48 protein-coding genes (2 of these 48 cut by a window edge) are annotated in these 57,671 nt (G+C 28.8%); 37 read left to right on the top strand and 11 right to left on the bottom strand.

Going from position 1 to position 57,671, the window contains the following annotated elements:
* From ACQRD5_RS01970 to ACQRD5_RS01960, 3 genes are all read left to right on the top strand, one after another.
* Positions 1–2,046, top strand: the end of a protein-coding gene (locus ACQRD5_RS01970; protein ID WP_427746485.1) for a GH36-type glycosyl hydrolase domain-containing protein. It extends 6,540 nt beyond the left edge of the window; the window shows 2,046 of its 8,586 coding nt (coding positions 6,541–8,586); the start codon falls outside the window, past its left edge; it ends in the stop codon at positions 2,044–2,046.
* Between the two features lie 85 nt (positions 2,047–2,131).
* Complete coding sequence (locus ACQRD5_RS01965; RefSeq protein WP_291627488.1) at positions 2,132–2,584, top strand: methylglyoxal synthase; 453 nt, start codon at positions 2,132–2,134, stop codon at positions 2,582–2,584.
* A gap of 15 nt (positions 2,585–2,599) precedes the next feature.
* Positions 2,600–3,175 carry a TetR/AcrR family transcriptional regulator gene (locus tag ACQRD5_RS01960; protein ID WP_291627490.1) on the top strand — a complete coding sequence of 192 codons (576 nt, stop codon included), beginning with the start codon at positions 2,600–2,602 and terminating at the stop codon, positions 3,173–3,175.
* Positions 3,176–3,269: 94 nt separating this feature from the next.
* On the opposite strand, the gene ACQRD5_RS01955 is transcribed toward ACQRD5_RS01960, so the two are convergent.
* From ACQRD5_RS01955 to ACQRD5_RS01945, 3 genes are all read right to left on the bottom strand, one after another.
* Positions 3,270–6,788, bottom strand: a complete 3,519-nt coding sequence (locus ACQRD5_RS01955; RefSeq protein WP_294169203.1) for a ZmpA/ZmpB/ZmpC family metallo-endopeptidase — start codon at positions 6,786–6,788, stop codon at positions 3,270–3,272.
* Positions 6,789–7,096: 308 nt separating this feature from the next.
* Complete coding sequence (locus tag ACQRD5_RS01950; RefSeq protein WP_291627496.1) at positions 7,097–8,344, bottom strand: MFS transporter; 1,248 nt, start codon at positions 8,342–8,344, stop codon at positions 7,097–7,099.
* Between the two features lie 58 nt (positions 8,345–8,402).
* Positions 8,403–9,707, bottom strand: coding sequence for an ectonucleotide pyrophosphatase/phosphodiesterase (locus ACQRD5_RS01945; protein ID WP_294169205.1), 1,305 nt, complete (start codon positions 9,705–9,707; stop codon positions 8,403–8,405).
* 133 nt (positions 9,708–9,840) lie between these two features.
* Between ACQRD5_RS01945 and ACQRD5_RS01940 the strand changes: the two genes are divergently transcribed.
* Together ACQRD5_RS01940 and ACQRD5_RS01935 are read left to right on the top strand one after the other, a co-directional pair.
* Positions 9,841–10,425, top strand: a complete 585-nt coding sequence (locus tag ACQRD5_RS01940) for a hypothetical protein (RefSeq protein WP_294169207.1) — start codon at positions 9,841–9,843, stop codon at positions 10,423–10,425.
* 63 nt (positions 10,426–10,488) lie between these two features.
* Entirely contained in the window at positions 10,489–10,620 is a 132-nt protein-coding gene (locus ACQRD5_RS01935) for a hypothetical protein (protein WP_291627506.1), read from the top strand.
* A 260-nt stretch (positions 10,621–10,880) separates the two neighbouring features.
* Here ACQRD5_RS01935 and ACQRD5_RS01930 read toward each other — a convergent pair whose 3' ends face one another.
* Both ACQRD5_RS01930 and ACQRD5_RS01925 read right to left on the bottom strand, forming a co-directional pair.
* A complete protein-coding gene (locus ACQRD5_RS01930; RefSeq protein ID WP_291627508.1) occupies positions 10,881–11,045 on the bottom strand; it encodes a hypothetical protein in 165 nt (54 codons plus the stop codon).
* A 22-nt stretch (positions 11,046–11,067) separates the two neighbouring features.
* On the bottom strand, positions 11,068–11,283 hold the full coding sequence (locus ACQRD5_RS01925; RefSeq protein ID WP_294169211.1) for a hypothetical protein: 216 nt from the start codon (positions 11,281–11,283) through the stop codon (positions 11,068–11,070).
* 125 nt (positions 11,284–11,408) lie between these two features.
* Between ACQRD5_RS01925 and ACQRD5_RS01920 the strand changes: the two genes are divergently transcribed.
* The 13 genes from ACQRD5_RS01920 to ACQRD5_RS01860 all read left to right on the top strand — a co-directional run bounded on the left by ACQRD5_RS01920 (position 11,409) and on the right by ACQRD5_RS01860 (position 26,100).
* On the top strand, positions 11,409–12,173 hold the full coding sequence (locus tag ACQRD5_RS01920; RefSeq protein ID WP_427746482.1) for an HAD-IIB family hydrolase: 765 nt from the start codon (positions 11,409–11,411) through the stop codon (positions 12,171–12,173).
* Positions 12,174–12,225: 52 nt separating this feature from the next.
* On the top strand, positions 12,226–13,164 hold the full coding sequence (locus tag ACQRD5_RS01915) for a type I phosphomannose isomerase catalytic subunit (protein WP_291627516.1): 939 nt from the start codon (positions 12,226–12,228) through the stop codon (positions 13,162–13,164).
* A gap of 446 nt (positions 13,165–13,610) precedes the next feature.
* Positions 13,611–14,996 carry an ABC transporter substrate-binding protein gene (locus ACQRD5_RS01910; protein WP_291627519.1) on the top strand — a complete coding sequence of 462 codons (1,386 nt, stop codon included), beginning with the start codon at positions 13,611–13,613 and terminating at the stop codon, positions 14,994–14,996.
* Between the two features lie 65 nt (positions 14,997–15,061).
* The gene (locus ACQRD5_RS01905) at positions 15,062–15,958 is read left to right on the top strand and encodes a carbohydrate ABC transporter permease (protein WP_291627521.1); all 897 of its coding nucleotides are present in this window, start codon (positions 15,062–15,064) and stop codon (positions 15,956–15,958) included.
* 22 nt (positions 15,959–15,980) lie between these two features.
* The gene (locus ACQRD5_RS01900; protein ID WP_291627523.1) at positions 15,981–16,808 is read left to right on the top strand and encodes a carbohydrate ABC transporter permease; all 828 of its coding nucleotides are present in this window, start codon (positions 15,981–15,983) and stop codon (positions 16,806–16,808) included.
* 14 nt (positions 16,809–16,822) lie between these two features.
* A complete protein-coding gene (locus ACQRD5_RS01895) occupies positions 16,823–17,908 on the top strand; it encodes a glycoside hydrolase family 130 protein (protein ID WP_291627526.1) in 1,086 nt (361 codons plus the stop codon).
* A 200-nt stretch (positions 17,909–18,108) separates the two neighbouring features.
* Complete coding sequence (locus tag ACQRD5_RS01890) at positions 18,109–19,143, top strand: LacI family DNA-binding transcriptional regulator (protein WP_291627527.1); 1,035 nt, start codon at positions 18,109–18,111, stop codon at positions 19,141–19,143.
* A gap of 95 nt (positions 19,144–19,238) precedes the next feature.
* Positions 19,239–20,156: a DUF1861 family protein gene (locus ACQRD5_RS01885; protein WP_427746479.1), complete on the top strand. Its 918-nt coding sequence runs from the start codon at positions 19,239–19,241 to the stop codon at positions 20,154–20,156.
* Between the two features lie 10 nt (positions 20,157–20,166).
* The gene (locus ACQRD5_RS01880) at positions 20,167–21,759 is read left to right on the top strand and encodes an alpha-glucosidase (RefSeq protein WP_427746477.1); all 1,593 of its coding nucleotides are present in this window, start codon (positions 20,167–20,169) and stop codon (positions 21,757–21,759) included.
* Between the two features lie 566 nt (positions 21,760–22,325).
* Positions 22,326–23,384, top strand: coding sequence for a methionine ABC transporter ATP-binding protein (locus tag ACQRD5_RS01875; protein ID WP_294169219.1), 1,059 nt, complete (start codon positions 22,326–22,328; stop codon positions 23,382–23,384).
* Positions 23,353–24,033 (top strand): methionine ABC transporter permease, encoded by a 681-nt coding sequence (locus tag ACQRD5_RS01870; protein WP_294365192.1) that lies wholly within the window; start codon positions 23,353–23,355, stop codon positions 24,031–24,033. The genes ACQRD5_RS01875 and ACQRD5_RS01870 overlap by 32 nt, the downstream gene beginning before the upstream one ends.
* A 36-nt stretch (positions 24,034–24,069) precedes the next feature.
* Entirely contained in the window at positions 24,070–24,891 is an 822-nt protein-coding gene (locus ACQRD5_RS01865; RefSeq protein ID WP_427746475.1) for a MetQ/NlpA family ABC transporter substrate-binding protein, read from the top strand.
* Between the two features lie 39 nt (positions 24,892–24,930).
* Positions 24,931–26,100 carry an amidohydrolase gene (locus tag ACQRD5_RS01860; RefSeq protein WP_291627533.1) on the top strand — a complete coding sequence of 390 codons (1,170 nt, stop codon included), beginning with the start codon at positions 24,931–24,933 and terminating at the stop codon, positions 26,098–26,100.
* Positions 26,101–26,151: 51 nt separating this feature from the next.
* On the opposite strand, the gene ACQRD5_RS01855 is transcribed toward ACQRD5_RS01860, so the two are convergent.
* Genes ACQRD5_RS01855 through ACQRD5_RS01845 form a run of 3 tightly spaced genes read right to left on the bottom strand, consistent with a single transcriptional unit; the run spans position 26,152 to position 27,623 of the window.
* Entirely contained in the window at positions 26,152–26,409 is a 258-nt protein-coding gene (locus ACQRD5_RS01855; protein ID WP_291627534.1) for a C40 family peptidase, read from the bottom strand.
* Complete coding sequence (locus tag ACQRD5_RS01850; RefSeq protein ID WP_291627535.1) at positions 26,390–27,115, bottom strand: hypothetical protein; 726 nt, start codon at positions 27,113–27,115, stop codon at positions 26,390–26,392. The genes ACQRD5_RS01855 and ACQRD5_RS01850 overlap by 20 nt, the downstream gene beginning before the upstream one ends.
* Positions 27,116–27,119: 4 nt before the next feature.
* The gene (locus ACQRD5_RS01845; protein ID WP_291627536.1) at positions 27,120–27,623 is read right to left on the bottom strand and encodes a hypothetical protein; all 504 of its coding nucleotides are present in this window, start codon (positions 27,621–27,623) and stop codon (positions 27,120–27,122) included.
* 821 nt (positions 27,624–28,444) lie between these two features.
* On the opposite strand from ACQRD5_RS01845, the gene ACQRD5_RS01840 reads away from it, so the two are divergent.
* From ACQRD5_RS01840 to ACQRD5_RS01795, 10 genes are all read left to right on the top strand, one after another.
* Entirely contained in the window at positions 28,445–29,248 is an 804-nt protein-coding gene (locus ACQRD5_RS01840) for an HAD family hydrolase (RefSeq protein ID WP_291627539.1), read from the top strand.
* A 117-nt stretch (positions 29,249–29,365) separates the two neighbouring features.
* On the top strand, positions 29,366–30,271 hold the full coding sequence (locus ACQRD5_RS01835) for a Gfo/Idh/MocA family protein (RefSeq protein WP_291627541.1): 906 nt from the start codon (positions 29,366–29,368) through the stop codon (positions 30,269–30,271).
* 421 nt (positions 30,272–30,692) lie between these two features.
* The gene (locus ACQRD5_RS01830; RefSeq protein WP_427746473.1) at positions 30,693–31,157 is read left to right on the top strand and encodes a PTS system mannose/fructose/N-acetylgalactosamine-transporter subunit IIB; all 465 of its coding nucleotides are present in this window, start codon (positions 30,693–30,695) and stop codon (positions 31,155–31,157) included.
* A 15-nt stretch (positions 31,158–31,172) separates the two neighbouring features.
* A complete protein-coding gene (locus ACQRD5_RS01825; RefSeq protein WP_291627545.1) occupies positions 31,173–32,768 on the top strand; it encodes a PTS system mannose/fructose/sorbose family transporter subunit IID in 1,596 nt (531 codons plus the stop codon).
* Positions 32,769–32,795: 27 nt separating this feature from the next.
* The gene (locus tag ACQRD5_RS01820; RefSeq protein ID WP_427746471.1) at positions 32,796–34,622 is read left to right on the top strand and encodes a class I mannose-6-phosphate isomerase; all 1,827 of its coding nucleotides are present in this window, start codon (positions 32,796–32,798) and stop codon (positions 34,620–34,622) included.
* Between the two features lie 48 nt (positions 34,623–34,670).
* The gene (locus ACQRD5_RS01815) at positions 34,671–35,513 is read left to right on the top strand and encodes a MurR/RpiR family transcriptional regulator (RefSeq protein ID WP_291627549.1); all 843 of its coding nucleotides are present in this window, start codon (positions 34,671–34,673) and stop codon (positions 35,511–35,513) included.
* 118 nt (positions 35,514–35,631) lie between these two features.
* The gene (locus ACQRD5_RS01810; protein WP_427746470.1) at positions 35,632–36,579 is read left to right on the top strand and encodes a class I mannose-6-phosphate isomerase; all 948 of its coding nucleotides are present in this window, start codon (positions 35,632–35,634) and stop codon (positions 36,577–36,579) included.
* Between the two features lie 272 nt (positions 36,580–36,851).
* Entirely contained in the window at positions 36,852–37,979 is a 1,128-nt protein-coding gene (locus ACQRD5_RS01805; RefSeq protein ID WP_291627553.1) for an ABC transporter ATP-binding protein, read from the top strand.
* Positions 37,979–39,568 (top strand): glycine betaine ABC transporter substrate-binding protein, encoded by a 1,590-nt coding sequence (locus ACQRD5_RS01800; protein WP_291627555.1) that lies wholly within the window; start codon positions 37,979–37,981, stop codon positions 39,566–39,568. Before ACQRD5_RS01805 ends, ACQRD5_RS01800 begins: the two co-directional genes overlap by 1 nt.
* Before the next feature lie 240 nt (positions 39,569–39,808).
* The gene (locus ACQRD5_RS01795) at positions 39,809–40,405 is read left to right on the top strand and encodes an ATP-binding protein (protein WP_291627557.1); all 597 of its coding nucleotides are present in this window, start codon (positions 39,809–39,811) and stop codon (positions 40,403–40,405) included.
* A gap of 200 nt (positions 40,406–40,605) precedes the next feature.
* On the opposite strand, the gene ACQRD5_RS01790 is transcribed toward ACQRD5_RS01795, so the two are convergent.
* Positions 40,606–41,001: a nucleotidyltransferase substrate binding protein gene (locus ACQRD5_RS01790; protein ID WP_291627559.1), complete on the bottom strand. Its 396-nt coding sequence runs from the start codon at positions 40,999–41,001 to the stop codon at positions 40,606–40,608.
* A complete protein-coding gene (locus ACQRD5_RS01785) occupies positions 40,988–41,305 on the bottom strand; it encodes a nucleotidyltransferase family protein (protein ID WP_291627560.1) in 318 nt (105 codons plus the stop codon). The genes ACQRD5_RS01790 and ACQRD5_RS01785 overlap by 14 nt, the downstream gene beginning before the upstream one ends.
* Positions 41,306–41,459: 154 nt before the next feature.
* Between ACQRD5_RS01785 and ACQRD5_RS01780 the strand changes: the two genes are divergently transcribed.
* On the top strand, positions 41,460–42,101 hold the full coding sequence (locus tag ACQRD5_RS01780) for a histidine phosphatase family protein (RefSeq protein WP_291627563.1): 642 nt from the start codon (positions 41,460–41,462) through the stop codon (positions 42,099–42,101).
* Positions 42,102–42,181: 80 nt separating this feature from the next.
* Positions 42,182–42,634 (top strand): GNAT family N-acetyltransferase, encoded by a 453-nt coding sequence (locus ACQRD5_RS01775; protein WP_291627565.1) that lies wholly within the window; start codon positions 42,182–42,184, stop codon positions 42,632–42,634.
* Positions 42,635–42,819: 185 nt separating this feature from the next.
* On the opposite strand, the gene ACQRD5_RS01770 is transcribed toward ACQRD5_RS01775, so the two are convergent.
* Positions 42,820–43,830 carry a helix-turn-helix domain-containing protein gene (locus ACQRD5_RS01770; RefSeq protein ID WP_291627567.1) on the bottom strand — a complete coding sequence of 337 codons (1,011 nt, stop codon included), beginning with the start codon at positions 43,828–43,830 and terminating at the stop codon, positions 42,820–42,822.
* A 236-nt stretch (positions 43,831–44,066) separates the two neighbouring features.
* On the opposite strand from ACQRD5_RS01770, the gene ACQRD5_RS01765 reads away from it, so the two are divergent.
* From ACQRD5_RS01765 to ACQRD5_RS01735, 7 genes are all read left to right on the top strand, one after another.
* Complete coding sequence (locus ACQRD5_RS01765; RefSeq protein ID WP_294169079.1) at positions 44,067–45,017, top strand: iron-hydroxamate ABC transporter substrate-binding protein; 951 nt, start codon at positions 44,067–44,069, stop codon at positions 45,015–45,017.
* Positions 45,004–45,996, top strand: a complete 993-nt coding sequence (locus ACQRD5_RS01760; RefSeq protein WP_291628562.1) for a FecCD family ABC transporter permease — start codon at positions 45,004–45,006, stop codon at positions 45,994–45,996. The genes ACQRD5_RS01765 and ACQRD5_RS01760 overlap by 14 nt, the downstream gene beginning before the upstream one ends.
* Positions 45,996–47,003, top strand: coding sequence for a FecCD family ABC transporter permease (locus tag ACQRD5_RS01755; protein ID WP_427746468.1), 1,008 nt, complete (start codon positions 45,996–45,998; stop codon positions 47,001–47,003). The genes ACQRD5_RS01760 and ACQRD5_RS01755 overlap by 1 nt, the downstream gene beginning before the upstream one ends.
* A 2-nt stretch (positions 47,004–47,005) precedes the next feature.
* Positions 47,006–47,800, top strand: a complete 795-nt coding sequence (locus ACQRD5_RS01750) for an ABC transporter ATP-binding protein (protein WP_291628558.1) — start codon at positions 47,006–47,008, stop codon at positions 47,798–47,800.
* Complete coding sequence (locus ACQRD5_RS01745) at positions 47,797–49,128, top strand: MFS transporter (RefSeq protein ID WP_294169085.1); 1,332 nt, start codon at positions 47,797–47,799, stop codon at positions 49,126–49,128. The genes ACQRD5_RS01750 and ACQRD5_RS01745 overlap by 4 nt, the downstream gene beginning before the upstream one ends.
* A 538-nt stretch (positions 49,129–49,666) precedes the next feature.
* Positions 49,667–56,155: an endo-alpha-N-acetylgalactosaminidase family protein gene (locus ACQRD5_RS01740; RefSeq protein WP_427746465.1), complete on the top strand. Its 6,489-nt coding sequence runs from the start codon at positions 49,667–49,669 to the stop codon at positions 56,153–56,155.
* Positions 56,156–56,417: 262 nt separating this feature from the next.
* On the top strand, positions 56,418–57,671 hold the 5' portion of the coding sequence (locus tag ACQRD5_RS01735; RefSeq protein WP_294169088.1) for a peptide chain release factor 3. The gene runs 342 nt beyond the window's last position; the window shows 1,254 of its 1,596 coding nt (coding positions 1–1,254); the start codon lies at positions 56,418–56,420; the stop codon falls past the right edge of the window.

The raw sequence follows: 57,671 nt of genomic DNA, 5'->3' as shown, positions 1-57,671 counted from the left end.
TCTACTTTTAAGCATACAGCTTATAGCATTAAAGGCGAGATGAAGGTATTTAGTCCAAATAATGAAAAATTAAAAATATGTAAGGTAAAGCTTAAGAACTTATCAACTAATGATAGAAATTTATCTTTGTTTTATTACGCTCAATTAGTACTTGGAGTATATAACTATGGAAGTTCTAAATATATAAGTACTAAGAAAAAAGATAATTATATTTATGGTATTAATCCATATTCTAAATATTTTGGTAAGCTAAAGGCTTATTTATCTATACAAGGAGAAGAAAAGCAATTTTTCACTGGCGATAGAAAAAACTTTATTGGAATAGGTGAAGATTTAAGTAATCCAAAGGCTTTAAGTGAAACTAATTTAAATAATTTATCTGGAAGCATCTACGATCCATGTTTAGCTTCTCAATTAAATATTAATTTAGAGGCAGGAGAAGAAAAGGAAATAGTTATATTATTAGGTGAAGAAGAAGAGGAAGCCTTAATAGAAGAAAAAATAAATAAATATAAGGCTATAGAAAATGTTTATACTGCCTTAGAGGAAGTAAAAGAATATTGGTCAAATTTCCTAGGAAATATACAAGTTAAGACACCAGATACTTCTATGGACTATCTTTTAAATGGTTGGTTAATGTATCAAACCTTAAGCTGCCGATATTTATCAAGAACTGCTTTTTATCAAAGTGGTGGAGCTTATGGATTTAGAGATCAACTTCAAGATTCTATGTCTATAGGAATTTTAAACCCATCTATAACTAGAGAACAAATATTAAGAAGTGCATCTAGACAATATTTAGAAGGTGATGTTCAGCATTGGTGGCATCCAATTATTAACTCTGGAATAAGAACTAGATTTTCTGATGATTTATTATGGTTACCTTATGTTACGATTGAATATATTAAGTCAAGCGGAGATTATAGTATTTTAGATGAAAAAGCTCCATATTTAGAAGATGAGCCATTAAAATCTGGAGAGGATGAAAGATATACTATAGTTAACGTATCAAATAAAGAAGGAAGTATTTATGAACATTGTTTAAAAGCTATAGATAGAGGATTAAAATTTGGGAATCATAATATACCTTTAATGGGCAGTGGTGACTGGAATGATGGCATGAGTACTGTGGGTAATAAGGGTAAGGGAGAAAGTGTATGGGTTGGCTGGTTCTTATATAAGATACTAGATGGCTTTGAGGAACTTTGCAGATATAAAAATGATGTTGAAAAATCACAGGAATATGAAGGTTTTAAGGGATTTATAAAAGAAAATCTAGAAAAGGAAGCTTGGGATGGAGGCTGGTATAGAAGAGCTTATTTTGATAATGGTAAGCCTTTAGGCTCAAGAGAAAATGATGAGTGTAAGATAGATTCTATAGCTCAAAGTTGGGCTATAATATCAAAGGCTGCAAAAGAAGAAAGAGCAATAGAAGCTATGGAAGCTGTAGATAGATATCTTGTGGATAAAGATAAAGGTTTAATTAAATTATTAGCACCACCTTTTGATAAGTCTTCATTGGAACCAGGATATATTAAAGGCTATGTAGCAGGAGTTAGGGAAAATGGAGGTCAATATACTCATGCTGCTGTTTGGGTAATCCTTGCACTAACAAAGCTAGGTATGGGAAGTAAGGCTTGGAAGTATTACAATATGATAAATCCTATAAATCATTCTAATACAGAATTAGAAGCAAGAAGGTATAAGGTGGAGCCCTATGTAATGTGTGCAGATGTTTATATTAAAGAGCCTCATGGAGGAAGAGGAGGCTGGAGCTGGTATACTGGAGCTTCTGGTTGGATGTATAAGGTAGGTATAGAAGATATTTTAGGTTTAAAAAAGGTAGAAGGAAAGGGCTATATTATTAAGCCTTGTGTACCAGATGAATGGAAGGAATATGAAATAAATATTAAAAATAAATTAGAAGATTATAATATATTAATTAGAAGAGGCAAGGAAAAAGGTATTTTTATAAATGGAGAAAAGCAAGATAACAATTTAATTCTAAAGGATAAAGGAAAGCTTAAAATAGTAGTTATTATATGAACCTAATACCATTGTAAATTAATTTTCATTTATGTATAATTTTATTAATAGTGTAAATTGAATGTGTATGATACGGGGGAGAATTATGGAAGATTATACAATGGAAGTTGAAAAGAAGATAGCTCTTATTGCTCATGATAATAGGAAAGAAGCTCTATTAAGCTGGGCAGAAGAAAATAAAGAAGAATTAAGCAAGCATATACTTTGTGGTACAGGAACTACAGCAAAGATTATTAGTGAGAAAACAGGTTTAAAAGTAGAAGGCTTTAAAAGTGGCCCTATGGGTGGAGACCAACAAATAGGTGCAGCTATAGTAAATGGTGATATTGATATTATGATTTTCTTTTGGGATCCATTAACATCTCAGCCTCATGATCCTGATGTTAAAGCTTTATTAAGAATAGCAGTTTTATATGATGTAGCTGTTGCTATGAGTAAATCAACTGCAGATTTTCTTTTAACCTCCATTAATATTAATAAAGAGTATAATAGAAATGTTATAGATTATTATAATCGTATCCGTAAGGATAATTTCTAAGAAGGTGGAGAGTAAATGAATAAGACAAAAAGAGCTATTTTTGAATCTGCCATAAAGGTTTTTTCAAAAAGTGGCTATACTGGTGCCACTATGGATGAAGTAGTTGCAAAAGCTGGTGTTGCAAAGGGAAGTTTATATTATCATTTTAAAAGCAAAGAAGAACTTTTCATATTTATTATTAAGGAAGGTATGAACCTTATTCATGAAGAAGTTGAAAAAGCAACTGAAGGCATGGATAATCCTTATGAAATAATACAAGAATCTGTTAAGGTAATGCTTAAATATGTATATGAGAATAAGGATTTATTTAAAGTTATAATAAGTCAGCTATGGGGAAATGAAGAGCGTAATGATATGCTTAGAGATGAAATAAAAACTCTTATAGATAATAGCACATCTAAATTTAAAGCTGGTATAATTGGTGGCTTTATAAAAGATGAGGACCCAGAACTTTTAAGTTATAGTTTAGTTGGGGTTTTAGTTTCAGCAGCACTTTATGAAATTATCAATGAAAAAGAGTATGATCATGAAGAAGTTGCTAAAAAATTTATGAAGTATTTTGAACAAGGAATAAAAGCAAAAAAAAGTTAATTAGTATTAAGGAAGGAGTTGCCTAAGCAACTCCTTTATTAAAAATGTAGAATAGTAAAATCAAAAGACTTTGTAGTATCTACCTTTAATGAATTTAGTCATTAACTTTAATATTTATAGAAACTTCATCTGTACTTAAATCTGGATAAGTAACAACTACAGTAACAATTACATAACCAGCTTTAGAGGTATTAGGTGTGTACTTCCAAGAATAAGTTGTACCTTCTGGCAAGCTATACTTATTATATATGATATCTTCAGCTTTTGGTATTTCACCTTTTTGAACTTCAATTACCTTTGCTATTGGACGATATTTTATAGAAGCCCTTGAATACATTACAGTTACTATAACCTTATCTGTACTATTATCAGTATAAGTTACAGTAGTTTCTACCATATTTAGCCTACCCATAGTTGGAATATTACTTAAAACATCAATTTTCTTTATCTTATCCTTTGGTGCATCTATTATTATTGCATTCTTAATTTCATTTTCTGTAACAATTTGCCCATATTCCTTATTTATATTTCCACCAATTGCTGTATATTTTTCTGCATAAGTTTCTACTTTTAATTGAACTAGCTCATTAACTTTTATATTTACAGTTACTTCATCTTTACTTGAATCTGGATAAGTAATTACTACAACTCCATTTATAGTACCAGCAGTATTGGTATTTAAAGTATTCTTCCATGCATATTTTGTATTTTGTGGAAGAGTATCCTTGTTTGATATTACATCTTCTGCTTTTACTGTTGCACCCTTTTCCACTTCAATTGTTTTTGCTGTTGGTGAATACTTATTAGAAGCATCTTTATAACTTAAAGTTACTTTAGCTTTATCTACAGTATCATCTGTATAAGTAACAGTAACTTCTATAATGTTATTTTTTCCTGTAGTTGGAATTGCTCCTGAAATATCAACACTCTTAACTTTATCATCTGGTGCATTTTTAGTTATAGCATTTTTAATTTCATTTTCTGTAGCAGTTTGTCCATATTCTTTAGTAACAGTTCCATCAGTTACTGTATATTGTTCTGAGTAAGAAGGAGATTTATATATTGAAGTTTCAAAATCATTTGTACTCTTTAAGTAGGCTTTAAATATTGCAGCCTTCAATTTTTCAACTTCTGTATACTTTGGTTGTAGTCTACTATATCCTTCTATTGAAGTATTTGGATTTGCTAAATCCATATTTACTGCTTGAGTCATAAGTTCTTTAAGCTTATCAAAGCTATCTATTGTATGATTTTGATTATTCCAGTTAATAGTTACAGTAGTTAATTTATCAGTATTATTAATACGTTCAGCAAACATAGCTTTCTTAAATTCTGCCATATTCTTGTATTTACCATTAAATATCTTATTTAATATATACTCATCTGATAAAACTTTACCTTCATTTGTAGCATCAACCTTATATTGATTAGAAATGTATGGAACTAATCCGTTATAATATCCATACTCTGCAAGAAGCTCGTATGAAAGCCTTCTTGTAATGATATCTCCTGATACCCCTTGGTTGTTTTGTACCCCTGCATAAATTGGTGAAAATAAAGGTACTACATAATATCCATTACTTTCTGCTACTCCAGTCCTATCTCTTCCCATAAATTCATATCTAGAAGCAATTATATTATTATCAATAAGACTATTTATATCAGTTAATTGTCCTGCTTCTTCCATAGAGATATTTGAGAATTTATCTATCTTATGTACAGAGTTTCCTTCACCCTTATTAAATCTTACTCTAGTACCATCTACTTGTTCTAACTTGTTAAACCATTTTTGTTTTATTGCTGTATCCTTTTGTAATACTACATCTGCTTCAGCATAATCTAATGTATACAATACATCAAATAGCCCTTTCATATATTGTTGTACATCGTTTTCGTCTTGGAAACGAGTTGGGGAAGAATTTTGGTATCTGTCATCACTTTCTTTATTAAAAATTAAGTTAATATTAAATATTGGATCATTTAAGTAATAAGATTCATATAATCCTCTTGCATAGAATTCCGAGTCTAATCCATCACGTTTTCCAAAATTATTCATCCAAACACTTTTTTCTAAATGATGTGTCATTTCATGAGTATATGTAGAAAGACCTCTTTCCTCCAATGCTTTTGCTAAGAAGAATCTAATTCCTGTTCCTTCTGCTTGTCCATCAGCTTGTAAGTAATTGCCATACATATTAAGTGGAACAATAAATTCCTTTATTCCAATGGAAGCTTTATCTCCTGATTTAGGTGACCATTCATTCTGAGTATTATAAGTATAAGAATCAGTATATAATCTATGACTATCAATAACAATTCTATTAGTTTTTAATAATCCATGAAGATTTTCTTTTCCAATTCTATACCAAAAATCTATAAATTCACTTTGAGAATCAGATGCTGATTTTAATTTTTCTTCAAATTCTTTAATTTTTTCCTTATATAAATTAGGGTTAGAAGTTTTTAGATTACGATTAACATAGGTATCTACTAATCCATAAGTTATACTAGCTGAATTAGAAATAGCATAAATACTATTTTCAGGTACTGTTAAGAGTGGTAGTATATGAGATTTTGTTCTTTCCTCAGAAGCTAATTTTGTATATAATCCAACATTTATATTTGGATTTTCTTTTGATTGTCCTTCTACGATGAATGCCTTACTAGCTTCTTTAAACCACTCATTCATAGATTTGTTAGGTATAAATTTATTTTTGTTTGATTCTAAGAAAGCAGTTAATGATCTGTCATCTGTAATTTTTCCAACAAAAATTTTGTTAAATGTGTTTAAGTTATTTGAAAACTGATAGTCTGCTCCAGTTAAAGAACCAACTTCAATTAACCAATCTATAGGATCTACTGTTTTTCCATATGTACTTGGATTATAAATTAATATGTCTTTAAGATTTTTATCACCAAATTTAAAATCGTAAAGTCTATCTATATAAGTTAAGCCTAACAATAATTCTTCTTTTTTACTAGTTATTTTATTTACGTAATATTCTGAATTTTTTTCGCGATTAGTAGCTAAAGTAGAAGAAGTATCTAATAATTTGCTAATAACACTTTCAATATCCTTTTGAATATCTTTAAAGGTATTTCTATATAATTCTACTTCTGGATTTTCCTTATTAAGTTCTGCTATTGCTTCTGCATCAGTTATATCTGCAATTTTTTTACCAGTCTTTTTAAATATATCTACTTTTTTATATAGTATTTCAGTCATTCTGTATTGTTTTGATGCTAGCTTACCAGAAATTTTTTCATTAGTATCATAGTCAATAGATTTAAGTGCACTTACAGTTGCATTAATAACCTTAGCTTTCTCATCATCGCTAATTTTTGCTTCTGTAGTATTATTTTCTTTGGCTGGATCCTCGGTTGTAATTGTTTCAGGTTCACTTGTACTTTCTTCACTATTTAGTACAATTGCATTAGGTTGAATTCCTTCTGCTTTTACAATGCCAGTATTACCAAAGCACATTGTCCATCCTATTATACAAGAAACTACGCCCACTGATAATTTAGTAATTCTGTACTTTGGTTGCTTACTCCTAGATTTCTTTTCTTTAATGATTTCTTCAAAGTCATTTTTCTTCTTTTTTGTTTTCACAAATCATTCCTCCTATTCTTTAAAAAAATTTATAGTAGAATTAAAAAAAATATTCTACTTAGCAATAATATACGATATATTTAAAGAAATGAGTATAGTTTTCAGAGGATTTCATTAAAAAATATAAATTATTTGCATAATTTTATGCAATTTGTGAAATGTTATGATTTATTAATATAAGATTAAGTATAAGCCCATAAATTAAATATATATTAAAGAAGGAGCTGTAGCACTAAAAAATAGTGAACAGCTCCTTTATGTGTTTCTAGGATAATAAACTAATTAATTATTCCTCATCAACTTTTACTTTAAGAAATTTCTTCTTTAACCTTTATTAAGAAAATAAATCCTATAACAAATAAAAGAATTAAACTTAAAATTCCATTTCTAGTTTGTCCAGTTGCTTGAGTTATTATAGCCATAAGTAATGGGCCCATAATAGCTGCAAATTTTCCAAAGATATTATAGAAACCAAAAAATTCATTTGCATTTTCCTTAGGTACCATCTTTCCAAAGAAGGATCTAGAAATAGCTTGAATACCACCTTGAGCAGAGCCTACTGCCATAGCTAATATCCAAAAGTCTATGGTAGTCTTTATAAAATATGCATAGATACATATTATAGTATAGGTAATTATTCCAACATAAAGTAGTTTTTTAGCACCAATCTTTTCAGATAGCTTACCATATAAAATTGTAAATGGGAAAGCTACAAACTGAGTTAATAGCAAAATTATAAGTAAGGATACCATAGAAATCCCAAGGTCTGTTCCATAGGAGGAAGCCATACCTATAATAGTATCTACACCATCTATATAGAAGAAGTATGCTATTAAAAATAAGAATATATTTTTATGACTTTTAATAGCCTTAAGTGTAGAAAATAATCTTTTAAAAGATTTTTTTACAGGACTCTTTTCAGGTTCAACATAATATATTTGATTTACATTCTTAAGTATAGGAATAGTAAATATAAGCCACCAAATAGATGTAATTAAAAAGGTAATTTTACATGCAAGAGGAAGGCTTATAGGTAGAATTTCCTTTTGAGTAAGTAAAACAACTGCTATTGAAATTATAAACGGAATTGTACTTCCAATATATCCAAGAGCAAAACCATAGGATGAAATTTTATCCATTCTATCCTTGTTAGTGACATCTATTAAAAATGCATCATAGAAAATATTAGTTCCGGAAAATCCAACTAAGGTAAACCCATAACATATTAACAATAAAATAGGATTATTTTCTGGAATAAAAGCAAGTAAAGTTGTAAATAATACACCAATACTAAAGAAAAACTTAAAAAACTTTTTCTTATTTCCTTTATAATCTGCAATAGTACCTAGAATTGGGGCAAGTAAGGATACTATCATTGTAGAAAAAGAAATTGTATAGCCCCAAAGAGCTGTAGAGTTTGAAGCAGACATACCTCCAGCTTCTGCAACTGATTTAAAATAAATAGGTAATACAGTAGAGGTAATGGTCATTGAATAAGCAGAATTAGCCCAATCATAAAATGCCCAACTCTTTTCCTGTTTCGTTAAACTTTTCATATATTCCCTCCATAACTTATAAGTATAATTCAGATTCTATAAAATAATTTGCATTTATCTATAACTCAAAAATTCCTTCTTCAATTTTTCCGTCAGTTTCTCCAAAGTTAACACCTAAAATTTTAGCAAGAGTAGGGCCATGATTTATAAGTTTACCACCATTAATTTCTAATCCTTTTTTAATACCCTTGCCATAAGCCAAGAAGAAGGTGTTATAATTAGGCTTTTTAGGGTGATATCCATGAGTTGCCTTAGTTCTATGAGATATCTTTCCAATTTCCTTTTCTTTAACCTTTTCAATTACACTTCCTAAAGCTTCATCAACAAAATAAAAATTATTATTACCTTCAACCATAAAGCTACAAGTAGGATCAGCCCCTTCTTTTTCAGCTTCCTCTGAGGTTAAGATAAAATCAATAGGTGAATCCTTGCTATTTTTAAGGCTTTCTAATAATTCTGTAACTTTCTTATAAGTTTCAGTATCATTTTTATTCTTTAAATATACATAAGAAGAACCATCACAGCTTTTAGCCACAGCCTTGTAAGATTTAATTATTCCTTTTTTATTAACTTTAATTAATTCAGCCTGTCTAAATAAAGAGTTAAGCCTGATCATATAATCACCATCTAAGGCACTATGGTCTCCTAAAGCTACAATAGTACTATCTTCAAAGATATTTGCTTTCTTTAAAGTATCTATTATATCTCCCAATCTTTCATTATGTCTAAATAAAGCATCATTAGCTTCTTTGCTATTATATCCATGGTAATGCCTATTAGTATCAACGTCGGTATAGTGAATAAGTAATAAATTAGGCTTATACTTAGAAATAGTATATTTTACTGATTCATGTACAAAATTATCTAAAGCAGGTTGAGATAACCCTTTTCTTAAGTGACCAAAACGCTTATTTAAATCTAATTGATATTTAATACTTCCAGATAGAGCTGACATAACTAATTGATTTTGCCATGGCTTTGGAGCAAAAATTTCTGTTAAGTTATAAGTTATATTACTGCGTCCAGAAACTGGCCATAATAAAGCAGCAGTAGTTAAGCCCTTTTCATAAGCTAAATCATATAATGTAGTTGCTTTAATATACTTCCTATACCAATACCAATTTGGATTTACATCAGAAAATTTATTTAAAGTATTATTAATTATCCCATGATTTTTAGGATACCTTCCTGTCATAATTGTAGCATGTGCAGGATAGGTTAAAGTAGGGTATACACTTTCAACATTTGTTATTAAGCTTCCATTATCTATTAAGTATTTAAAATTATTTAATTTCTTTAGTTTATTAATATCCTCTGATGATACAGCATCAAAAGATATGACTATCAAATATTTTGTTTCCATTAAAATTCCAATCCTTCTATAAAGTATAGTTTATAATTTAATTATACATAAATATTAATACAAATAGAATATATTGGTATGAATACTTATTATAAATTTATATAGAGTAATTCTTAAGGTTGTGATGATATAAGTGAGTAAAGATAATTGTAATCCATTTGCTGGTGGAGAAGTTCCACCTTGTAGTGAATTATTAGGGAATTCTAATCCCATAATTAAAGATGGTGAATTAATTTTTAAAAATAATAATAGAGTGTTTTATTTTATAAGTACAAATTCACAAATTGATAATTCCACAACAGGTTGTTATTCACTTGGATGTTCAAATGTACAAACTAATTTACAAATTAGCTTGGATACTTTTTTAGTAGGGTTATATATAAATGAGGTTGAGATTGGAAATATAAAGCATAACAAAGAAAATACTATTCATAATAATGAAGCCGCTAATGATTTTATTAATACTACTCTTGAAAATAAGCCAGATATAACAGTGGACTATAATCCAGAACTAATAATAGTAATATCAAATAACAATGCAATTCTTTCTCTATATACCAATGTAATTAATATATCTCCTTTAAACTATTATATTTTGTTTATACTAAATAGATTAGAAAATCATCCTGGATTATTTTTTGGCAATAACTCTTATGCCACTGAAGATGAAATTAATTTTACTCTAGCAGAATTAGCTATAAGATTTCCATTTGAATAATAATAATGAGATAATAATAGAAAGCATTTAATTAATAAATGGGTATATATTTATGTAGGAAATATGGAGAGGTTACTTATAGTAGAGGATGAGAAACAAATTAGTAAAGTAATGAAATTATATTTAGAGAAAGAAAGATATTTAATTGATTTAGCAAGTGATGAGAAAATTGCAGGAAATCAAGTAAATAGATAATGTGATGGATCAAGAAATAGAATGATGAATGGTAGAAATAATTAACAAGAAAAATTGTTTTTCTTTCAAGTACATTATTAGTAGTAATTAGTAATTTACTACTAAGGTAGTTATAGGTAGAGTTTTCACTTAACTCATTTATATAGGAAATTCCAAGGGTGTTGTTTAAAATTTATTGAATAAATAAAAAAGATAACCACTTTAATTATCGATGAAAAAAATAAGATAATTAAGTGGTTATCTAAAATAATTATTTCTTATTAATAGAATTGATTGGTTTTACTTTTTCTAGCAACTTCTGACTTATTTGGGTAGCTATAAAATGAAGTTGATATATTATTTGAATTTATTGGTGTTGCAACATTTTTACTTTTCATAGGAATAGTTCCATCTGTTTTGTGCTTTCTATTATTAGACTTAGCCATATTACATTCCTCCTAGAAATTATTAAATATCATTGATCCAATAAGAATCTGGCTGCTCTGTATAATCAAACTCTGCATTAGAGATATTGTTTACAACTATTGGATCTTCTACAGTGCTTGGCAAAGGTGATGATGGACCTTCTAGTTTACCATGACTAATTAAAGTATGTGGTTCTGGAGCATAGCCAGTTCTTTCTTCAGGTAAATAAGCATTTTTATTGTTCTCGATATTTTTCATATAAATCCCTCCTTATAATATTATTATTTGAAGGAAATTATTTTTAATTCCTAGTATTATATTCTAGTATTTATACAAATATGATACAATAATTGGAGGAAATTATAATATTAATGGAGGGGAGAATGAGAAAATTATTAGCTACAGATTTAGATGGAACTTTATTAAAAGATAATAAGGTTACTGAAGAAAATAGTAAGTCTGTTTATAAATTTGAAAAAGAAGAAAATTTATTAGTGATTTCAACAGGAAGACCTTATAATGGAATAGGAATGTTAAAAGAAGAAAACAATATAATTGCAGATTATTATATTTTATTAAATGGAGCATTAATTGTAGATTCATTAGGAAATGTCATTGAGCAAAAGTTTATTGAAAAAGATAATATAGAAAAGATTCTTAAAGATGTATTTGAAGATAATACTTTTATTTCTTTAGAATCAGGATATATGACATATATATTAACAGAGGGTGATGATTTACCATATCCTGTTAAGAGAAGTGTTAATTCTTTAGGAGAAATAGATGATAAAATAAGCTTAATTACTGTTTATAGTCCTATTAAGGAAATATGTGAAATTGAAACTCTTAAAAATAATATAAATAAAAAATATGGAGATAATATTATTGCTTATAGAAATGATAAATATATAGACATAGTTCCGGTAGGATGTTCTAAAGGATCTGCCTTGAAGGCTTTAGTAGAGAAAGAAGAAATTATAGAAGATAATGTTTATGCTATAGGTGACTCATGGAATGATGTTAGTATGTTTGAAGCTGTAAAAAATTCTTTTACTTTTTATTATGCTGAAGCTGAGTTAAAAAAACATGCAACATATATAGTTTCATCTGTTTCAGAATGTATTGAAAAATTTATACTTGCAAATTAAGGAAAAGATATATAATTATAGATGTAAAGACATATTTTATGGGAGGAGTTTTATGTATCCAATTAAATTTGAAAACTTATATTATGAAAAAATTTGGGGCGGAAGAGATTTTGAAAGCTTCAGAACTAATTTGCCAGAAGGAGAAATAGGAGAAAGCTGGGATATAGCTTGTCACCCAAATGGAACAGGCGTAGTTGAAAATGGAGAATTTAAAGGAATTAGATTTGATGATTTAATAAAAAAATATGGGCATGCTTTAGTTGGTAATAAAGTCACCTTAGAAAAGTTTCCTTTACTTATTAAGTTAATAAATTCAAAAGAAAAGTTATCAGTACAAGTTCATCCAGGTGATGAGTATGCAGCAAAGTATGAAGGAGATTATGGTAAAACTGAAGCTTGGTATGTTATAGATGCAAAACCAGGTGCTTCTTTAATAGTTGGAACAAAGGATTGCACTAAAGAAGAATTTAAAGAAGCTATAAAAAATAATAATGTAGAAGAATATTTAAATAAAATTGAAGTTAAAAAGGGAGATTGTTTTTTAATAAATAGTGGTTTAGTACATGCTATTTGTGAAGGAGTTATTATAGCAGAAATTCAACAAAATAGTGATGTAACTTATAGAGTTTATGATTATGGAAGACCAAGAGAAATACATGTTGAGAAGGCTCTTGATGTTATTAATTTTGATCTTCAATGTGAGAATTTAAGTGATAATGAAGAAATTAAATATGAAGGATATTCAAAATGTATTCTTTGTAAAAATCAGTATTTTGGAATAGAAAAAATATCAATAGACAAGGAATATATGGATAAAACTAATGAAGATAAATTTGATATGTATACTTGTGTTGAAGGTGAAGGTACAATTGAAGGACAAGATTTTTTAGAAAATATAAAAATGGGAGATAGCTTTTTAATTCCAGCAACCTTAGGAAACTACAAAATAAAAGGAAAAATTAAAGTTTTAAAAAGTTACCCAATAGTCTAATATTAAGTTAGAAACTAATAAAGATTCTGTGGATATAAGAATTGCAGAAATAGGTGATGATGTAGGACTTAGAGGAGCAGGCTTTTTAATAATATAATAACATTGAATAATAGAAGTGTGAATATGATATTGCATAACTCTAGAGATTTCTAGGAAAAAGCAAGTTATATTTACACTTTTTTTATTTTTAAGGAAATTACATTAGGATATAAATTAAAGATAGAATCATAAAATTTTACTTTAAAAATAAATATAAAAAAATTCAAAAATTAAAGTTAATTTACGTTGTAATTAAAGTAAATTAAATTTAAAATAATAATTGAAAGGTTTACAAAAAGATTTTGTAAAGCTTTTAGCATGATATATTTATAAAATTAAAGTATTTATTAAATTAATTAAAGCTTGTAAAAAGAAAATAATTAAAAAAATAAAGGGAGGATTTTTTTATGAGTAAAATTACTAAAATTATTTCAGCATTAGCTTTATCTACAATGATGGTTACTTCATTAGTAGGATGCGCAGGTTTAAAGAAGGATAACACATCTTCAACTGGAGAAACTGTAACTGTTAGTTTTTGGACAGCACCACAAAAGGTACAATATGATTTTTGGACAAGCAAAGCAGAAGCATTTAATGCAACTAATACTAAAGTAGGTGATAAGGTTGTAAAACTTGAAGTTCAACAAATGCCTGAAACACCATCATCAGAAGCTGGAATACAAAATGCGCTAGCAACAGGAACAGCACCAGCAATTTCAGAAAATATAAATAGAGGATTTGCTACAACATTAGCGCAATCAGAAGCAGTTTACTCATTAGAAAATGAAGATTGGTTTAAGGATATAGTAAAAAACAGAGCATTAGAATCAGTTATCCCAGGTTGGGAAATTGAAGGTAGTCAATATGTAATTCCAATGTATGTTAATCCAATGGTATTACAATGGAATACAAAAGCTTTAAAGGAATTAGGCTTTGATAAAGCACCAGAAACAAAAGCAGAATTTGATAATGTGGTTGCTAAGTTCAAAGAAAATAAAGATAAGATGTCAGCAATAGGAGTTACTCATGTATTCTATAGAAATTCTTTAATTAGACCAGATCAATGGTGGGATAGATCTTCAGACTTCCAAAATATTTATCTATCATTTAGTGGTGGAAAATCATGGGTAGAAGGAAATAAATTAGTTTTAGATAAAGAATCTGCAAAAGAATCATTTGAATTCTTTGGATCATTAGGCAATACATTATTAACATCAGAAGTACCAAATATATGGGCAGAAGAAAACCCACAAGTATTATTTACAATAGCAGCTCCATGGGAAATTCAATCTTTAAGAGAAGGTGGAAAAGTTTATGGAGAAGACTATACATATGGACCAATGATAGTTAAGAATGAAGGAGATACACCTTATAACTATGCAGATGCTAAAGGTTTGGTTTTATATAAATCTGACAATATTACAGATGAAATGCATGAAGGTGCAGTTGAATTTATAAAGTGGTTATATAACGAAGAAAACTCTGCAAAAACAGATTTAGAATGGTTAGAAGCAACTACTATGTTACCAGTAAGAGGAGATTTAGTTGAGAATGAAGAGTTTGCAAAGTATTTAGAAGAAAACGCAGAATTAAAAGCTTTAGCAGGACAAGTAGAATATTCTATTCCATGTATGCCACACGATAAAATGGCACAAATACAGGAAGCATTAGGTAATAGTTTAGCTTCATATCTAGAAACTACTTTATCATCAGATGCTTTAACAAAAACTGATGCTACTAAGTATGTAGATGAAGCTTTTGAAGCAATGAAACAAGCTGGTGGTTTAGAATAGTTTATCATAATAAAGCAAAGATGAATAACTTTATCTTTGCTTTATTTGTAAAGGAGTGGCACTAAATGAAGAGTAGAATAGAAAGTCTAAAAAATAGGGGAGGATTTTTAGGGTGGTTATTTAATATACCATATTTGGCATATTCAGTTATTTTCTTTTTAATACCATTATTTTGGGCATTTTGGTTGTCTATGACTGACTGGAACTTAATGTCTAAGAATAAAAATTTCATAGGTATAGATAACTTTAAAGCACTATTTACAGATCCAAGAATTAAAGCAGCATTTATAAACTCATTTAAATATTTAATACCTATTGTTCTTTTTACTGTAGCAATAGCAATTGTTATAGCACTTTTAGTTCATAATTTACCAGATAAGGTAAAAGGAATCACATCAGTATTATTTTTTATACCTTACTTAACTTCAGGTGTAGCTGTATCAGTAGTAGTTAGATATTTCTTTAGTTATAACTCTGCATTAAATGTTTTCTTAAGAAATAAAGGTATTAACATTGACTGGTTTAGAGATCCAAAGTGGTCATTTATTATAGTTGTTGGAATAGTAGTTTGGAAGATGTCAGGCTATTATGCACTATTTATATTATCAGCATTAGAGTCTATTTCAGAGGATGTACATGATGCATGTAAAATAGATGGAGTAACTGGTTTAAGAAAGTTTATAAGTGTAACTTTACCAATGATAATACCAACATTAACAACAGTTGTTGTTTTAGCAGCTGGTCTAGCTTTTGGTATCTTTACAGAACCATATTTATTAACTGGTGGTGGGCCAAATTTAGCAACAACCACATGGCAACTTGAAATTTATAATACTTCATTTACTAATTTCCAATCAGGATATGGAGCAGCTATTGCAATAGCTAATGCAGTACATATCTTTGTAACAATTAAGATAATCACATTTATAATGGAAAAGATTAACATTAAATTTGGTATGTAAATATTAAGTTGGAGGATAAGTTATGAAAAAGAAGTTAAATATAAAAACTATTTTAGTAATAGTATTAACTATTATAATACTAGGAATTTCATTATTCCCATACTTCTATATGATAATTCAATCATTAGCACCATGGGAACAAACAGATAAGGTAATGATTCCAAATGCATTTACAGTAAAAAGTTATGAATATCTATTAGGGGGAAGTGGAGGAGCAAGTGCAAGCATGTGGATAAAAGCATTACTTAATTCATTTATAGTCTCCACTCCTACAGCAATAATTTCAGTATTAGTTGGATTATTAGTTGGTTATTCAGTTTCTAAGATGAAGAATTTTAGAGGTGATAAATTTATAATGAATTCATTACTATTTCAAATGTTTTTCCCTGTAATTATATTACTTGTTCCTAGATATATAATATCAAAACCATTATCAAATACATATTTAGGAATGATATTACCATTATCAGTATCAATCTGGGGTATATTTATGTATATAAATTATTTCAAATCATTACCAGATGCTGTATTTGAAGCTGCTAGAATGGATGGAGCTTCAGAACTGAAAATATTATGGCATATAGCCTTTCCAGTAACTAAGTCAGTTACAACTATAGTATTTTTATCAACATTTATGACAAGATGGTCAGAACTTATGTGGGACATGCTGATATCCCCAAAGATAAATATGCAAACATTAAATGTATTAATCTCAACACAATTTAAGCCAATGGGAAATTTACCAGGACCTATGTATGCAGCATCAGTAATATTAACATTACCAATAGTGATAATGTTCTTATGCTTCTCTAAATATTTTAAAGAGGGTATAAACTTTATGTTAAAGTAAAAGGAGAATTAAATATGACAAATAAGATAGTAGTTAAAAGAAGTGAAAGAAATCCATTAATAAAGCCTAGTGACGTAAAGCCTAGTAGAGAAGATTTTAAGGTGGATGGTGTATTTAACTGTGGAGTATGTAAATATAATGATGAATATATATTACTTTGTAGAGTAGCAGAATCAGTTAAGATAGATAATGAAGATGAAGTTAAGATACCAGTAGTAGTTAATAAAGATGGAAAAGATATTATAGAGATTATTTCTTTTAATAAAAAGATAGATACACAGTATGACTATTCAGACTCACGCTCTTTATGGACTGTAGATAGTAAGGGATCAAGAAAGATAGCTTATTTAACATCACTATCTCATATTAGAATAGCAAGATCAAAAGATGGAGAAAACTTTACAATTGATGATGAAGCATTTATTAAACCAATAGCTTCTGAAGAAGAATGGGGAATAGAAGATCCAAGAGTAACAAAAATAGAAGATACTTATTATATAAATTACACTTCAGTTACTAGAAATGGAGCTACAACTTCTTTAGTATCAACAAAGGATTTTGTAAGCTATGAAAGACATGGAATTATATTTGCTCCAGAAAATAAAGATGTAACAATATTCCCAGAAAAAATAAATGGAAAGTATATGACATTTAATAGACCAGTACCATCAGCTATAGGAGGACCTGATATGTGGCTTGCAGAGTCATTAGATTTAATACATTGGGGAAAACAAAAACACTTCTATGGAGTATCTAATGAAGATTCTTGGGAAAATGGAAGAGTTGGTGGAGGAGCTGTACCATTTTTAACTGAAAGAGGATGGGTTAAGATTTATCATGCAGCAGATAAAAATGATAGATATTGTTTAGGAGCATTCTTACTAGATAAAGATGATCCAAGTAAGATATTAGGAAAAACAACAGAAGCAATATTAGAACCAGAAGCAGAGTATGAAAAAGAAGGTTTCTTTGGAAATGTAGTATTTACATGTGGATGTATTTATGAAGATGGAATAGTAAAAATATACTACGGAGCAGCAGATGATAAAGTTTGTAGAGCGGATATAGAAATTGAAGAAATCTTTAAACTTATAAAATAACAATTGTGACATAAAATTTGGAGTTAAGCATTAGCTTAATTCCTACCTCTATTTGTAGAACCCATAATCTTCTTAAGATAATAATAAAGGATTTTAATAATATTTCAGAAAATAATATTAAATAAAGGATTAATATATCCTTGCAAAGAATTAAATAATAGAGTAATTTATAAAAAAATGGAATTATTAGGAGATTGAGTATGGGAAAAATAACAATGAAAGATATAGCGGAAAAATTAAATATATCAATTAATGCAGTATCACTAGCTTTAAATAGTAAAGCTGGGGTTAGTGAAGAAACAAGAAAACAAGTTTTAGATGTAGCAGAGGAATTGGGATACTTAGATAAATCACCTAAATTTGTAAAAACTTTCGCTAATAAAAATATTTGTGTAATTATCAAAGAATATTATTTTGAGGATAGCGTATTTTATGGAAAAATAATGATGGGAATAGGAGAAGAGGCAAGGAGAAAAGGATATGATATTATTACTTGCTTAATAAGAGAGAATGAAGAAAATATTCCAAGTTGTATAGAAAGTAAAAAAGTATGTGGAATTATAGTTATAGGTAGAATACAAGATGAATACTTAATTAAACTAAAGTGCAATAAAATACCTGTAGTATTAGTTGACCATACATCTTTACTTGAAAGTACTGATAGTATATTAACTGATAATAAACTAGGTACATTTAACATTACAAAGCTATTAATTGAAAGAGGGTATAAAAATATAGGCTTCTTTGGTGATTTAGAATATTCATTAAGTATTAAGGAAAGATTTTTTGGCTATAAAGAAGCTATAAAAAGCTTTTTAGAGTTTAAAAATTATAAAGAAACAGAAGGATTTATAGAAAAAAACTCAATATTATATGAAATTGAAGAAGACATAATAAATAAAAATATTGAGGCAATAAAAGAAAAAATAAAACAAATAGAAAAAATCCCTGAAGCTTTTGTTTGCTCTAATGATAATGCAGCAATAGCACTTATAACAGCATTAAAAGAGTTAGGCTATAAAATTCCAAATGATATAGCTATAGTAGGATTTGATGATATAGTTTTAAGTTCACTTATAGAACCAAAGCTAACAACAGTAAGAGTTGAAAAGGATTTTATGGGAAGAAAAGCTATAGATAGATTACTTTGGAGATTAGAAAATAAAAAATCTCCAAATGAAAAGACAATACTTAGTGTAGAAATAGTTGAAAGAGATTCAGTAGGAAGAAAATAATAGGTATAAATTGTTATGGACAAAAACTTCTTCCTAAGGATTGAAGATAAAGTATAAATCAATAATAATTTATTTAATCTTGGAGGATAGGACAAATGAAAACTAAGGAAACATGTTCAACATTATTAAAAAGATATTTAGATAATGAGGTTAATATATATAATGTAGAAAAAATAGAATTTGATAATGTAGGAGAAAATGATGTTTACAATATATCAGCTCCTTTTTCAGATAAGGAAAAAACAATTATTGCTGGAAGAGTAGAGGCTAGAGATAGTGAAGATTCTACAGTTTTCTTTTTTGAAAAAAAGGATAATGTATGGGAGCCTGTTAAGGATTATCCACAATTAAAACTTCAAGATCCTTTTTTCACTAAGATAAATGATGAATTAATAAAAGGTGGAGTAGAAGTATTTCCAGATCCATATAAAGAGAATACATTAAAATGGAGAACTGTTTTTTATAAAGGAGAAAATATCTCATCATTAGAGAAATTTTTTGTAGGTCCTGATGGAATGAAGGATTTAAGATTAGTTCAGTTAGCTGACAATAGAATTGGTGTACTTACAAGACCACAAGGGGAAAAAGGTGGTAGAGGAAAGATAGGATTTACTATAATAGATACTTTAGAAGATTTAAGTGTAGATATTATTAATGAAGCACCTATTTTAGATAGTTTATTTATAGATGAGGAATGGGGAGGAGCTAATGAGGCTAGAGTATTAGATCATTCAACTCTAGGAATACTTGGACATATAGCTTGCTTCGATAAGGATGGGAATAGGCATTATTATCCTATGACTTTTAAACTAGATATAAATACATTAGAAGTAATTGATCAAAAGCTTATAGCCATTAGAAAAGATTTCAAACCTGGTGAAGCAAAAAGGCCAGATTTAGAAGATGTAGTATTTAGTGGAGGATTAGTTTTAAATGGTGATAGAGCAACTCTTTATGCAGGAATAAGTGATGCAGAAGCTCAATTAATAGAGATAGATAATCCATTTAAATAAGGAGAACACTATGGAAAAGGTATGGTGGAAAGAAACTGTATTTTATGAGATTTATATGCCAAGCTTTAAGGATGGGAACAATGATGGCATAGGTGATTTTAAAGGTATAACTTCAAAATTAGATTATTTGCATAAACTTGGAGTTAAAGGAATTTGGTTAACTCCATTTTATCCATCACCTAAGGTTGACAATGGGTATGATATTTCAGACTATTACAATGTAGATAAAGATTATGGAACATTAGAAGACTTTAAAGATTTTTTAGAAAAGGCACATAAATTAGATATTAAAGTAATTGGAGATATAGTACTTAATCATACTTCAAGTGAGCATCCCTGGTTTAAGGAGTCAAGAAGGTCAAAGGATAATGAAAAAAGAGACTTTTATATATGGAGAAAGGATAAACCTAACAATTGGGAATCATTTTTCGGTGGAGATGCATGGGAATATGATGATGTAACTAAGGAATATTATTATCATGCTTTTGCAAAAGAACAAGTAGATTTAAATTGGGCTAATCCAAGAGTATATGATGAAATGATAAAGGTTCTAAAGTTTTGGTTAGATCTTGGAGTTGATGGATTTAGATTTGATGTTATTAATTTCCTAACTGTAAATGAAGATTTATCAGATAACAATCCTTATGATGAAAATGGAGAGCAAATTCATAAATTTGATAAAAATCAAAAAGGAATATTAGATATAATTAGAAGGCTTGCAAAAGAAATTAAAAATATAAAGGAAGATGCATTTCTAGTTGGAGAAGTTGGGTCAGAAGATTTAAATGACTTAATAGATTACTCAGGAAAAGATCTTTTAGATGTAGTTTTTAATTTTAATTTAGGAAGTATGGAGAGTTTTTCCGCAGAAAAAATATATAAGGAAATTAGTGAAATGAATAGTAGATATTCAAAAGATCAAATTCCAACTATATTTTTTAATAGTCACGATATGGAAAGAAGTATATCAAGATTTAATCCAAAAGGAGACAAAGCTGGAATAGAGAGAGCAATGGCAACACTTTTATTAACTTCTTATGGAGTACCCTTTATATATTTTGGTGAAGAAATTGGAATGAAGAATTTATTTTGTAATGATATAAACAAGATGAATGATATCCAAGGAATAACAAAATACAATTTAGAAATTAATAAAGGTAAAAGTGAGAAAGAAGCATTAGAAAGCGCTAATAAGAGTTCAAGAGATAAATCTAGAAGCCCTATGCAATGGGATAATAGTAAGTACTATGGTTTTTCAGAAGTTGATCCTTGGATAAAAATAGATGATAAGAAAGATATAGAAACTGTTGAATACTGTGAATCATCTAAAGAAAGCTTATTAAATTTATATAGAGATTTAATAAGGTTGAGATATAATAATGATTGTTTATTATATGGTAGATATGAGAATATTTCTTTAGAAGATGATGTTTTATCCTTTGAAAGAAAACTTAAAGAACAAAGGATTAAAGTAATAATAAACTTTAGCAACTCAACATATAAAGAAGAAGCTATTGGTGAAATATTGTATGGTAAGACTAGAAATAATAAAGTTGTACTTTTAGAACCATATGAATTTACTATAATAAGTTTAAAAAAATAAATTTTGGGTATTGACAAAAATAATAAATATATATAGAATATACATTAATAATTAAATAATATCATACAGACGGAGGGACTGGCCCAAGGAAGTCTAAGGTGCTTACGCACAATGTAAAATGAATAATGTAGAATGTAGAATTAATGTGTAAATTCTTTCAGAATTTATTTAAATTATTATATATTATCATTAGTTAAGTTGTGCAATGTATATTAATGTGGATGCTACTTTAGGTAGATAAAAATGTGAATTTAAGTATTTCAGAATGAAATACTACCATAATTTTTCATTTTACATTATTAATTTAAAAGCATTATTCCTGCAGTTACTACTGCGTCTGAAAGATTTGAATTAAACATGTGTATATTACACTGCTTTCTTATTTTTTAGGAAGGCAGTTTTTTTATTTTACAGGAATTTATAAAAATATTACCCTAGGTATAATTTTTTGTAAATTCCTTTCCTTTAGTGCTCAAGGAGATAGATGTTATATTCTAGCGACTTGGAGCTTGCGAGGTCGCGTAGAATATAACATCTATCTCATTTTTTATACAAGGAGGGAAATTATGATCTTATTAAAAAATTTAAATAAAATTTATAATACAAAAGCTGGAGAAGTAGAAGCTTTAAAGGATGTAACACTAAATATTAAAAAAGGTGAGATTTATGGAATTATTGGCTTTAGTGGAGCTGGAAAATCTACCTTAGTAAGATGCATTAATTTTTTGGAAAAGCCAACTAGTGGTGAAGTAATTGTAGATGAAAAGAATCTTGGAACTTTATCCAATAAGGAGCTTAGGGTTGAAAGAAAAAAGATAGGGATGATATTTCAACATTTTAATCTTATGAAGTCTAGAACTGTATTTGAAAATATAGCTTATCCACTTAAGGGGAATGGATATTCAAAGGAAGAAATAAATAAAAAGGTTAATGATTTATTAAAATTAGTTGAACTAGAAGATAAGGCTAATGCATATCCCTCTCAGTTAAGTGGTGGACAAAAGCAAAGAGTTGGAATAGCCAGAGCCTTAGCAAATGACCCAAAGATTTTATTATGCGATGAAGCAACTAGTGCCTTAGATCCTCAAACTACAAAATCTATATTAAGACTTTTAAAAGAGGTAAATAAAAAGTTTGGAATAACAATAGTTGTTATAACTCATGAAATGCAAGTTGTAAAAGAAATTTGTACAAGAGCTGCTGTAATGGAAAATGGAAGAGTTGTTGAAGAAGGAAATATATTTAAAATATTCTCAGAACCAAAGGAAAAGATAACAAAGAACTTTATAGATAGTACTTCATTACTAACTAATATTTATGACCTAATTAAAGAGAAATCTTCAGTTGTAGATATAAAAGAAAATGAAAAGATATTGAAACTAAAGTATTTAGAGAATAGTACAAGTGAACCAATAATTTCAATAGTGTCTAGAGAATTTAATGTAGATACAAGTATTATTTTTGGGAATATAGAAATAATTCAAGATTCTCCCCTTGGAGGGCTAATAATTATTATAAGAGGAGAAGAAGTTCAAATTAATAAGGTTATAGCTTATCTTAAAGAAAATAAAGTAGAAGTGGAGGTAATTAAGGATGGCAGACTTAGTACAAAAATTATTGCCTAATGCAGTAACAAAAATACCAGAAATTTATAAGGCAACAGGGGAAACATTACTTATGATAATAGTAGCAGGAGCCATATCCTTTTTTATAGGCCTTATTTTAGGAGTTATTTTAGTTGTAACTAGGAAGGGAAATATACTAGAAAACAAGCCAGTATATTTTGTTTTAGAAAAAGTAATAAATATTACAAGATCTATTCCCTTTATTATTTTACTAGCAGCAGTAATTCCATTAACAAGATTATTAGTAGGAACTGCCATTGGAACAAAGGGTTCTTTTGTACCTTTAGTTTTTGGAACTATTCCTTTCTTTGCAAGACAAATAGAAAGTGCTTTATCTGAAGTTGATAAGGGAATAATAGAAGCAGCAGAATCAATGGGCTCATCACCTTTTGAAATCATCTTTAGAGTTTATTTAAAAGAAAGTATACCAAATATAGCAAGAGCTACAACTATAACATTTATAAGTTTGGTAGGGTTAACAGCTATGGCAGGATCAGTAGGGGGCGGGGGTCTTGGTGATTTAGCTATAAGATATGGTTATCAAAGATATCAAGTAGATATAACCTTTGTAACAGTAATAATTCTACTTATTTTTGTAAATATAATTCAAGGGGCAGGAAATATAATAATTAAAAAAACAACACATTAAAAGCAATAAGTAATAAATAAAAAGGAGTGTTTTAATATGAAAACAAAGAAATTATTAAGTGTTTTATTATCAGGAGTATTAATATTATCATTAGTAGGTTGTGGGGCAAAGGAAGCTAATAAAGATAATAATGTTATTAAAGTAGGTGTAGTTGGTGAAAATACTGATCAATGGGAGCCTGTAATAAAGAAACTTGGGGAAGAAGGTATAAAATTAGAACTTGTAACTTTTTCAGATTATAGTCAGCCTAATCAAGCCTTACAGGATAAGGAAATAGATTTAAATTCCTTCCAGCATTATGCTTATTTAAATAAAGATATTGAAGATAGAGGATTTGATTTATCAGTTATAGGAGAAACAATAATAGCTCCTCTTGGATTATATTCTAATAAAATAAAATCTTTAGATGAGTTAAAGAATGGAGATTCCATTGCAATACCAAGTGATGCAACTAATGGAGGAAGGTCTCTTAAGGTTTTAGAAACTGCAGGCCTTATTAAGGTAAAGGAATCAGCAGGATATACACCAACCTTAAGTGATATAACTGAAAATCCTAAGAATATAAAATTTGTAGAAGTGGAAGCTGCACAAACACCAAGATTATTAGATGATGTAGCAGCAGCCTTTATAAATGGAGGACATGCTGTTGATGCAGGACTTAATCCAAATAAAGATTCAATTTATTTAGAAAAGGCTAGTGAAGGTAGTGATAATCCATATATAAATGTAATTGTTGCAAGAACAGAAGATAAGGATAGTGAAATTTATAAAAAAGTTGTAGATTCATATAGATCAGAAGAGGTTGCGAAAGTAATAGAAGATGTATATAAGGGTGCATATTTACCAACTTGGAAATAGAAATTTAAATAGAAAGATAAATAGAGAGGGGCAAAATTAATGGGTATAAAAGATTATGTTTTAAAAGAAAAAGATTATATTATTTCTCTAAGAAGAGAATTTCATAAATATCCAGAAGTAAGTTTAAAGGAATATAAAACAGCAAAAAGAATTGAAGAAGAATTAGATAAATTAAATATTCCACATAAGCGAGTAGGAGAAACAGGAGTTCTAGGGATAATAAGTGGGAAAAATCCATCAAATAAAGTTATTGCAATAAGGGCAGATATAGATGCTCTTAAAGTTCCAGATGATAAAGAAGTGGAATATAAATCACAAAATGAGGGATATCATCATGCTTGTGGTCATGATGCACATACTGCTAGTCTTCTTGGAGCTGCAAAGATATTAAAAGAGAGAGAGAATGAACTAAATGGGGAAGTAAGATTATTCTTTCAACAAGCAGAAGAAATTGGACAAGGAGCTAAGATATTTATTAAAGAGGGAGCATTAGATGGGGTAGAAGAAATACTAGGAGCACATGTATCCTCACATTTAGATGTTGGACAGGTATCAGTAACAAGTGGACCTATAGCAGCATCTTGTGATTATTTTAAGATAACAGTTAAAGGAAAAGGTGGGCACGTATCTGTACCACATTTATCAATAGATGCTTTATATATTGCAAGCCAAATAGTTATTAATTTGCAATCAATAGTTAGTAGACAAACAGATCCTGTTGATACAGTAGTTGTTGGTGTTGGAGTAATTGCTGGAGGAACTATTTATAATGCTGTAGCTGAAGAGGTTGTATTAGAAGGAACAACAAGAACTTTCACCTTTGAGACACGAGAAAAAACTAATAAAAATGTAGAGAAAATAGCAAAATCCATAGGGGAAATCTATGGAGCAGAGGTTTCAGTGGAGTTTAAAGATTATGCATCACCACTAATAAATGATGAAAAAGTTAGTGAAGAAGTAGCAAGTATAGCAAATACCATAGTTGGTGAAGAAAATGTAATAACTAATTATCCAAAGAGATTAGGAGCAGATGATTTTGCAGAATTCTTAATTGAAGTTCCAGGCACATATATTCATGTAGGCACTAAGAATTCGTGTAATTCCAATACTTCTTCAGAGCATCATAATCACTTATTTGATATAGATGAAGAGGGACTACTTATAACAACAAATATAGAAGTAGATTACGTATTAAGTAAACTACTGTAAAAATTTAGACCCCAGAGAAGATAATTTCTCTGGGGTCCAATAAAATGGAATTTAATTAATAATTATTTTTGCAGAATTTATATTTATATATTGAATTCTTACTACATAACTAGTATAAGGTGCATTAAGTATATAAGCTCCATCTATGTAGAAGGCTACATGAGTAGCTGGTCTTCCCCATAATAATAAGTCACCTGTTCTAAGTTCAGATAAACTTATATCTGTTCCATAATTTTGCTGATCTTGAGATACCCTTGGTAAATAATATCCAAACTGTCTATAAGATATATTATTTAGATTTAATAACATAAAGATAAGATTTATTATATTGTTTAATTAATTCACTATTAAGTATTAAATCATATTTCGTAAAGTTATGTTTATAATTAAACTTTCCAATAAAAAAGCCAAAAATAATAGATAATATTATAGTAATTATAAATAAGATATATATTTTCTTAAGGGATTTCTTTAATGTTTTAAATTCTTCAATAACAATAAGAGAACTATTTTCAATTTTAAGTAATGATATAAATTCATCTAAAGTAACAGGCAATATATCCTTTGGAATAAAAATTGAAATTCTTTCATCTTCAGAAGAGAGAATTAATCCTTTATTTAAAAGCTTAACTTCTTTTAATTTACTTAATTCAAGTTTAATATAACTAAAATCATTTTCTCTTATTAAATAACCATCTTCTATAGTAAAGTAAAAGGTACTTTCAATATCACAACGCATATTATTATTTTTTAATCTTTTCTTTTTAATTACTTTAATTAGTAATAGCATTAATAATATAAATATTATTAATAAAACAAGAACTAGTGGAAGAGAGTAAGCAAAAATTAGATAAAAGTCACTTAATAAATAAGTAAATAAGGTGAATATAAATATTGAAGTAGCAGGTATAATTGTCTTTAAATATATAACTATAACTGGAGAAGTTTGATTTAAGTAGCATAAATACTCTCTAAAACTTAGAGTATTATCATTTGGTTTAAACTGAAACTTCATATTATTAAACCCTCCTTATATTTATATATTTTTCAATATCTTTAATTATTTCAGAACCGTTAGCATCAAAGAATTTTAAATAAAAGAAATTTCCTACTAGTCCAGTAGCACTATAAAGAAAAATTAAATTATTATTATCTATAGCAACTTTATTTACTGCCTTCCATTTAACATGTTTTAATGAATTATCATTTTCAAGATAAATTCCTTCTTCATCAAATGATAGAGTAACTTCATTATTAGTAGGGGTATTTAAAACTTTTTTAATTTGCTTATTATAAGCAATGATAAATGCCAAGAATTCTGTAAGTATTATAATGCTAAAAAAAAGTATGAAAAAAATAATATTTGCATTAAAATTTTTTGACAGATATAAATAGGATAGGATAAACATTAAAAGTGTAACTATACTAGTAAGAATTATGCTACCTTTTAAAAAGTTTTTACTAATGTATTTCTTATATTCAATTTTAAAATCATCAGTATTAAGTAATTTATATTTATACATTGAATTCCTCCTTTAGACTAATAAAATTAACTACTTTATGGTAAATATTTGAGTTTAACCTAATAAGGGTATTTTATTATTATCAACGATTAATCCACCATTATCTGTAACTGCATATAATTTGTCCTTTTTCTCATTTAATACTTTTTTATTGATTCCATTTGAATGTCAGTTCTTTCATAGCAAAATCCTTAAGTATATTTAGTCCAAGATAATATGAAAATATTCTAGTAATTGAATATTTTCTTCTTTAATTCCATAACTCAAAAAAGGTATAATAATACTTTCATAGTATTTACCATTATTCTTGTTATGAAGAGCTTGCCATTCTTCATAACTACTTATCACATCATAAAATGCAAAGGGAATTATTAAAACTTTATCATTAGAATTTATATATTTTTACACGGAATCTTTTGTCCAACTTTCATAAAATTTATATAAGCTAAATGACATATTTATCATAAAAAACTATACTTCCATTAATTTGTTTATATTTATTATACATTTTCTTGTTGAAATATATAATATAAAATGGATAAAATTATAATTTAAATTTGAAGAAGTTAGATAGAGAGGAAGTATAGAGCTTCAAATTAGATTTAAAAGTTAATAATATGTATAGATAGATTTATTAATTAGTGTATAAATTCAATATATATAAATTTGCATAATTACCTTTATGGAATGAGTTAGAAAACTTTTAAAGTGAATAATGATATGATAATATAAAATTGGAATGATAGAGCTCATACTAGATATTAATTTAAAGTAGATAGTAGTATGTAAAGTTTTATATGTAATAATAAAAGGAGGAAGAGATGAAGAGCAAGGGAATAATATTTTTTGATGTAGATGGAACCCTTATTGATTGGACAAAGGGTATATTTAAGCCAACTAAAGTTACTAAGTTAGCTATAGAGAAATTAAGAGAAAATGGATATTTAACTATACTAGCAACAGGAAGACCTAAAAATTGTATAGATGAAGGATTAATAGATTTAGGATTAAATGGCTATATAGCCTCAAATGGAGCTTATGCTGAAATAGATAATAAGGTTTTATTTAATGAAACTTTAGATAATAATGAACTTAAAGTACTACTAGATTTTCTTGAAGAAAATAATGTAGTTTATATGCTAGAAGGACAAGAACATAATTATGTTTTAGATCTTAATAATGAAAAAATTTCAAATCTTATAGAAAAAGCTAATTTGAAAAGAGATAATTTTATAGAAGACTGGGATAGAGAAACTGTAAAGGTTAGTAAGATAATAGCAATAGCCTATGATGAAAAATCTTTTGATTTAGTTTGCGAAAGATTTAAAAAAGAAGGATATGCTTTTATGTCTAACTTAAGTAATGGTGGCCTTTTTGAAATATATAAAGCTAAGTACACAAAGGGGTATGGAGTTCAGCACTTATTAAACTTATTAGATATAAGTAAGGATAAGGCTTATGCCTTTGGAGATGGCGAAAATGATATAGAGATGTTTCAAGCTGTAAAGTATGGAATTGCAATGGGTGGACATCATGAAAGACTAACAGAATTTGCATATGATTTTACAGAAGATGTGGCTAATGAAGGAATAGAAAAAGCACTAAAGAAATTAGGACTAATATAATACTATCATTATAAATGTAGAATGAATTAGTAAAAATGAAAACTTATTTCTAATCTAAAATAATTTTACATTTTACATTATTAATTGATGACATCCACAGTGGAAAGGGGTTTTAGAATGAGAGTTGCGATAATTGGCATTGGAGCCATTGCTAAAAAAGCGTATTTACCGATTCTATCTTCTATGGAAGATGTTGAGCTTTTAATATCAACTAGAAATAAAAAGGTTTTAGAAGAGGTTTCTAATAAATATAAAATAGATAGAGCTTATAATGTATTAGATAATTTATTAAAAGAAGATTTTGATGCTGCTATAATTTCAACTCATGCTGATGGGCATTATGAAATAGCTAAAAAGTTGTTAAATAAAGGAGTTCATGTATATATAGACAAGCCTTTAACATATAATCTTAAGACAAGTATTGAAATAGCAGATATTGCAAAGAAAAAAAATCTAATTGCAATGGTAGGTTTTAATAGAAGATTCTGCCCAATGGTTAGAAAGCTTAAGGATAAGGGAAAAGCTGATATTATTATTATGGAGAAAAATAGAGAGTTTCCACCAGGAGATATTAGAAAATTTATTGTAGAAGACTTTATACATGTTGTAGATACATTAAGATTTTTAATGGGTGAAGAAATTATTAATATGGATATTAATTTTTCAAAAAAAGGGAATAATCTTAATAATGTAGTTGTTACTTTTAAAGGAGATAAGACAACAGCTATTGGAATTATGAATAGAAATTCAGGCATAACTGAAGAAAATATAGAGTATATGATAAATGGAAGTAAATATGTAATAGAAGATTTAGTAGATTTCTTTAAAGTAAGTAATAAAGGAAAAATAAAAAAAACTTATGGGGGATGGGATAGTACTCTTTATAAAAGAGGCTTTGAAGATTTAATAAGTCATTTCTTAACTTCAGTAAGTGAAATGAAAGAACCTGACCCATCAATGGAAGACTCTATAGTAACCCATAAGATATGCGAATATATAGTCAATCATATAAATAATAATTAGTAAATCTCACTAGAAGAATTTTTAACTATATTAAGTAAAGCTAATAAACATAAATATAATTAATTAACAAGTAGTTAGTTTTGAATAAAATCATTACTAGCTACTTTTTTTTATAAATATAATAAGTTCAAGAATTACTAATTAGGAAGAGGTATATGAGAACTAAATTGATCCTTAAAATGATTAAATAATCTACATATTAATTAAATAAAGTTTCCGAATAGATTGTTGAAAATAAATTTAATTTATTATATAATATAATTAAGTTAAACGATTTCAGAAACGTAATTTTTAGTACTATTTACAAGCATATACTAAACTAGTTAATTACTTATTAGCTAGCTTTAGATATAGTAAAAAATTGAAGGGAGAAAATAAATATTTATATGTTTATTGGATAACTTCAAGAAAGGAGGTAAATATGAGTATTGTTTTTACTAGAGTAGAGGAAAGATTGCTACATGGACAAGTGATTACTGCTTGGGCTAAATCCATTAATTTTGATACTTTTGTAGTAGTTGATGATGAATCTGCAAGTAATGACATTCTAAAAAGTTTACTAGAAATGGCATGTCCTAAAGGAAAAAAATTATACGTTTTTGATGAAAAAACAGCAGTAGACAAAATTAATGCTATAAAAGGAAAGATATTTTTAATTGTAAAAAGTCCAACTACAATCCTATCTCTATTAAATAATGGATTGATAATAGACAGCGTAAATATTGGAAGCATTCATTATAAGCCAGATAAAAAAGAAATATATAAAACTGTCTACCTTTCAGAAGAAGAAGTAAATGCCTTGAAAAAAATTACTGATAGAGGAATTACATGTGAAATACAAAAGCTGCCAACTGAATCTAAAAAGAATATTTTAAGTTTATTATAAAAGGAGGATTTCATTATGTCATTGGTACAAGCTTTGTTAATAGCCATCGTAATGGGACTTTTACTTACTGAAAATTTAGGATATGGTCATATTCAAATTAGCCGTCCAGTATTTGCAGGACCTATTATTGGATTATTGATGGGAGACTTGCAAACAGGATTGATAGTTGGAGGAACAGTTGAATTAATGTTTATGGGTGTTTTCCCAGTTGGAGGTAGTGTACCACCAAATGCACAATTTGCAGGCATGATGTCAACAGTATTGGCTATAGCTAGTGGTAGCAAACCAGAAGTAGGTATTGCATTAGCATATCCAATAGGAGTATTTGCTCAATTCGTATTACTTCTTGACTATAATCTAAATTTAGTATTCATTCATGGAGCAGATAGAAAAATTAAAGAGGGAAATATTGATGCAGTAAATTCTCATTTATATATGTGTGTTTTAGGTATTTTCTTAACTTGGACATTTTCATCATTTTTAGGAACTTACTTTGGAGCAACATGGGTAGAAAGTTTATATAATACTTTACCAGAATTTATTAGAAGAGGCCTTAGTATAGCAGGAGGCATAATGCCAGCAATGGGAATGGCAATGCTTTTAAAGATGATGGATTTCAAAAAATTATGGTGCTTCTTTGCAATTGGATATGTATTATCAGCATATTTAGGCTTAAGCATATTAGCAATAGCTATATTAAGTATAGCTGTAGTTTTTGCTATATATATTTTAGGAAAGAAAGATGATGAAACAGAAGTTGAAGATGAAGTTGAAGATGAGGTTGAAGAAAAGAGTCAGATACCACAGAATTCTATACTAACTAAAAAAGATTTAAATAGAATAAATCTACGTTCATATCTTTTAGCAGCATGTTTAAATTATGAAAGATATCAAGGATTAGGTTATTGTTATACAATTTTACCAGCTTTAAAGAAATTATATAAAGGTGATGACTTAAAGGAAGCAGTTATTAGGAATACTGAGTTCTACAATTCTCATTTATGGGTTAATAATATTGTTGTAGGTGTTAGTGTTGCTCTTGAAGAACAAAGAGCATTAGGACAACCTATAACTGGGCAAGTTATTTCAGCTACTAAAGCAGGATTAATGGGACCTTTAGCAGGATTAGGAGATTCATTCTTCAAAGGTGTTGTAGTAACAATTACTGGAGCATTTGCAGCTTCTTTAGCTATTGATGGTAATCCTATTGCACCATTTGTTTTTATAATACCAAATTTAATAATATGTATATTAACTAAGTACTATGGAACAATGTATGGATATAAATTTGGTACAAAAGTTATTATGAAACTTAAGAAGAGTAATGTTATTCAAAAACTTATTGATTCCTCAACAATAGTTGGATTAATGGTTGCAGCTGGTTTAGTAACAAATTATGTAAAGATTTCTCTAACAAAAGTACTAAACTTTGGTGGAAAAGAAATAATTTTAGATGATTTAGTAAACTCACTACTCCCTAAATTATTACCTTATGCCATGGTATTTTTATACTATTATATTATTAAAAAATTCCCTAAGAAAGGATTATATATAACTTTAATATTAACATTTGTAATAGGTATTTTAGGTGCACTCTTTAATATTCTATAAATATTTAATATGAGGTGATTAATAAAAATGAGTTTTATGTTTAAGCCTTTAGATTATGATGATTATTCAGCCATTAATAGGCCTAAGATAATAAAAGATTATTCTTCAAGTATTGGATATGGAAATATAGAGGTAGCTAGAAAAATTGTTAATTGTATAGATAGTATAGTGGATAAAAAACATAAAGCCGTTGTTTTGATTGATGGGTATATTAGTGCTAATTTTAATTTATGTATTAATTTAATTACACAAATATTAGCTAAAGGTAGTTATAAATATAAGTTGTTTAATATGAAAAATTTATATAAAGATAAAGAAGAATTAGAGTATATGTTTAAAGAAAACTTACCTAAGAAGTCAGATGAAGATCCAGTATGTTTGTTTGGAAAAGTTTTTGATGGAACCTTTGATGATATATTTATAAAGGAAAAAGTTAAAGATACTTTAAACTATATAAATATGAATAAAGATGAAATACTAATATTATATGGACACGGAGCTGCATCTGACACCTTCAAAGATGTATCAGATTGGATAGTTTATATAGATATAACACCAAAAACAGCAGCAATAAGAGCTAGAGAAGGTAATTATTCTAATATTGGAGATGATTATGCTAGGCCATTTAATGAACTAATGAGAAGAAATTACTATATAGATTTTGAACTTGAAGTTAAATTGCGTAAGCAACTATTACAAGAAGATAAAATAGATCAATATATTTGTGGAGACCATGATAATAAATTACTTCTATTAAAAAAGGATGCTTTTAATGAAATTTTGAAAGAACTTAGTAAATATCCTTTTAGATGTAAACCTGTATATTTAGAAGGGGTATGGGGAGGAGAATATATACGTAAAGTCAGAAATTTAGATGTTAAAGCAAATAATATGGCTTGGATTTTTGATATGATCCCAATGGAAGTAAGTGTTTTAGTAGAGTATAAGGATAATATCTTTGAATTCCCTTTTGCAACATTTTTTAACAAATATCCTTATGATATAATGGGAGAAGAATGTACAAAAAGATTTGGTGGATATTTCCCAATAAGATGTAATTATGATGATACATTTCACAGTAATGGAAATATGTCAATACAAGTACATCCAAATGGTGAATTTATTAAAGCTAATTATAATGATAAAGGAAGTCAAGATGAAGCATATTATGTAATTGCTACTGGTCATGATGCTAAGACTTATGTTGGATTCAAAGAAGATGCAGATACTGATGAATTCTTTAATAAGGCACATGAATCAGAGATAAGTGGTAAGGATGTTGATTACAAGAAATACATTAATAATATACCATCTACACCAGGTAGACAAATAATGATTCCAGCAGGAACTATACACTCATCAGGACAAAATCAATTTATTCTAGAGCTAGGTAGCCTAACAATAGGCTCATATACTTTTAAAATTTATGATTATAATAGGTTAGATAGTGATGGAAATAAGAGACCAATACATTTGATTAATGGTAAGAAAGTAGTAGATAGAAATAGAAGAACTAATTGGGTAAATAATAATATAGCAATTGAACCTATTTTAACTGAAGAAGGAGTAGGATATAGAGAATATCTTGTAGGAAATACAGATTTAATGTACTATCAAACAAAGCGTGTTGAGATACAAACAGGCCATAAAGCAAGTTTTAAGAATAATAATCAATTTACTATTTTAACTTTAGTTGATGGTGAAAAAGCTAGTATTTATTCTAAAGAAAATCCAGATTTAAAATATAATCAAAATTATTTAGATATTGTTATTGTTCCAGCATCAATCCATGAATATGTTATAGAAAATAAAGGCTATCAACCTATAGTTGTTCATAAAGTTATGTTAAAGTAAAATTACTTAGTTTGAAAAATATAGTATAAAACAGAAAAGAGGAGTCTTATGGACAGTCTAATTTTAATTAAGAAAAATTATGATTTAATGACAAATACAGAAAAAATTATTGCAGACTATATATTGAATAATAATGATAAGTTTATAAAAGCAAATATACATGATATGGCAGAAGAATTGAATATTTCATCAGCATCAATTTCAAAATTTGTAAAGAAATATTGCGATAAAACCTTTGCTCAATTAAAAATAGAATTAGCAACTAATATTGAAAAGGAAGCTTACTCTAGAACAAATGAGATCTTCAACTGGGCTAATTCAATTGAAGAGATGCCAAATAATATAATGAACAGTATTTTAAAAATTTGTAATGATGTATATAAAATGAATGGAATAGATCAATTTATTAGTGCAATTGAATTGATTAATAATGCAAAATCTGTATATTTCTTTGGTATAGGCTCCTCTAGTATAATAATTTCTGATTTTATACAAAAGCTAATGCGTATAAAAAAACTGTGTATTTATAATACAGATAGTAATTATGGAGTTTTAAATGCTAGAATTGCAACTTGTGATGATATTATAATAGCAGTTTCCTTTAGTGGAAAAACTAAAGAAGTAAATTTAGCAGTTAAAGAGGCTAAAAAAAGTGGAGCAAAGTGTATTGCTATAACTAGAAATTCAAATAGTGAACTTGCTGAATTAGCTGATTTAATACTTGTAGTTCCAAGTACAGAGCTTAATGCAACAAGATTATCACCGATTTTTTCAAGATATGGCCAACTATTTATAGTAGATATATTATTTCTTGGTTTAGCAAAAAAGCAGACAGACTCCTTAGAAGAACTTTTGAGTGAATACCAGTCTATATTAGCTAAATTAAAATAATATTTATTAGAAAAATTACACTAAGCTCCCTTCATAATATTTTTGAACTCAATTTTGAATATACAAATTCATTAATTAATGAAAGTTAAATTGTTAATTTAGAAAATGGGTGAGTAGAATGGAAGAAATATTAATTTTAAAAAAGCCACCATTAAATATGGAAGCAATTTGGGGGGATGGTACCTTAGTTAGAAGATATAATCTTGATGTTTCTCCCAATATAGATGTTAATAAATGCCCATTAGGAGGATTTGGAAGTGATTGTATAATAACTAATGGGAAATATTCAGGAAAAAATTTAAAGTGGCTATATGAAAATGATCCTTTATATTTTGGAAAGAAAGATGAAAGAAAATATGATGATATTATGTCTATATCATTAAATGCTTGTTTTGCATCAGAAAATTTAAGCGTTCAGGTTCATCCTCGTGAAGAGTGGGCTATGAGAAATCTTGGAATGCATGGTAAATCAGAATGCTGGTATTTTCAAGAAACTACTCCAAACAATACTGTTATTTTTGGATGTAATGCTAAATCCTTGGAGGAGTTAGATGATTACATTAAAAATGGGATGTGGGAAGAATTATTAATAAGACATCCAATTGAACCAGGCTCTTTTTATGCTATAAAAGCAGGAACTATTCACTCAATCCAAAAAGGTAGCTTTTTTATAGAAATCTCTAATCCATGTCCTATAACATATAGGATTTATGACTATGATCGTTTAGATAGTAATGGAAATAAAAGAAAATTAGATATTGAAAATGCAAAGAAAAATATATTAATACCAGATGAATATATAGAGTTCGAAGAAAAAGTTACTCAATATGGATCCATTAAGGAACGATTTATGGCAGATAATGAGGATTATTCTGCTTGGCTTTATAAGGTAGATGGAAGGGGAAAAATTCCAAGGAAAAAACCTTTTTGCGGATGTTTTGTTATTACTGGAGAAGGTACTATTAATGGAATAAAGATAAAAGCTGGAGAAAGCTTTATGGTAACAAGACATTGTGATGAATTCACCCTAGAAGGAAAGATGGATATAATTGCATGTCATGGATAAGTATATAAGATATTTTAAGAAATAAAAGAAACATGACTAAAAATAATTTTATTATTAAAAAAACATTTATTTTAGAAACTCCTACGGGAGTTTTTTTCTTTAACTTTAAACTATTAATATACTATAGTAGCACTAGGTTACTACTAAATTTATTGTTTTTAAGCAGAATTAAATTTAAAATATTCATAAAATTTTGACTAACTGACAACTTAAGAGTATAATAAAAGTTGTTGTATAAAAATGAGAATTTTGGGTGATAAAGGAGGTTTATTATGATAGAGTTTAAAAATATTAAAAAAAGCTATAAAAATAGTATTGTTTTAGAGGATTTTAATTTAAAGATAGATAAAGGTAATTTAGTTGTTTTAATAGGTTCTAGTGGTTGTGGAAAAACTACTTTGCTTAAGATGATAAATAGATTAATTGAGCCTACATCAGGAGATATATTTGTAGATGGTAAAAATAATAAAGATGTAGATCCAATAGAATTAAGAAGAAGTATAGGATATGTTATACAACAAACTGGATTATTTCCACATATGACAGTTAAGGAAAATATAGAAATAATTCCAAAGCTTATGGGAAGATCTCAAGAAGAAATAGATAAAAAAACAGTAGAACTATTTAATATGGTAGGTTTAGATCCTGAAAAGTATAGTGATAGATATCCAGTAGAACTAAGTGGAGGACAACAACAAAGAGTTGGAGTTGCCAGAGCCTTTGCAACAGATGCAGAAATAATATTGATGGACGAGCCTTTTAGCGCTTTAGACCCAATAACTAGAACAGAGCTTCAAGAGCAATTGTTTAATATTCAAAAAGAATATAAAAAGACTATAGTTTTTGTAACACATGATATGGATGAAGCACTAAATTTAGCTGATAAGATATGCATATTAAAGGATGGAAAAATTCTTCAATATGATACACCAGAAAATATATTAAAAAATCCAGCAGGAGAATATGTAGAAGAATTCGTTGGTAAGAATAAGATTTGGACAAAGCCTGAAATGATAAAGGCAGTAGATGTTATGATTACAAATCCTATTACAGTTAATCCTAAGAGAAATCTTCTTCAAGCAGCTCAAATTATGAGAGAAAAGAAGGTAGATAGTTTACTTGTTATCAATAAGGTAGGAAAGCTACTAGGATATGTAACATTAGAAAATATTCAAAGAGTAGAAAATAAGAATATTTTAGTAGAAGAAATTATGAGTAGAGAGCCTGTTTGCGTTTGTGGAGACAAAACATTACCAGAATTATTAGAAGTATTTAATAATTTAAAGAAGGGATACTTACCTGTATGTAATGATGAGGGTAAACTATTAGGACTTGTTACAAGAAGTAGTTTAATTTCAGTTTTAAGCAGTCAGTATATAGAGAACGGGGGGAATAACTAATGAGTAAGTTTTTAGAACAGTTAGCAGTAAGAAAAACAGAAATATTATCACTTCTAGCTAAACATATAGAATTAACCATAATTGCTGTTTTAATTGCAGTAGTTATAGGTGTCCCACTAGGGATTTTTATAACAAAGAATAAGAAAGTTGCTAATATAGTTATTGGATTTGCAAATTTAGTACAAGCTATTCCCAGTTTAGCTATACTAGGATTTTTAATTCCAGTTATAGGGATAGGATCAGCTCCTGCCATTACAATGGTAGTACTATATTCAATGTTACCTCTTATTAAAAACACATATACAGGTATAACAAATATAAACCCAGATATGTTAGAAGCAGCTAAGGGATTAGGTATGACCAATGGACAAACTCTTAGATTAATAAAAATTCCACTGGCAATGCCAGTAATTATGGCTGGTGTAAGAATGGCAGCAGTAACAGCTGTAGGACTTATGACCATTGCAGCCTTTGTAGGGGCAGGAGGACTTGGATATTTAGTATATTCAGGAATTCAAACTGTAGATAATAACTTAATCTTATTTGGTGCGATTCCAGCAGCAATATTAGCATTATTTATTGATTGGATAGCAGGAAAAATAGAAAATGCAACTATGCCTAATGGAATAAAGAGAGCAGATGGAAGTATGAAGGTTAAAAGAGGAAAGAGAATTTCTAAAAAGAAAAAGAAATTATATACTATTATTACTTCTGTAGCAGTTTTAGTATGCTTAATCTTACTTATTGTTCCTAAAGTAGCTTCAATGAATAAGAAAAAGATAACTGTTGGTTCAATGAATTTCTCAGAACAATTAATTTTAGGTAATATACTTTCACAATTAATTCAAGATAAAACAGATTATGAAGTAGAGGAACAATTAAATCTTGGTGGTAGTCAAGTAACCTTTACTGCAATTAAATCAAGAGAAATAGATTTATACGTAGAATACTTAGGAACAGCTTATGTAACTATGTTGAAAATTGATGAACCTAATTCAGATACACAAGAAGTATATAATATAGTAAAAGAAAGATTCGCAAAAGAATTTGGAATAACAGTATTAAATCCTTTAGGCTTTAATAACACCTATGCAATGGCTGTAACAAAAGAAACAGCAGAAAAATATAATTTAAAAACAGTTTCAGATTTAGCAAAAGTATCAAATCAATTAACTCTTGGACCAACAATCCAGTTCCCAAATAGAGAAGATGGATTAATTGGACTAGAAAAAACTTATAATATGAAATTTAAAGCAGTTAAGCCAATGGAAACAGGTTTAAGATATACAGCACTTAATAGTGGAGAAACAGATGTAACTGATGCATTTACTACAGATGGACTAATAGAAAAGTTTGATTTAGTAGTATTAGAAGACGATAAGAAATTCTTTCCACCATATGATGCAGTTACAGTTGTAAAAGAAGAAACCTTAGAAGAATATCCAGAACTTGAAGAAGTTATAGGATTATTAGATGGATTAATCACAGAAGAAAAAATGATAAAAATGAATTATGAAGTTGATGAAAATAAGAGAGACCCAAAAGATGTTGCTATAGAGTTCTTAAAAGCAGAAGGACTTATAAAATAATGAAGAATGCATTATGCATTTATTAAAGTGCATTATGAATTAGAAAAAGTTTCGCTTCATAGCGGAGCTTTTTCTTTACCCCTATCTCTTCACTATTACTTCTTCACTTTTACTTCTTCACTCTTACTTCTTACCTATTCCTAGAATATACATTGAAATTATTCTGAATTATTGATATAATAAATATCTATTTTGAAAAAACAATTCACTTTTTAGATAGAATTTTTTGGAGGGTTTACTATGCCAAAGAGAATTGCCATTTTAGGTGGGCCAAGATGTGGAAAGACTACATTAATACAACAACTTTATGTTGAAATGAAAATTAGAGACTTAAATGTTGGAGTAGCAACTGAATATAGCACTGACTATTTAAGAGATAAAGGAATGATTGAAAATATAGCAGAGCAATATGGAATATATTTAGGACAACTTCACATTGAAAACAGCTTAAATGACTTTGATTATGCAATTACAGATTATGCAACTTTTGTTCCATACATATATGGAAGATTCATGCTTGGAGATAAAAAAAGAACAAGCAAGGAAATAGAAATATTAAAGGATTTATACATATTAGCATTAAGAGATTTACCAAAATACGATCACATATTCTTTGTACCAAGAGAATTTGGTTATACTAAGGATGGAGTAAGATGGCAAGATGAAGAAGTTGCTCAAGCAGTGGACAACGCTATCTTAAGTTTCTTAGAAGCTGAAAATGTTAATTATCAATTAATTACAGGCTCAACTAAAGAAAGATCAGAAAAAATCTTAGAAATACTTGACTTAGCAGATGAAGATGACGAAATAGATGTTAATTTAGATATGGCCAAATAAGGGGTTCCTATTAGAGGAATCCTTTTTTAATTCTATTTGATATATTGCAGTAAGTTATTAACAATAAAATAAATTTTATTAACTGAAAATTGTGAATAAAATAGTATTTATTGTTGATAATTTTCAGATTTTTTTAAAAATAAACATAAAAAATATATAATACTATAAAAAATAAAGGTGCTATAGTAATAACACCTTTATTATAAAAGTTTTTCCAAATTATCTATTAATTCACTAATAGCAGCAACATATTGATTTTTTATTCTATCTGCAATTTCTTCAGCCATACTTTCATTATAAATGTGAGAAGTTGAGTTTCTGTCTTCTAAAAGATTAATCCAAACCTTATCATCAGAAATTAAATTATTGACATATGCCTTTTTAAATATTGTTCTTGGAAAAGAGTTTTCTAAAGTAACACCTAAATACTTCATAAATTCCTTTAAAGTCTTATGAGTTAGCTCATAAGTAAATTCAAATCTTTGAATTAATGAATCTCTAATTATATCGTTATTTCCATCATATATATCACTAACTTCTTTAAGTTTACTATATGCTTTCTTTAAATTCATATATTTAAATTCAACATTTCTCATATATAGGGATTCCCTCTCTTTCAACTTGTTCTATGAAAAAACTATCATCTATTTCATTAATATTAGTAAAATCAAATTCCAGTAATGTACTTGTATTATTTTCTATATCATATATAAAATCTGATAAATCAAATGAATAATCATCAATATATATTGCTAAATCTATATCACTTTTAGGTGAATTATCCTTACGAGCCCTAGAACCAAATAAGAGAATTTTACGAATGCTTTTATATTTACTTGCTATTTCATAAATTTCTTCTACTATTTTTTTATCTAAATTAAATTCAACATTAGTAAGCAAAATTACACCTCCTATATTATTAACAAAATACTACTTTTATATAATATTATATACATAATTAATAATTAATTAAATAAGCAATTTAACTTTTAATATTAAGTATTTCTTATAGAGTGTATAATATAAGAAGAAATTAGAATTTATGGAGGGATATATGACAAAGTTATATTTAACAAGACATGGTGAAACAGAGTGGAATGAAGAAGGTAGAATGCAAGGCTGGGGAAATTCACCATTAACTGAATTAGGAAAAAATCAAGCAATATGGCTTAGAGAAAGAATGAAAGATTTACATATTGATGTTATATATTCAAGTCCTATAGGAAGGGCTTATAATACTGCTAAAATTATTAGAGGGGATAGAGATATTCCTTTAATCTGCCATGATGGATTGAAAGAAATGAGTTTTGGTGATTGGGAAGGTCAGGATCAAGAAACTATTAAATCTATGGAAAAAGAAAATCACTTTAATTTTTGGAATGTACCATCAAAATATATTCCTACAGGAAATGGGGAAACCTTTAATGAAGTTAAAGAAAGGTCCTTTAAGACTATAAATGATATTTTACAAAAAGAAAAGGGAAAAACTATTTTAATAGTAACTCATACTATTACTTTAAAATCTTATTTAACTGAATTAGAAAATAAAGATATAGACACTTTGTGGGACCATCCATTTATAAAGCAGACAAGCCTTACAGAAATAAACTTTACAGAGTATGGATATGAAATTCCACTAGTAGCTTGTATGGAGCATCATAAGTATTCTAAGAAGGAATATAATGAGTTTGAGTAAGATATAAATTATATCTTATATATGTTAGTACTGAAGGAAGAAATTCAGGCTAGCTGAATTTCAAAAAAGGGGGAAGTTTTTTGAATAAAGACTTAATTTTAGAGAAAATAAATGAGAGTAATTTTATTGAATGTTTCAATTTAAAACTTGGAGAAGGACAAAATAAATTTGTATCACATCCAATTCGTAGTTTAGCTCAAGCTTATGTATATTATAATCAATGTACACCTTTTGGAATTTATAAGGGTAATGTAATGGTTGGATATGTTATGGTTATTTATGATTATGATGAAGAAACATATAATATTTGGCATATGATGATTGATGAGAAATATCAAGAGAAAGGATATGGAACTGAAGCATTAAAATTAGCTTTAGATTATATTAAATCTAAGCCTTTTGGAGAATCAAACAAAGTTATGTTAACTTGTAATATAGATAATTCTCATGGAATTCACATCTATGAAAAGGTTGGCTTTAAAGATACAGGTGAACGTGATGATAACGAGATGGTTATGAAATTAGAGCTATAATCTTTAAGAGTATATAAGTCTGTTTTAGAAAATTGTTGTTATTAATTATAAAGCTATTAATAGATACATTAATATGAAATAACAACAACATTTTAAAACAGAAGCCTATATAAAAAAAGTATTACTAGGATTATATTAGTAATACTTTTTCTATTTCTATATTGTACATAAAAATACAATCTATTTTAGTCTAAATTCTTATGTTTCCTGAAGGCAAGGGGAGTTTTACCATGAACCTTTTTAAACATCTTTACAAAGTTTCCACTATAATTGTAGCCCAGAATTTTAGCAATTTCATCTACGCTTAATTCTGTTGTAGATAATAAATTTTCTGCCATGGTCATTCTAATAGAATTAGTATATTGGCTAATGGACATATGATATTTTGCAGAAAAGCCTGCCTTTAACTTTTGTTCATTAAGAAAAACCCTTTTACTTAAGCTCTTAATAGTAGGTGGGTTACAAGCTTCTTTTGTTAAAATATCATAAGCCTTTTGTATTGCCTTAGCATCAGAGGCTGTTAGCTTTACATATCTATCTTTTCCTATCTTTATATCACCATAATTTAATTGATTAGTGAAAGCATTTTGTGGAGATGAATAAATCTCTTTAGAAATTAAGTCAATAGATTCTATAATTTTACTTTCTAAATATAAGGGAGTTAATTCATCAACTTCTGCTAAGCTTCTTAGATTTTGAATAATTGATGCTATTTCCAGGGGCAAATAACGATAAGTATAATTATAAATAAAATTACTTAAATCAATAGTGTTTTTAAAATTAGGATTAATTATTTCATCAAAATACTTTTTGTAAATTGTTATTTCTGCACCATGAAAGTGTTGTCCCTTTTTCCAAAGCTGACTTCCTTTAAGTCCTTTCTCTACAATAAAGAAAGAAGAAGGAGTAAAGGAAGATACAGGATTATTTTCTATTTTAAATTTGGTTTCTCCAGTATAAACAGTTCCAAAACGGATAAATTCTTCTTTGTGATCGAAGGAAAGGGAAAAATCTTTTGCAATTGTATAGTCCCCAATGCCAAAGTCATAATATCCTTCTCTAGAATATTTAATAAAATGTCCAAGGTCAGGTCTATGGGCATTTTTATATAAAGTGTAATTTTCCGTAGGGAAAGAAGTAAAGGTCATTTTATTCAAAACCATTTCTTGAAATTCCTTTGTTGTCTTATAAATCATTGGATCTCCTTCTTAATAATTAATAATTTTTTTGTACATTTACATTTTTAAATTATATTTGAGAATAATATTATTAAGTAGGTATTATAACACAATTTTATTATAATAGATGATAAAATTATTAAATTAGGTGCAAGTGTTGTATTGAGAATGAATATCATATACAATTCAACAGGAGAAAAGAAATGTTTAAAATAATTATAAAAAATAATCACCAAATATGATGGAGGTATAATATGAAAAGAAATATATTAAAGACTTTAGTAGCTACATGCATGACAGCAGTAATGTTAGTAGGTTGCGGAGTTAATGGTGGTACAAGTAATGATAAAACTTCAGAAAAGACAGTAACAGTTACAGACGTTAGAGGAGAAGTGGAAATACCAGCAGAGCCTCAAAGAATAGTAGATTTAAGTGGAAATAGTGATATATTATCAATTTTAGGATATAAAGTTATAGGAACAGCTAATAGTGATGCTTATGATTACACTAAGTTTCCTTCATATTTAGAAGAAACATTAAAGGGTGCTGAAATATTAGGATATAGTATGCAAGATACTATGGATGTAGAAGCAGTTATGAACTTAAACCCAGACTTAATCGTTATATCAACAGTTCAAGAAAAGATGTATGATCAATTAAGTGAAATTGCACCAACAGTTATGATTCAATTAGAAGCATTAAATTGGAAAGAAGATGTAAAGGCATTTGCAAAAGTATTTAATAAAGAAGATGCAGCAAACAAATGGTTAGCAGATTATGAAGCAAAAGCAAAGGAAGCTGGAGAAAAGATTAAATCAGAATATGGTGAAGATACTACATATCTTTCATTCTTAGCAAGTGGTGGTCAATTCTTCGTATTTGATGGAGCAGGATTTGGTAGTGTTTTATATGAAGATATGGGACTTAAGAAACCAGAAGGAATGCCAGAACAAAGTGATATAAGCCTTCCAGTTGTAACTTATGAAGGATTAGCATCAATTAAAGCAGATTATATATTTGCAATTGCAACAGCAGAAGACTTAGCACAATTACAAAGCAATGCAATATGGAATAGCTTACCTGCAGTTAAAGAAGGAAAGGTTGTAATATTAGATTCATCACCATACTTTAACCAAGGATATAGCTCAATTGGAAGAGAATTATTAGTAAATGAAATAGGTGACATGTTAAATGAAACAAAGTAAGAAACATACAGCAATATTTGTAATATGTAGTTTGTTACTTTTAATAGGAGGACTGGTTCTAGCTGTAAGGCTAGGATCAGTTCATATTGGTTTTTCAGACATTTTTGACAGTATTTTTAATTATAGTGAAACCTTAGAACTTATGTTAGTTAGAGATGTTAGAATTCCAAGAGCACTTTCTGTATTATTAACAGGAGGAATTTTAGGAGTAACAGGCGCAATGATTCAAGGTGTTACTAGAAATCCAATAGCTGAACCTTCTATTTTAGGAGTAAGCCAAGGAGCTACTTTAGTAATAGCCATATTTTATGCAACAGGAATTGCAATAAATACGAAAAATGTAATGATAGCTTCATTTATAGGAGCATTAATAACAGGAATTATTGTTTTAGGATTTATATCTAAAAAAGCAAATAATAATTCTATTGCAAAGATTCTTTTAGCTGGTACAGCTATGAGTACATTTTTTATTTCTTTAACAACAATAATTGGACTTTTATCAAATCAATCACAAATGATAGGATTTTGGGTGTCAGGTGGTTTTAGAAATGCTAGTTGGGCAGATTTTAAGCTAGTATTTTTTGTAGGAATTATAGGACTTATTATAGCAATTTTATTATCACCTAAAATAAATATATTAAATCTTGGAGATGATGTGGCAATTGGACTTGGTGAAAAACCAGAAAAAATAAGATTTACAACTCTTATGGTTATGATACCTATGTGTGCAGCAGCGGTAGCAGTAGGTAAAAACATTGCCTTTGTAGGCCTTATTGTGCCACAAATAGTTAGAAAAATCTTAGGAGAAGATTACAGAAGAAATATACCTTGTTCCTTTTTGCTTGGTGCAGTTTTACTAACTTATGCAGATATTGCAGCAAGAATGTTATTTGACCCATATGAAACTCCAATTGGAGTATTTACAGCCTTAATTGGAATACCATTTTTCATAGCAGTTGCAAGAAAGGAGAGGGGATAATGAAAAAAAATAAATTTAAAATAACATTAACAATTTTATTAATTTTACTAGTTATCTCTTTTGCAGTTACATTATGCTGGGGAACATACAAGGTATCAGTTTTAGATGTTATAAAAACTCTTCTTGGAAATGGAACAAGACTTCAAAATACAGCAATTTTAAGTATTAGACTTCCAAGATTATTAGTTGGAGTATTTGTAGCCATTGCATTATCAACTGCTGGTGCAATACTTCAAACAATAACTAAAAATGATTTAGCTGATACAGGAATAATAGGAATAAATGCTGGAGCAGCTGTTGCAGCAGTAATATTTATTACTTATCAAACAGGAAATTATTATGCAGAGCTTGGACAGCTTTCCATATTTGTATTACCTCTAATGGCAATTATAGGAGCAGCAGTTTCTTCATTTATAATATATATGCTATCAAGTAGAAATGTAATAAGGCCAAAGAGACTTTTACTTATAGGTATAGGATTAAATGCAGGATTAAATGCTTTTATTACCTTCTTTACTTTTAGAGGAGGAGTTGGAGATTACAATAGAGTTTTAGTTTGGACATCAGGAAGTCTTTGGGGATCAGGCTGGAGCTATGCAAAGGTAATAATACCAATAGTAACTTTGATGTTTATATTAGTTTTATTAAATTATAAAAAATTAGATGTATTAAGTCTTTCAGATGAACTAGCTATTTCACTAGGTTTAAATATAGACAGAGAAAGAAAAAAGTTTTTAAGCTTTGCAGTTATTTTAGCAGGAACAGCTACAGCCTTTGCAGGAAATATAGGCTTTTTAGGACTTATATCTCCACATATTGCAAGGAAGCTGGTAGGTCCTTATCACAAAAAGTTTATAGTGATATCAGCAATTATAAGCGTTATTATAGTTCTTCTTGCAGATGCAGTTTCAAGAAATTTATTTTCACCAATTGAAATTCCTGTGGGGATAACAGTATCAATATTTGGAGTACCATATTTTATTTATTTAATGATGAAGGAGAAATAATTATGGAAGCTATTAGTGTAAATAATTTAAGTGTTGCTTATGAAAACAATACTATAATTGAAAATATGAACTTAACAATACCAAAGGGTAAAATAAGTATAATAATTGGAGCTAATGGGTGTGGAAAATCCACTTTGCTTAAGACTATAGCTAGAATTAATAAGCCTAAAAGTGGAGATATATTTATAAATAGCAAAAATATAAAAAAGATAAAAGAAAAAAACATAGCTAAAGAAGTTGCTTTTCTTCCACAGGGACCAGTTTGTCCAAGCGGGCTTACAGTAAGAGAATTAGTAGCCTATGGAAGATTTCCTCATCAAAAAATCATAGGTGGCCTTAATAGTCATGATAAAGATATTATTGACTGGGCAATAAAAGAAACTGGACTTTCTGAATTTGCTGATAGAGAAGTTGAAAATTTATCAGGGGGGCAAAGACAAAGAGCTTGGATTGCTATGACCTTAGCTCAAGAAACAGAAATAATAATGCTAGATGAGCCAACAACTTACTTAGATATGTCTTATCAGCTTGAAGTCTTAGAAGTACTTCAAAAATTAAATAGAGAAAAAAATATTACAGTAGTTATAGTGTTACATGAGCTTAATAATGCTTGTAGATTCGCAGATAATATAATTGGTCTTAAAAAAGGTAAGATTATTTGTGAAGGAAAGCCACTAGAGGTAATTAATAAGGAAAATTTAAAAGAAATCTACGGAATAGAAGCCAACCTTCAAAAAAGTGAAAATGGACTATATCCAATATGTATGGATTATGAACTTCTTAGGGGGGAAGCATGAAAAATAAAAACTTTATAATAATAGTAATAGGGCAAATTATCTCCCTATTTGGAAATGCCATTCAAAGATTTAGTATGTCTTTATATTTATTAGAATTTACAGGTAGTGCTGCTACCTTTGCAAATATATTAGCAATATCAACTATACCTTATATTTTATTTGCACCTATTGCAGGCATGTTATCAGATAAGGTAAATAGAAAAAAGATAATGGTATATTTAGATTTCTTCTGCTCAATATTAATAGGAATATACGCTTTTATACTATTACAAGGTAGAGATCATGAATTAATAGTAGCTACAGTTATGTTTGTATTATCAATTTGCTATACCTTATATGGACCAGCAGTAACAGCATCAATACCACAAGTTGTAGAAGAAGATAAACTTACATCTGCAAATGGAATAATAAATCAAGTAGGATCAGTTGTAAATTTTGTTGGCCCAATATTTGCAGGAGTATTATATGGATTAGTAGGAATAAATGCAATTGTTATAATAAATGCAATAAGCTTCTTATTATCAGCAATAATGGAATTATTCTTAGAAATTCCAGATGTAAAAACAGAGGTAAAAGTAGATAAAAAATGTAATGAAATATATAAAATGGATGTAGATAATGAAATAAATAAAATAAATGAAGAGAATATAAAAGAAGAAAAAATATTCTCTCTAGCATTTATAAAGAATTCATTTGTAGATATGAAAAAGAGCTTCATATATTTAAAGAAGGAAAAGAAAATTATACTTGGAATTATAGCTTCCTATGCCTTATGCAATATATTCTTAGTGCCAATACTATCGATAATTGCACCCTACTTTATAAATATATTCTTAGGGCTACCTTCACAAGTATACGGAATAGTAGAAGGTATATGCGTATTAGGAATGATACTAGGTGGACTATGGATAACATTAAAACCAAATATGTTTTCTATTAAAAAAGTTCACTATACATATTTCCCAATGATAATAGGGATTACAGTAATGTCCACATTGACAAGCATTAAAGCAAGCAACTACACATTGGCTGCTTTATTTGCCATAGGGGGTATGGCAATTATGCTGTCACTATCCTTATCAAATGTTTTAACACTAACCTTTATACAAAAGGAAGTACCACAGGATATGTTAGGAAGAGTATCTGCCTTTTCAGTGGCAGTTGCAACAATAAGTGTAGCTCCAGGGCAATTATTATATGGACAAATTATAGAGCTTGGAGTACCCATAGGACTAATATTGTTTATGACGGTACTAGCAAGTATTGGGCTTTTAATCTTTGTTAAGTGGAACGTTAGGGAAATGAAGAATGTAGAATGTAAAATGTAGAATTAAGGAGTAAATTCCTCCAGAGTCGGAATTTAGAAATGAAGTTTCTCTTTTGCATTCGCAAAATCTAAATGAAAGAATGAAAAAATTAAGGATTGAATTCCTTCGGAATTTATAGTTTTTATAACTCAGCTTCTCTGAGTTATTTCAATAATTGTTCATTATCAATTATACATTATGCATTTGAAAATTGTTAGACCCCAGGGGAAAGAATCCCCTGGGGTATTAATATAGCAAAATATTATAACTTTTAAACAATATAACAATATAATTGATGAAGATAGTGTAATATAATAACCATATATTGGATACACAAAAGATGAATATATTATATAATTTGTAGCATATTAGAAATTCAAAACTCATAAAAAGTAAATTCATATTGAAATCTAGAAGCTATAAAGTTAAATAATTATATTTAAGAACTTATGATGATATATGCAAGGTTTGAGATAAAAATAATTTTGTGAAGGGAGGCCTTAAGAAATTTAATAGAAATCTAGGATATTTATAAATTTAAAAAAGGGGAAGGTAAGTAATGGGTAGTATTAGAAAGAAAAGTGTGAAGAGGTTTTGCTCTGCATTAATTGCACTTACTGTATTTTGTACATGTATATTTCCATCATTGCATGTTTTAGCTGTAATAAAAATGGTGGCACATTTAAAGGCAGGAAGTGGTAATGGAAATGGTCATTTTGGGAGTGCCACCCCAGAGGCTTTTGTATTGTCAGATAAAAAAGATATTACAAATGAGTCAATTAGCTTTCAGATGAAAATAGGAAGTACTAAAAATAATACAAGATTTCGTTTTGTAACAAAATATGTAGATGATAATCATTGGGGATATGTTGGATATGATGGAGCAACAGGTTGGTTTATAGAGTATAAAAATGGTGGTTCAGGATATCCATCAGTTAGTGGTCTACCAGAATTAAATAAAGATGATATTGTAAGCATTAGCGCAGTATATCAAGAAAGTGGACTTAAATTAAAGGTAGAAAATAAGACAAGTGGAAAAAGTGGAGAAGCTTTAATTAATACAGCTGAATTTATCAGTTTAAAGAATCAAAAGGGACAAATAGGATTTGGAGGAGCTAGATATCAAGAAGAATATACTGACATATATTTTTCTGACGTATTAGTTGGAGATAGTAACTATAATTCATGGATATTATATAAAGATAATCTTGCAGGACAAATATGGGAACCATCAGTAAAACTTCCAGGAGAAGAAGAGGAAGTACCATCTGAACAAGGACAAAAATGGTTTGTCTTATCAGGGGGTTCTAATAATGTTGGTGGACATTCTTATGGTAATGCAAATGCAAATGCACCAGTTTTATTATTAGATAATGATAAGAAGATGGAGAATTCAGGAGCAATTTCATTAAAGATAAAGCCAAGTAATAACTGGGGAGTTTTTTATAGTTATGTAAACGATAGCAACTGGTTATATGTTGGATACGATGCTACTAGTAAGTGGTATTACCAATATAATTTAGATGGAAGTGGTTCTTATCCAGCTATTCCAGGACTTCCTGCACCTGTTGAAGGTGAAGAATTACAAATGTCTATATCATTAAGCAACGAAACTTTATCAGTAACAGTTAATGGAGTTACCTCTAGAGTTACGAATCAATCTTTAATTCAATTTGCCAATAAGAATGCTGGAAAAGGAAGATTTGGTGTAAAAACAAATGGAGCAACAACAATTTCTTTTGCAGATGTAAAATACAATAATATAAATTGTATGGATGATAATTGGGTATTTTGTGCAGAAAGACAAGGGCAAAAATTTGAAGAAAAGATATCAAAACTTGTACCTGTATCAGGAACTGTATTAACACAAGATAAGAATCCAATTTCAGATGCAGTTGTACGTATAGGAGCAAAGTCAACAAAATCAGATGCAAATGGTAGGTATCAGTTTGATGGGTTAGAAATAGGAAAATATAATATAGCAGCTACAAAAGCAGGCTATGAAGCTTATTCTAAAGAAGTAAATATTGAAGACAAAGATAATAAAATAGACATTATATTAGAAGAAAAGTCAGCTATAGATTTAACACAATATGATACTATAGCATCAAATAAAATGAAAGTATATATTGGGAAGGGCTTTCCAATTGTTGCTAGATATCAAATTCTTGAAAATGGAGTGGAAGTAAAAAATAAATATTTCCGTGGCAATGAAACTAATCTTAATAGCATAGCAATTAATGGTGTTAAAATTGAACCAACTATGATAGCTATAGAAAATTCAGAGGACTCCAGAGTATATTCAATGGATGTTAAAAATACTGAAAACAATATTAATTTAGAGATGAAAGTAAAAATTAGCGTAAAAGAAAATGATTTAACATGGGAAGTAATAGATATAAAGAAGGCAGAAGGCTCTGCTAAAATCAAAACAATTGATGTACCAGGATTAAATCTTTTAACAATAGATGCAGTAGAAGAAGGTGCTAATTTTGCAGGTGCAAAAGCATCTACAACTACTACAGTAAGTGGGGATTCTTATATAGACTTTGAACATGGATTTATTCCATCAGAAAAAGATTCCTATTTATATGGCTTCCTTACAAATGGAAGGTTAAGTGCAGGTCTATTTAGTAATTCAGAAGCTGAAGGAGACAAACGTGTTGTTAGGAATAATGGCGCTGATACAATAAGCCTTACAAGTGCAGCTTGGTATTATGAATTAGGAGATAAGAATGGGCAAGCTGCAGCTAGCAGATACGAAGCGTATCCAGTAAGTGATTTACCATGTACAAAGGTAGCTATTGCAGCAGACGAAAATGGTGATGGAGATATTGATTGGAATGATGGAGCACTTGCATTCCGTGATATTATGAATGTTCCATATAAATCAGAAGTTGTAAAAGATGTTGTTAATCATCGTATAGTTATGAATTTTGCAAGTATGGCATCTAATCCATATTTAACAACAGCTGATAATATTAAAAAGGTATATCTTGCAACAGATGGCCTTGCACAATCAATTTTATTAAAAGGATATGGTAATGAAGGACATGACTCTGCTAATTCAGAATATGCAGATATTGCAGAACGTGAGGGGGGAGTAAAGGATTTCCAAAGCTTAATTAAAATTGCCCATGACTACAATGCTGAAATTGGTATTCATATAAATGCACAAGAAGCATATCCAGAAGCAGCTTCATTTAATGAAGATATGTTAGCAAAACCATTTTCAAGAGGTTGGGGATGGCTAGACCAATCACATGTAATTGATAAACTTTGGGATTTATCAAGCCAAGCAAGATGGAAACGTCTTGTACAATTATATGATCGTATTAATGGAACTCACTTTTATAATAGAGAATGGCCATTAGCAGTAGAAAATTCAAAAGGAGAAGTAACTGCAAGCAAGGAAGAAATTAAAGCAGATGCTGAAAAACGTGAAGATAATATGGACTTCATTTATCTAGACGTATGGTATCAAGATACCTGGGAAACAAGAAATGTAGTAAAAGAAATCAATTCACTTGGCTGGAGATTCTCAACAGAGTTTAGTGGAGTAGGAGAATATGATTCTACATGGCAACACTGGTCTACAGATGCAGCTTATGGTGGAGCAAGTGCAAAAGGCTTTAATAGTGATATAATTCGTTTCATAAGAAATGATCAGAGAGATTCTCAAGTGTTAAACTACCCATCATATAGAGGAACAGCAGATAATCCATTGCTTGGAGGATATAGATTATATGGCTTTGAAGGCTGGGGTGGAGATAAAGATTTCAATAGATATATTTTACAAACCTTTAATCAAAATTTACCTACTAAATTCTTACAACATTACTATATAACAGATTGGGAGAATTATGAAAAAGGAAAATCACCTGTAGGAAATCATGAAAAACAAATTAAATTAAAAAATGATGCAGGAGACGAAGTTGTTGTAACAAGAAATGAAGCACAAAGACAAGATGATAATATTGAACGTACAATAACTTTAAATGGAAAAGTAGTATTAAATGATGTTACCTACTTATTACCATGGTCAGATGAAAATGGATCCGAAAAATTATATCACTGGAATTTAGATGGTGGAAAAACTACATGGCAACTTCCAGAGGGATGGCAAAATCTTGGAAATGTTGTAATGTATGAGCTTTCAGATCAAGGACGTATAAATGAAGTAAATATTCCAGTAAGTAATGGAGATATAAGCTTAGATGCTAAGGCTGCTACAGCATATATATTAGTAAAAGGTGCAGAAATTAAAGAGCTGAAAAATCATTTTGGTGAATTAGATTACGTAGTAGATCCAGGCTTTAATGGATATGCAGTTGGAGAAAAATTATCTTCACATATATGGACAGGAGATATAGAAAATGAAGCAATTGTAATACAAAAAGCAAATACTGGAGATCAAAGATTAGCATTTAATAGCCCTACAGAAGATGTAAATGTAAGTACTACTATTTCAGGTCTAACTAAGGGTACTGAATATGTAGCAGAAATATACGTTGAAAATAACAGTAATGCAAAGGCATTTATTAAGGTAGATGCTGGAGATAAGATAGTTTCTAATTATACTGAAGCTTCTATTTTAAACAACTATGTGCAATCTGATCAAAAGAATGGAAGTAAAATGCAACGTATGCAAGTTTCATTTACAGCAGAAAAAGAAACTGCAGATTTAATTATTTCAAGAGAAATTGGAGAAGGTTCTACTTATGTTGACGATATTCGTATAGTAGAGAAGTCTTTAAATAACTTGCAAAAAGATGGAACATTTAAACAAGATTTCGAAACAGTAGTACAAGGCTTATATCCATTTGTATTAAGTTCTGCACAAGGTATTTCAGATCCAGTAACACATTTATCACAATTACATGAACCATATACACAAGCAGGCTGGAATGGAAGAGTAATTGATGATGTAATTTCAGGAAATTGGTCATTAAAGCATCATGGAGCAAATACTGGAATTATTTATCAAACACTACCACAAAACTTCCGTTTTGAAGCAGGTAAAGTATATAATGTAGAATTTGATTATCAATCAGGACCAGATAAAGCATATGCTATGGTAATTGGAGATGGAAAAAATTACACAGCTCCTACAGCAGACCAATATCTTGCACAGGCCTTAGGAGAAACAAAACATGTTAATATGCAAGTAATAGGAAGTGGAAGTGGACAAACTTGGATTGGTCTTTATGAAAGTGGAAGCAAAGCAGGAAGTGGTCCTATGGGACAAACAGATTTTGTTCTTGACAATCTTGTAATTAAAGAAGACAAAGAGGCTGTTGCTGTTACACTTTCAAGCTTAAATCTATATAAAGGTGAAATAGCTAAAATTTATGGTAGTAGTTTAGATAAAATAAACTGGACTTCAAGTAATGAAGAGATAGCAGTTGTAGATAAAGAAGCTAATATTATAAAGGCATTAGGAGCAGGAAATGTAACTATTACAGCAAAGCTTCCAGAGGAAAGAGAAGTTGTATTTGAAATGAAAATTTCAGATGAAGTTGTAATAGATATTCCAAGAGAAGAATTCCCTGAAATAACTTCTACTGCAAACACTGAACAACCAACAGGAGAACCAGAAGGAAGTGGAGTAGCCTCTGCAGCTACAGATGGAAGCTCTTCTACTTACTGGCACTCCAATTGGTCAGAAGGCTTTACAGTTAGTTCTGAAAATCCTGCTATTCTAACAGTAGATTTAGGAAAAACAATAGAAATTGAAGGCTTTAAATTCCAACAAAGAGTAAATGGAAGTAATGGTGTTATACAAAAATACAGATATGAAATCTTAGATGCAGAAGGAAATGTCATTAAGAATTCAGAATCCATAACACTTTCAGATGCAGAAACTCAAGGTGGAGCATGGGTTACTTCTAGGCTTAGTAAAGAAGTAAATGCAAAAACAATAAAAATATATGTAGAAAATGGCAGAGGTAATTTTGCAGTAATAACAGAAGTTTCTCCAATCCGTATACAAAAGGTTGCAGATACAGCAACATTAGAAGATTTAACAATTAATATGGGCGAAAAAGTGAAGATGACTCTACAAAGTCCAAAGAATACAATTCTAAAAGGTATTGTATGGAGTTCTTCAGATGAAAATATTGTAAAAGTAAATCAAAATGGTGTTATTACAGGAGTAAATGTAGGAACTTCTAAGATAACAATAACAAATGCAGCTGGGTTAAGTGAAGAAGCTATAGTAACTGTTAAAAAAGATAGCTTCGATTATACAGCATTAGAAGAAGCTATTACAAATTCTGAAAAGATAGAATTAGTTAAATATGAAGATGGAGCAGAAAAAGATGCTTTTGTAAAAGCATTGGCATCAGCAAAGGGTTTAATTAATAATGCTACTTCACAAGAGGAAATTGATATTGTTATTAAAAATCTTTCAGAGGCACAAGGAGCATTAAAATTACTACAAGTTCCAGAAGAAGTTAATAGAAATGAATTAGGAAAGGCAATAGAAGCAGCTGAAAAGATAGACTTAGATAAATACAAAGATGGAGAAGAAAAAGATAACTTTGTAAATGTATTAAAGGATGCTAAGGAAGCATATAAAAATGCAGCAACACAATCTGCAATAGATAAGGCTTTATCAACTCTTAAGAGTGCACAGGATAAGCTTATAAATATAGAAAAGCCTGAAGCTAATAAGGTAGATAAATCTAAGCTAGAAAAGTTCTACAAAGAAGTCTTAGCATATTATAAAGAAGGAAATCATTCAAAGGAAAACTGGAGTAAATATCAAGAAGCACTAAAAGCAGCTGACAAAGTTATTAATGATAAAAATGCAACAGAAAAAGAAGTAGATGAAGTATTAAAAGCTCTTATTAATATTACAAAGGCAATGAATAAGGAGCTTAAAAAGACTGAGGATACTAGTAGTAATAACACATCAAAGCCTCCAGTAGCACCAAAAACACAAGATAACACAAATATTAATATATTAATATTTGGATTAGCATTTAGTCTAGTTGCAATTGCTGGATTAACTATAAAAAGAAAAAAGAGTAAAGAAATAATGTAAAGATGCATTAGAGGATAATTATAAGAGGAAATGCTTAAGGGGAAATTCCCCTTAGGCATTTTTCTTTAGCACATAAAATCCTATAGGAGTTTTCATATGAATTTTATATTTATCCAAACTTAATATTGAGTATAAACTAATATATAACTATGTGTATTAAAAATTATCATTTTAAATTGTGCTACTTTAGGGTATAATGAATAACTAGAGAAAAGAGATAAACTAAAGTAAATTTAATTTGAAATTCAAGGAGGAAAGGCCGTTGGCAGATTATATAAGTGAAATAGAAAAGAGAAGAACCTTTGCTATTATATCCCATCCAGATGCAGGTAAAACTACATTAACAGAAAAATTCTTATTATATGGAGGAGCTATAAGACTAGCAGGTTCAGTAAAGGCTAGAAAGGCTTCAACTCATGCAGTATCCGACTGGATGGAAATAGAAAAGCAAAGAGGTATTTCAGTTACGTCATCAGTAATGCAATTTAATTATAGAGGACATTGTATTAACATATTAGATACACCAGGTCACCAAGACTTCTCAGAAGATACATATAGAACTCTTATGGCTGCAGATAGCGCAGTTATGGTAGTAGATGGAGCAAAAGGTATAGAAGATCAAACAAGAAAGCTATTCCACGTTGCATCTCTTAGAGAAATGCCTATATTTACCTTTGTAAATAAGATGGATAGAGAAGCTAAGGACCCATTTGAGTTATTAGAAGAAATAGAAAACGAGCTTGGAATAAAGACATATCCAATGAACTGGCCAATAGGTTCAGGTAAAGAGTTCAAGGGAGTTTATGAAAGAGACAACAACAGAATTATTGCCTTTTCAGCAGGAAATCACGGACAAAGTGCAGTAGATGCTGTTGAAGGTTCAGTAGATGACCCAAGATTTAGAGAAATATTAGGGGATGCCCTTCATGATAAACTAATGGAAGATATAGAACTTTTAGATATAGCTGGAGATGAATTAGATTTAGAAAAAGTTAGAACTGGAGAATTAACACCAGTATTCTTTGGATCAGCATTAACTAACTTTGGTGTAGAGCCATTCTTAGAACATTTCTTAGATATGACTACAGCACCACTTCCAAGACATTCAAATGTTGGAGAAATAGATCCATTTGATAAGAACTTCTCTGCCTTTGTATTTAAGATTCAAGCAAATATGAATAAGGCACATAGAGATAGAATTGCCTTTATGAGAATTTGCTCTGGTAAATTTGAAAAAGGTGAAGATGTTTATCATATGCAAGGTGGTAAGAAAATTAAACTTTCACAACCACAACAATTTATGGCTCAAGATAGAGAAATAGTAGAAGAGGCCTATGCAGGAGATATAATTGGGGTATTTGATCCAGGTATATTCTCAATAGGAGATACACTATGTTCACCATCTAAGAAGTTTAAATTTGAAGGAATTCCAACCTTCGCACCAGAACATTTTGCTAGAGTTAGACCAGTAGATACTATGAAGAGAAAACAATTCGTAAAGGGTGTTACTCAAATA

It is taken from the genome of Clostridium sp. SGI.024, from assembly GCF_050315195.1.
Lineage (GTDB): Bacteria > Bacillota > Clostridia > Clostridiales > Clostridiaceae > Clostridium.
This window is presented reverse-complemented; position numbering and strand designations above follow the sequence as displayed.

Excerpts from the sequence above, each read along its gene's own strand:
- ACQRD5_RS01965 (WP_291627488.1), top strand. The coding sequence starts at position 2,132 with ATGGAAGATTATACAATGGAAGTTGAAAAGAAGATAGCTCTTATTGCT.
- ACQRD5_RS01960 (WP_291627490.1), top strand. The coding sequence starts at position 2,600 with ATGAATAAGACAAAAAGAGCTATTTTTGAATCTGCCATAAAGGTTTTT.
- ACQRD5_RS01950 (WP_291627496.1), bottom strand. The coding sequence starts at position 8,344 with ATGAAAAGTTTAACGAAACAGGAAAAGAGTTGGGCATTTTATGATTGG.
- ACQRD5_RS01945 (WP_294169205.1), bottom strand. The coding sequence starts at position 9,707 with ATGGAAACAAAATATTTGATAGTCATATCTTTTGATGCTGTATCATCA.
- ACQRD5_RS01935 (WP_291627506.1), top strand. The coding sequence starts at position 10,489 with ATGGAGAGGTTACTTATAGTAGAGGATGAGAAACAAATTAGTAAAGTA.
- ACQRD5_RS01930 (WP_291627508.1), bottom strand. The coding sequence starts at position 11,045 with ATGGCTAAGTCTAATAATAGAAAGCACAAAACAGATGGAACTATTCCT.
- ACQRD5_RS01925 (WP_294169211.1), bottom strand. The coding sequence starts at position 11,283 with ATGAAAAATATCGAGAACAATAAAAATGCTTATTTACCTGAAGAAAGA.
- ACQRD5_RS01920 (WP_427746482.1), top strand. The coding sequence starts at position 11,409 with ATGAGAAAATTATTAGCTACAGATTTAGATGGAACTTTATTAAAAGAT.
- ACQRD5_RS01915 (WP_291627516.1), top strand. The coding sequence starts at position 12,226 with ATGTATCCAATTAAATTTGAAAACTTATATTATGAAAAAATTTGGGGC.
- ACQRD5_RS01910 (WP_291627519.1), top strand. The coding sequence starts at position 13,611 with ATGAGTAAAATTACTAAAATTATTTCAGCATTAGCTTTATCTACAATG.
- ACQRD5_RS01905 (WP_291627521.1), top strand. The coding sequence starts at position 15,062 with ATGAAGAGTAGAATAGAAAGTCTAAAAAATAGGGGAGGATTTTTAGGG.
- ACQRD5_RS01900 (WP_291627523.1), top strand. The coding sequence starts at position 15,981 with ATGAAAAAGAAGTTAAATATAAAAACTATTTTAGTAATAGTATTAACT.
- ACQRD5_RS01895 (WP_291627526.1), top strand. The coding sequence starts at position 16,823 with ATGACAAATAAGATAGTAGTTAAAAGAAGTGAAAGAAATCCATTAATA.
- ACQRD5_RS01890 (WP_291627527.1), top strand. The coding sequence starts at position 18,109 with ATGGGAAAAATAACAATGAAAGATATAGCGGAAAAATTAAATATATCA.
- ACQRD5_RS01885 (WP_427746479.1), top strand. The coding sequence starts at position 19,239 with ATGAAAACTAAGGAAACATGTTCAACATTATTAAAAAGATATTTAGAT.
- ACQRD5_RS01880 (WP_427746477.1), top strand. The coding sequence starts at position 20,167 with ATGGAAAAGGTATGGTGGAAAGAAACTGTATTTTATGAGATTTATATG.
- ACQRD5_RS01875 (WP_294169219.1), top strand. The coding sequence starts at position 22,326 with ATGATCTTATTAAAAAATTTAAATAAAATTTATAATACAAAAGCTGGA.
- ACQRD5_RS01870 (WP_294365192.1), top strand. The coding sequence starts at position 23,353 with ATGGCAGACTTAGTACAAAAATTATTGCCTAATGCAGTAACAAAAATA.
- ACQRD5_RS01865 (WP_427746475.1), top strand. The coding sequence starts at position 24,070 with ATGAAAACAAAGAAATTATTAAGTGTTTTATTATCAGGAGTATTAATA.
- ACQRD5_RS01860 (WP_291627533.1), top strand. The coding sequence starts at position 24,931 with ATGGGTATAAAAGATTATGTTTTAAAAGAAAAAGATTATATTATTTCT.
- ACQRD5_RS01855 (WP_291627534.1), bottom strand. The coding sequence starts at position 26,409 with ATGTTATTAAATCTAAATAATATATCTTATAGACAGTTTGGATATTAT.
- ACQRD5_RS01850 (WP_291627535.1), bottom strand. The coding sequence starts at position 27,115 with ATGAAGTTTCAGTTTAAACCAAATGATAATACTCTAAGTTTTAGAGAG.
- ACQRD5_RS01845 (WP_291627536.1), bottom strand. The coding sequence starts at position 27,623 with ATGTATAAATATAAATTACTTAATACTGATGATTTTAAAATTGAATAT.
- ACQRD5_RS01840 (WP_291627539.1), top strand. The coding sequence starts at position 28,445 with ATGAAGAGCAAGGGAATAATATTTTTTGATGTAGATGGAACCCTTATT.
- ACQRD5_RS01835 (WP_291627541.1), top strand. The coding sequence starts at position 29,366 with ATGAGAGTTGCGATAATTGGCATTGGAGCCATTGCTAAAAAAGCGTAT.
- ACQRD5_RS01830 (WP_427746473.1), top strand. The coding sequence starts at position 30,693 with ATGAGTATTGTTTTTACTAGAGTAGAGGAAAGATTGCTACATGGACAA.
- ACQRD5_RS01825 (WP_291627545.1), top strand. The coding sequence starts at position 31,173 with ATGTCATTGGTACAAGCTTTGTTAATAGCCATCGTAATGGGACTTTTA.
- ACQRD5_RS01820 (WP_427746471.1), top strand. The coding sequence starts at position 32,796 with ATGAGTTTTATGTTTAAGCCTTTAGATTATGATGATTATTCAGCCATT.
- ACQRD5_RS01815 (WP_291627549.1), top strand. The coding sequence starts at position 34,671 with ATGGACAGTCTAATTTTAATTAAGAAAAATTATGATTTAATGACAAAT.
- ACQRD5_RS01810 (WP_427746470.1), top strand. The coding sequence starts at position 35,632 with ATGGAAGAAATATTAATTTTAAAAAAGCCACCATTAAATATGGAAGCA.
- ACQRD5_RS01805 (WP_291627553.1), top strand. The coding sequence starts at position 36,852 with ATGATAGAGTTTAAAAATATTAAAAAAAGCTATAAAAATAGTATTGTT.
- ACQRD5_RS01800 (WP_291627555.1), top strand. The coding sequence starts at position 37,979 with ATGAGTAAGTTTTTAGAACAGTTAGCAGTAAGAAAAACAGAAATATTA.
- ACQRD5_RS01795 (WP_291627557.1), top strand. The coding sequence starts at position 39,809 with ATGCCAAAGAGAATTGCCATTTTAGGTGGGCCAAGATGTGGAAAGACT.
- ACQRD5_RS01790 (WP_291627559.1), bottom strand. The coding sequence starts at position 41,001 with ATGAGAAATGTTGAATTTAAATATATGAATTTAAAGAAAGCATATAGT.
- ACQRD5_RS01780 (WP_291627563.1), top strand. The coding sequence starts at position 41,460 with ATGACAAAGTTATATTTAACAAGACATGGTGAAACAGAGTGGAATGAA.
- ACQRD5_RS01770 (WP_291627567.1), bottom strand. The coding sequence starts at position 43,830 with ATGATTTATAAGACAACAAAGGAATTTCAAGAAATGGTTTTGAATAAA.
- ACQRD5_RS01765 (WP_294169079.1), top strand. The coding sequence starts at position 44,067 with ATGAAAAGAAATATATTAAAGACTTTAGTAGCTACATGCATGACAGCA.
- ACQRD5_RS01760 (WP_291628562.1), top strand. The coding sequence starts at position 45,004 with ATGAAACAAAGTAAGAAACATACAGCAATATTTGTAATATGTAGTTTG.
- ACQRD5_RS01755 (WP_427746468.1), top strand. The coding sequence starts at position 45,996 with ATGAAAAAAAATAAATTTAAAATAACATTAACAATTTTATTAATTTTA.
- ACQRD5_RS01750 (WP_291628558.1), top strand. The coding sequence starts at position 47,006 with ATGGAAGCTATTAGTGTAAATAATTTAAGTGTTGCTTATGAAAACAAT.
- ACQRD5_RS01745 (WP_294169085.1), top strand. The coding sequence starts at position 47,797 with ATGAAAAATAAAAACTTTATAATAATAGTAATAGGGCAAATTATCTCC.
- ACQRD5_RS01740 (WP_427746465.1), top strand. The coding sequence starts at position 49,667 with ATGGGTAGTATTAGAAAGAAAAGTGTGAAGAGGTTTTGCTCTGCATTA.